We start from the raw sequence: 57,671 nt of genomic DNA, 5'->3' as shown, positions 1-57,671 counted from the left end.
ATCCGCAGTCGAGGCTATGCCATCGACGATGAAGAACACGAGCCGGGCATTATTTGCATCGCTTGTCCGATTCTGACGTCGGGTGGGCGGATGCTGGGGGCAATTTCGGTCACCGGATCGACCGAGCGGATGAATTTCGAACAATTGGAAACCTGGGTTCCCCGTGTTCGCCGAGTGGCCGAACAGATCGGAGCCGAAGCACAGGCCTGGCGGTTCCCCGAGACCCGCCAAAGCGCCGACAACAACAGGATGCAAGCGACATGACGGGAGTGACTCTGAACCAGGCGATCAAGCGATATGGCGAGACGCAGGTAATCCACGGTATTGATCTGGACATCGAAGATGGTGAGTTTTGTGTTTTCGTTGGCCCCTCTGGCTGCGGCAAATCCACTTTGCTGCGCATGATCGCGGGGCTTGAAGAGACGACCGAGGGTCAGATTAATATTGGTGCGCGAGACGTAACCCATATGGATCCGGCCAAGCGTGGCGTGGCGATGGTGTTTCAGACCTACGCTTTGTATCCGCATATGACTGTGGCCGAGAACATGGGCTTTGGTCTGCGTATGAACGGGGTCGCCAAATCCGAGATCGACCAAAAAGTTCAGCAGGCGTCGAATATCCTGAAGCTGGATCAGTACCTCAAGCGTAAGCCCAAAGCCCTGTCCGGTGGTCAGCGACAGCGGGTTGCCATTGGCCGTGCCATCGTGCGGGGACCCGAGGTGTTTTTGTTCGACGAACCTCTGTCTAACCTCGACGCTGAACTGCGTGTCGAGATGCGGGTCGAAATCGCGCGGCTGCACAATGAGATCGGTGCAACGATGATCTATGTGACCCATGATCAGGTCGAGGCGATGACCATGGCCGACAAGATCGTGGTATTGCGGGACGGCCGGATTGAACAGGTCGGCGCGCCGATGGATCTGTATCGCGACCCGGACAACCGCTTTGTTGCGGGGTTCATCGGCTCGCCCGCGATGAATTTTCTGGAGTGTGATTTTGCGGACGGTAAAGTCTCGCATCCCGCCCTTAGCGCACCGTTGGAGGTGACAGCCAATGTACCTGCGGGTCTGAACAAGGTGACACTGGGCATCCGCCCCGAACATATCGAAGTTGATCGTGCAGCCGAAACCTGCGCCGTTGATCTGACCGAAGCGCTTGGTGGGGTAAGTTATACCTATCTGTTGACCCCCAATGGCGACAAGCTGATCATTGAAGAGCGCGAAGACCAGCGCAGCAAGCAAGGGGAGCGTATCGGTATCACCGTGCGGTCAGATCGTGCAATGCTATTCGATCCTGAAACCGGGCAACGGTTCCGGTAATCGCAAAATCCTGAGTGAAGCAAAACGCACCGGTCTCTGTGATCTGGTGCGTTATTTGTCAGTTGTAAATTTTCTGGATTTTGTATCCAATATCCGTTATGGCGAGTCAAAAGGGTGAATTCCGCCCGCCTCTACGTTGCCTATTGGAAGGAAAACTTCGATGTCGACCAATGTTTTCACCGGCACCATGCCTGCTCTTATGACCCCCTGTAAGGCTGATCGAACGCCTGATTTCGACGCGCTGGTGCGTAAGGGAAAGCAGATGATCGACGCGGGAATGTCAGCGGTGGTCTATTGCGGCTCGATGGGGGATTGGCCGTTGTTGACAGACGAACAGCGGATGGAGGGTGTTGAACGGTTGATCGATGCAGGGCTGCCTGTGGTGGTAGGGACCGGAGCCATCAATACAAAATCTGCTGTGGCCCATGCGGCCCATGCGCAGAAGGTTGGGGCGGTCGGCCTGATGGTGATCCCGCGCGTGTTGTCGCGTGGCAGCTCTCCGGCAGCGCAAAAGAACCATTTCCAGGCGATCCTGACCGCCGCGCCGGATGTGCCCGCGATCATCTACAACAGCCCGTATTACGGATTCGCCACGCGGGCAGACCTGTTTTTTGCCCTGCGCTCCGAGCATCCAAACCTAATCGGATTCAAGGAATTCGGCGGCAAGGAAGATCTGCGTTATGCGGCCGAAAACATCACCAGTCAGGATGATCAGGTCACCCTGATGGTCGGCGTGGATACCGAGGTTTATCATGGCTTTGTCAATTGCGGCGCGACGGGCTCGATCACCGGGATAGGCACCGCCTTGCCGCGTGAGGCATTGTTGCTGGCCGGGTTGTCCAAAAAGGCGGCCCAAGGCCATGCCGAGGCCCGCCAGCGCGCTCGAGAGCTGACCGAGGCGATCCATGTGCTGTCCAGCTTTGACGAAGGCCCGGACCTGGTGCTGTATTACAAGCATCTTCTGGTGCTGAACGGGGAACAGGAATACCGTCTGCACTTCAATGAAACGGACGAGTTGACAGATGCGCAGCGCAACTATTGCGAACAGCAATATGACCTATTCCGCACATGGTTCGCCGACTGGTCCAAACAGGGCGGAGTAATCGCTGAATGCATGTGATCGACAGCCACACCGGAGGCGAACCCACACGGGTTATCCTAAGTGGCGCACCCGATTTGGGTTCCGGCCCGTTGGGCGAACGCGCCCACCGATTGGCGACAGACCATGAGGAGTTCTATCGCTCGATCATGTTAGAGCCGCGCGGCCAGCCTGCCATGGTTGGCGCGCTGCTGGTCGAGCCGGTTGATCCGACCTGTGTGACTGGCGTGATCTATTTTGACGTGGATGCCGTGCTGGGCATGTGCGGTCACGGAACCATCGGGCTAACCGTCACGTTGGCCCATCTGGGGCGGATCGGTGTTGGACAACATCGCATTGAAACGCCTGCTGGGATCGTAACGGTCGACCTGCACGACGCCAACACTGTCACCGTCACGAATATCGAAAGCCGCCGGGTGCATCGCGGGGTGACGCTGGATGTGCCGGGTTATGGCGCGGTGACCGGCGATGTGGCTTATGGCGGCAACTGGTTCTATATCGTTGATCCCAGCCCGATACCGGTGGAAACCGAAAATATCCCTCAGCTGACCGATATGACCGTTGCGATCCGAGAGGCCTCTATTGCGCAAGGGATTGGAGGAGAACAGGGCGAACCGATTGACCATGTGATCTTTCAGGACACCTCGGATGATACGACGGTCCATGGTCGAAACTTTGTGCTGTGCCCGGACGACAATTATGACCGGTCCCCCTGTGGCACCGGCAGTTCCGCGCGTCTGGCCTGTCTGGCCGCTGATGGGGTGCTGAAACCTGGCGAAGAGATTGTGCAACACAGCGTCATCGGCAGCGCCTATCACCTGTCCTATCAGCCCGGCACGAATGGTGGTGTCATCCCGTCGATAACCGGGCGGGCCCATATTATGGCCGAGGCGACGCTAATCTTTGGGGACAATGACCCCTTCAAGGCGGGCATCAACCTATGACCTCGCGGGTCGTCGTGATCGGCGCTGGCGTGATCGGCATCACAACCGCGCTTGAGTTGCAGCGCCGGGGTCATCGCGTTCTGGTTCTGGATCGTGAGGGTGTTGCAGCACAAGCCTCGGCCGGGAACGCAGGCGCATTTGCCTTTTCCGAGGTCGAACCTCTGGCAAAGCCAGGGATTATGCACAAGGCACCTAAATGGCTTCTGGACCCGCTGGGGCCGCTGTCCGTACCACCTGCTTATGCACTGAAAATCGCGCCGTGGATGTACCGGTTTTGGCGGGCCAGCCGTCCGGGGCGGTATCAAGACCACCTGCGCGCGCAGGCCCGTCTGATGGACTTGTCCCGCGCGGCTTTGGACCGTTTGGTTACTTCGGTGAACGGCGAAGCGATGATGCAACGTGACGGACAAATGCAGCTGTACGAAAGCGAGGCCGAATTCCGCGCCAGCCTGCCCGAGTGGGAGCTGCGGCGCCAACATGGGATCGATTTCGAACTGCTGGACAGTCGCGAGGCACTTGCCGAAAAACAACCCGGCCTGAGCCCCCGTTTTACCCATGCAGGGTTCACGCCGAACTGGATGAACACTGTCGACCCTAAGAAATGGGTTGCGCATCTGGCCCAGACCTTTCGCGATCGTGGAGGGCAGATTGAAATTCATGACACGCGCGGACTGACTGCTGATGAAGGCGGCGTGCGGATCGCTCTGTCAGACGGTGAGAAAAAGGCAGCCAAGGTGGTTCTGTGTGCCGGCGCATGGTCGCATAACCTTGCGCGGACACTGGGTGACGCGATTCCGCTTGAGACTGAACGTGGCTACAACACTACCCTCCCTGCTGGTGCGTTTGACCTGCGTATGCATCTGACATTTGCGGGCCACGGGTTTGTCGCCACACGAATCAATGGCGGCATTCGGATCGGCGGAGCGGTTGAATTGGGTGGGCTGACCCTTCCGCCGAATTACAAACGAGCGGACGCGTTGCTGAAAAAAGCGGTGCAATTCCTGCCCGGATTGAACACCGATGGGGGATCGCAGTGGATGGGGTTCCGCCCATCCCTGCCAGACAGTCTGCCGGTGATCGGAGCCTCGCCGAACGCGCCGGACGTCATTTATGCCTTTGGCCACGGTCATCTGGGTCTGACGCAATCGGCAGGAACGGCTGAATTAGTCGGAGCTTTGATTGACGGTCAACCTTCTCAGATTTCCCTAACCCCTTTTTCCGCCATCCGGTTCTAAGGACAAGACATGCGCAGCATCAAAACTATTCACGTGATTTCGGCCCATGCAGAAGGTGAGGTGGGGGATGTCATCGTCGGCGGGGTCCAGCCACCGCCCGGAGAAACCCTGTGGGAACAGCGCTCGTTCATCGCCCAGGATCAGACTCTGCGCAATTTCGTATTGAACGAACCCCGCGGAGGCGTGTTTCGTCATGTCAATCTGTTAGTGCCACCCAAACACCCTGAGGCGGACGCCGCCTTTATCATCATGGAGCCCGAAGACACGCCGCCCATGTCGGGATCGAACTCGATCTGCGTGTCGACGGTGCTGCTGGATGGCGGGATCATCCCGATGCAGGAACCCGAAACCTATATGACGCTTGAGGCGCCGGGCGGATTGGTCCGGGTCCACGCAGAATGCCGGGACGGCAAGGCCCAGCGTATTCACGTGCAGAACTTGCCAAGTTTCGCCGACAGGATCGCAGTGCCGTTGGAGGTTCCCGGCGTTGGCAGGTTGACCGTGGACACGGCCTATGGCGGCGACAGCTTTGTGGTGGTCGACGCCGCCGCACTTGGGATCGAGATTGTTGAAAATGAGGCCCGCGATATTGCGCGCATGGGTGTGGCGATAACGAATGCCGCCAACGAACAGCTTGGCTTTGCCCATCCCGAGAACCCGGATTGGAACCACATCTCATTCTGCGCCTTTTGTGGCCCGCTTGAGACCACCGAGACTGGCCTGACCGGCAAGTCCGCAGTTGCCATCCAACCGGGCAAAGTTGACCGGTCACCCACCGGTACCGCAGTCTCGGCGCGTATGGCATTGATGGCGGCCAAGGGACAGATGACGGTCGGCCAGACATTCGAGGCGGTGTCGATCATCGGCTCTCGCTTTACCGGTCGGATTGTCGCCGAAACCCGCGTCGGCGACCGCCCGGCCATCACCCCCGAGATCAGCGGCCGTGGTTGGATCACCGGCATCCAACAGCACATGCTGGACCCAAGTGACCCCTGGCCCGGGGGGTACCGGTTGAGTGACACGTGGGGCGTGTGATTGATCGCCAAGGTTGCGCGTGTGGTTTTTATGTTTCACTTACAGCAGGTTGACGGCTTAGGCATCTTGAGAATGGGTCGAAGATCACCACTTAAAGGTGAGTATATCTGACCCAATGGAGCCTTGATGCATATACGCCTTGCTGCCTTGATCGTTGTGATTACGGCATTGCTGCTGTCGAGTAATTCACCGTCCAAACTTGACGCGGTACACGCAGAGCTGACTGCAGCATGTCTGGGTAATAAAGGCAGCACGTCCCATGTAACCGGCGCGTGTACAACGTTGATGGAGGTTGAGGGGCTCACTCCGGCGTATCAAAGCACGCTACTGGGGGCACGTGGTTGGGCCTTCTACTGTGATCGCCAATATGAGAACGCCATTGCGGATTATAATCAGGCTCTGGCTTTACGATCTAAAAATGCGACTGCGTTTCTGAGACGCGCTATGGCTTTGGACGCTCTGGGAAACAGCGAAGCGGCTGTAGCCGACTACGCAAAAACACTGTTGATAGATCCAAACGACACGAATGCGTTGCTTGGAAAGTCGGAAATTGATGAAAAACAAGGAAGATTTGCTGAAGCTGTTTTGGGATATGAGCGGGTGCTTGATATTAAGCCTGATAGCCGAAAAAGCGGTTATGCAATTGCCTATTTGCTAAATCAAGAAGACGGAAAAGATGCGGTCAAGACGTTCTTGGATCAGGCGTCAATGCGTTGGCCAGAACAGATTTGGGCCTACGAACTGCTTGTGGAATACCACCTTAGCTACACCAGTGATTACCTTGGCGCGTTGGCAGCTGTGTCAGAAATTGATCGGTTGACGTCCGACATTGGGACAGTGCTGCTGCTACAGGCCCGCGTGCACCTTTAGATTGGTGATGAAAAGAAGGGGATAGAATACGTTCAGAAGCTTGCTGCATATCAGCATGAAGATGATGACACAATGAAAGGCATTTTTATAAAACGGTGGTTCTACAATGCCGTCGGATGGTTTTTGTGGAGAAATAAAGAAGAAATGATGCTCCGAGGCTATCTCTACGCGGTTATGGGACGACCGGACTTGGCGGTGTCAGAGCTAGAAAATGCTCTGCCATCGTTTGGATACAAAGGACGAAAAGCGATATTGGATTCCTTCGGCAAGCAAGGAATATCAGTTCCACGCCAAGCGTATGACGGGTCACCTGAGCATCTTAATAAAGCGATTTCTGACTACGTTTTACATGCGGGCAGATTGATCGAGCCCCTAAAGTTTCGCTCCGTAAGCACAGCGCCGCATGATTTGGTAAAAGTTAAGTAAGGCTAAGCTAAACGGCTGAATGTTTAAGCAACCTCGGGATTTCTCAACCCCGTGTCAATTTGCGCCCCCACTAGACGATTGATCCCAAGGCAAACCTGATTTAAGGGAGACCCTGTCAAATCAGAGTCACCATTGGGGCGCTTGGATTCCCGCGCCTCAGTACCAGCCACACAAATGTGGCGCTACTCTTGGATCGCACGCCCCGAAAGGCTGAAAAAAGGTAAAAGAATATGGCAGAAAAATCGAACTTCGATATATTGTATACCATTGTAGACGAAGCGCCCGAGCTGGCCAGCGCGTCCTTCCTGCCCATCATTCGCAAATTCGCCGGCGCCGCGGGTGTCAGTGTTGGAACCAAGGATATTTCGCTGGCAGGACGTATTCTTTCGACCTTCCCCGAAAACCTGACCGACGAACAGCGCATCACCGACGATCTGGCCGCGTTGGGTGAGCTGGTGAAAACGCCCGAGGCCAACGTGATCAAGCTGCCGAACATCTCGGCCTCGGTCCCGCAGCTGGTTGCTGCCATCGAAGAACTGCAATCGCAGGGCTATGATATCCCGAACTACCCCGAAGAGCCTTCGACCGAAGAGGAAAAGGCGATCCGCGCGCGGTATGACGCCATCAAGGGTTCGGCCGTGAACCCGGTTCTGCGCGAAGGCAACAGCGATCGTCGCGCCGCGAAGGCCGTCAAGAATTATGCCCAGAAAAACCCGCATTCGATGGGAGAATGGGCCGCTGACAGCAAGACCAAAGTGTCGTCGATGTCCGGCAATGACTTCTATGCCAACGAAAAATCGGCCACCATCACCGCGGCACAAGCGGGCGATGCAAAGATCGAATTCGTCGGTAAAGACGGCAGCGTGACTGTCCTGAAAGACGGCTGGCCGCTGGACGAAGGCACCGTGGCGGACGCCACCTTTATGTCGGTCAAAGCCCTGTCTGCCTTCCTGACCGAAGCCATTGAGGACACCAAGAAAGACGGCACCATGTTCTCGCTTCATATGAAGGCGACCATGATGAAAGTGTCGGACCCGATCATCTTTGGCTATGCCGTCAAAGCCTGGTTGGCGCCGGTGTTCGAAAAATACGGCGCTGAGCTGGATGCTTTGGGTGTGAACCCGAACTCGGGCCTGGGTGATCTGCTGGACCGCGTCAAAGGCGACGCCGAGATCGTCGCCGCCATTGACGCCCTGAAAGCTGACCGTCCGTCCATGTACATGGTCGACAGCGACAAGGGCATTACCAACCTGCACGTACCGTCGGATGTGATCATCGACGCCTCGATGCCCGCAGTGATCCGCGCGGGCGGCAAGGGTTGGGATGAGACTGGCGCCAAGGGCGACACCAACTGTGTGATCCCTGACCGCTGTTATGCCGGTGTTTATGATGAGGCGATCAACTTCTTCAAAGCCAATGGCGCGCTGAACCCGGCCACAGCCGGTGCTGTCGCCAACGTTGGCCTGATGGCGCAGAAAGCCGAAGAATACGGCTCGCATCCGACCACGTTCGAAGCGCCTGCTGATGGCGTGATCCGCATCGTGCTGGCTAACGGTGACGTCCTGCTGTCACATGAGGTTGAGGCTGGCGATATCTGGCGCGCGTGCACCGTCAAGAAAGCTCCGATCGAAAACTGGATTCAGCTGGCATTGGACCGCCAGCGTCTGACAGGATCCGAGGCGATCTTCTGGCTGGACGCAAACCGCGCCCACGATGCAGAGCTGATCAAATACGTCAAACCGGCGCTTGAGGCCGCTGGCGTGGCGGATAAGTTCCTGATCATGGCGCCGCGCGAAGCGACCCAGCAAAGCTTGCAAACGATTACTGCTGGCAAGGATTCAATCGCTATCACCGGCAACGTGCTGAGGGATTACCTGACGGACTTGTTCCCAATCCTGGAACTGGGCACCTCGGCCAAGATGCTGTCCATCGTCAAGCTGATGAATGGCGGTGGCCTGTTTGAAACCGGTGCTGGTGGCTCGGCTCCGAAACACGTGCAGCAGTTGGTCGAGGAAAACCACCTGCGTTGGGACTCGATGGGTGAGTTCTGCGCGTTGGGTGAATCGCTGAACTTCCTGGCCGACAGCAAAGGCAACGCCAAGGCAGGTGTTCTGGGTGCCGCAGCCGAGGCCGCGACACAGGGCATTTTGGACAACAACAAATCGCCCAGCCGTAAAGTTGGCCAGCCCGACAACCGCGACAGCCACTATTGGTTTGCGCGCTATTGGGCCGAGGCACTGGCGGCGCAATCCGACGATGCAGACCTTGCGGCCGAATTTGCGCCAATCGCCAAAAAGCTGGCCGAAAAGGAAGGTCAGATCCTGGGTGAACTGGCCGCCGCGCAAGGCGCGCCTGCCGATCTTGGTGGCTACTATCACACCGACCCGGCCAAGGCCGCTGCTGTGATGCGCCCCAGCGCAACCTTGAATGCGATCATCGGCTGATCGCCGGAAGTCACGCCTTTAGGCGTGGCTTTTTTGCTGAAAAATAGAGATCAAAATAGAAAAAGGGCCGACCCCCAAAAGTCGGCCCTTTTTTGAGTGAGTGGGGAGGCTGCGCCTCTCCGGTATAGTTGATTTCAGAATATCACTCTGAGCTATTCCGGGTATTAGGGGATTCCCGTAGGCTCCGCATTTGAACCCCAAGAATTTGACCGAATAACGGTACCAGAAACCAAAAAAAGGCCGGTCCTAAGACCGGCCCTAAGGGTTTCAGGTGAACTAAAAGATCAGTTCGACGCTGCGTTCAGCTTTTCGTTCTGCTCACGCAGGGTATCCGAGATGATCGCGTACCACTCGCCGGACTCACGCATCTCGATCAGGCCTTTGTTCATCATCGCAATGTATTCGCGTGCGAACGGGTTGGTGCGGTGCGCGAGGAAGCTCATCGAGGACAAGGTGGATACATATGGGTTTTCAACGATGTCAGCCGAGGTCAAGCCCATGTCATTCATTGTCGATGCGAACAGATCCACTTCGAATGCCGCCACATCTGCGGTGCCGGTCAATACGGCATCCAGACACTCACGGGCTGTATTGGGCTGGACCACGGTTGTGTTGTTGTGGTTCAAGCCTTGCTCCTCAAGCACCACCATGCTCCAGCCTGCCATGCGGCAGATGGTCGAGCCTTCAAGGTCCTTGAAAGAAGTCGCGCTTGCATAGTCGCTTTCTGGCAGTGTGAAGAAGCCACCCACGATGTCATAGACCGGGACCGATGCGACAAACTGCGTGCAGCGGGCTTCGGTAGCTTCAGACCACTCATACGAGCGGTTAGTGCAGTCCGGAACGGTCCATGCGATCGAGATGTCAAACGCCCCAAGCGGCAACAGGGTGTCCAGGTGCGAGCTCCAGTCATCAACAAAGCTGACCGAGTATTCGCGCTGGTTGCCCGCACGCTGAAGGCTGGTTGTTGCCAGACGGGTCATAATACCGCCACCGTTCAGGGTTTCAGTTGTAAATGGCTCCCATCCGTTGCCCGCGACCATCTTGATCGGCGGCGCATAGACATTCGAACGCTTGACGCTTGCCGCACGCTGTTCCTCGGCCGCAATAACTTCCTGAGCGGATTGACCGTTCGGCAGGCTGCCGTCTTCACAAGGCAGCGCAAGAACCAGACCTGGGGCCAGATCGTTCGGGTTGGTGATCAGGTTGCGGTTTGCGTTGAAGATCGGCTGATAGTTCGACGTGCCATAGGCTGCGATGGCGATGGTGGCCATCGTGTCGCCATCCGCGACGGTATAGTTGGTGCAGGCTTCTTGTGCGGCGGCGGCTCCGGCGCTCAGGGCGGTGACGGCTGTTGCCGACAGCGCGACTTTCTTCAGGTTGAATTCAAACATGTCCACTTCCTCCAGACTTTTTAGTTGTCAGGCCGGTTGAGGCCTTAGCCATTTTCCATTTGATGACGCAGAGCGGTCGAAACGATGTCACGCCATTCGCCAGATTGCTGCATGATTGCCAGACCCTGGTTGAGCGTCTCAAGGATCGCTTCCCCATCCGGATTATCTTTGTGGGTCATGACGTTAAGCGACTTGATCGCCGCCAGGTTGGGGTTTTCGAGAATGCGATGCTCATAGCCCAGGCGGCTGATTGCACCGACGGCCAAGTGAGCTTCGATCGCGACGATGTCGGCGGTGCCTTCCATAACCGCGTGAAAGCAATCATCCGGTGACACCGGGCGCATCAGCGTGATCGCCGGTTCATAAAGACCCACTGCATCCATATGCGACAGTGACCAACCCTCGGGGCGGCAGATCGTGGTGCCTGCAAAATCGGCATAGGTCAGCGTCTGTTCATAGCCCGAGCCTTCGCGGGCAAAGAAGGTGTCCACAACCTCATAGAACGGGTTCGAGAAATTGTAAGTCTCGCACCGCGCGCGGTCATTTTCCGAGAGGGCTTCGGCCGTTTCGCAATTGGGGCGCGACCAGGGGAAGGTGCCGTCAAAGGCCAGTGTTGGCATCAGCAGGTCCAGATGGGAGGACCAGTCGTTGACGAACTGGATCTTGTAGGCTTGCTCGGGCGCGGCCCGAAGCATCGCAGTTTCCACCAGATTTGTATAAAGGCCGCGATGGGGCAGGGCCTCATCTGTGAACGGCGCATAGTTGCCGCCGGTGATCAGCAGCAACTGGCGATCCCGAATATCGGGGCGGATCCCGCCATCCGCGTCGCGGATCAGTGCGGCACCCTCGGCGCGGGCGGCTTCGATTTCTTCGCGGGCCGCGGCTTTGGCTGCAACCACCGCGTCCTCGCTGGTCTTTTTAGCTTCGGCCTCGGCTTCTGCTACGCGGGCTTCGGCCTCGGCTATTGCTTTAGCTGCCCGCTTTTCGGCTGCTGCGACCAGTTCGGCCGCCATCTCGGCTGCCATGGCTTCTGCTTCCGTTTGCGGAACTTCCCGCGCACGCCCGATATCTTCCAGACAGGGCAGGGTCAGTACGTCGCCCACGCGGATGATGTTCGGGTTGTTGCCGATCACGTCGCGGTTGGCGTCAAAGATGATGCGGAAATCCTCGGTCGAATAAACATTGATCGTCAATTCGCGCAGGCTGTCGCCTGATTGGATTTCGTAGGTTGAGCACGCCTCTTGCGCCGAGGCGGCTCCGGCCGCGGCAGCAAGTGCCAGGCTGGATATGAACAGATGGGTTTTCATGGGTCCTGTATCTTTGCCTTGGTTAGTTTCTTGTTAATTTCACAACACCGATCGAGGCATTGTCCTGATCGGGGTCAAACTTGGCGTGAAGCGCCTGCAACAACGCTTCGGCGATGTCCTGCGCCCATGCATGCGCGTTGGCCTGCACAATGGTCTGAATTTCCGCGTCGCTGAGGAACTGCAGCCCGTCACTGCCCAGGATCAACACGTCTGCTGCAGTCAGGTGCAGCGGCTCTTCCGGGCAATCGACCTTGGGGATTTCGGCTCCCATGACCACTGATGTCAGTTGGTTGCGATCCGGGTGAACCTGCGCTTCAGCCTCTGTCAGAGTGCCTTGGGCCACCTGCGCGTCAATGACCGGAGCCATGGAGTGATCTTCGTTGATCTGGCGCAGCACCCCGTCGCGGAACAGGTACAACGGGCTGTCGCCGATCGAAATCCAGAACACGCGCTGTTCCAGCAACAGCACCCCCAAAAGGGTAGACCCCATGTTGAGGCCCTCGCCGTTTTCCTCGCAGCGCGCGGCAATTGCGGCATTGGCTTGCATGGCAGCCAAGGGCAACGCGTCGATTATCGCGCTTTCGGTCGGGGTATTGCTCTCAAGCTCAGCGTCCAGGGCCTCGCGCCAGGCGGCAATCACAAGTTCCGAGGCGACTTCGCCTGCCGCATGACCACCCATGCCGTCGGCGACGACAACATAGCTGGCATTGGCCGCATCGAACATGCGCGCCGCGATCGCGTCTTCCTGCGAGTCGCGCTGACCCTGTTCCAGGATCAGAGCAATGTCATATGCCGGTTGCGCCAGCATCTATTAAGCATCCCGCCAGTCAAAGCCGTCATCGCAAAAGGCGGCAAATCGAATTGAGGTTTCGCTGATCCGGATCAGGTCGCCACTGGACAGCGCAACAGTACTCAGCACCGGTTTGCCGTTCAGACGGACCAGGTTGGCTTTGCCGCCGTGACCCAGATAGCATTTGCGGTCTTCGGGATCATAGGCGATCACCGCATGATTGCTGCGTGAAATACCGGTGTCGCCAAAGTCCAGTTGAATAGCCTGATCGTCGTTGCGGCCAATCTGCATCAGCCCCTCAGTCAAGGTGATGCAGGATCCACGACCCGGTCCGGCGGTTACGACCAGCCAACCCACAGGGAAGGTTTCCTGCGCAGTCTCGGTCTTGGCTACCGGTTCTGCGCTTTCGATCATCTCCTGAACGTGCGTGTCGGCGCGTTCAAAACCAAGGAACGTGGTCTTGACGCGGCCACGGCGGTCCTCGGAGGCGGGCGCTTGAACCGGCAGAGACGGTTCCGGTGTAATTTCTGGTTCAGGCGCGATTTCAGCGACTGGTTCCGGTTTCGCAGGTTCAACCGGCTCGGGCTGAGCGGTCTCAAGTGTTTCAACGACAACCTCAAGAATGGCCTCTTCCTGCGGTTCCTCGGCCTGTGCGGGTTCCTCCGTCTCGACCTCTTCGTCGGTGGTGATGTGCAGGGTTACAACCGGCTCTTCTGGTTCGGGCTGGGTTTCGGGTGTTTCGAAGATGTTATCCTCGGCCTCTTCGACCACTTCGGTCACCACGACGTCATCCGAGGCATCTTCTTCCGGCTCGTCGGAAAACTCAGGCATGTCCTTTTCGGGGATCAGTTCGTCAGCTTCTTCGTAGGATTCCGACGACATGTTGCCACCGGCCAGCGCGTTACGCAGTGCGTTGAAATCCGCAATCGGCTGGGGTTTTTCCGCCTCGGGCTCTGCGGCTTCTTCCGCGACCACTTCTACTTCGGTTTCTGCTTCTTTAGGTTTGCCGGCACCTTCGAGAAGCCGGCTGAGAGGGCTTTTATATTTGAACATGGTGTCGACACCTTTGCTTTTTGACACAGGGTTTTCGTCCTGCGGGGCTGCTACTCGCCTCTGCGCGCATCGGCACAACGGCACTTACAATTTGGAAACCAAACCAACTTTTATCTGCCGCGACGGGCCGGTCCCCGTCAGGGTGGCGGATTTCCAGGCACCACCCTTCGTTTTCACTTTGCGGCAGATCACTTTCGAACCGGTCAGATTACTCCTGCGCTAGCTGCATTACGGCCTCAGCTTCGGCCCCGTTGCGCAGCACGGTCAGTCGGGCCTGCGTTAGATTGTCCGAAACCAGAGCTTCCAGCAGGGCATCCAGGCTTTCTTCTTCGTTCAGGATGGTCCCGGTTTGCGCTTCCGAGATTAGAACGTCACCAGCCCGAAGGCTTCCCGCCGTGTCGGTGGGGGCAGTCGTTACAGTCGCCTTCCAGCCCTGACCATCTTCATTGCGGACGGTAAAGCCAATGCCGTTTTCCAAACCGATCACACGGATGGCAGGCAGGGCCAGCAAGCCGTTCTGGGCTAAGGTCTTGCCTAGCGGACGATAACGCGCGGTCACACGGATATACCCGTCAGGATCAACGGACAGATCATCCAGAACATGCGCGGCGAAGCTTGCGTTCTCGCGGATGGGTTTGCCATTCAGCGTATAGATCGCAGCGCCGCGCGTGACCCAATCGCCGATCACCGACATGTCTTGTGCCGGGTCAACACCGGTAACGGCGATGATGCTGCCGGTGGATACACGACGTCGCGAGAACTGGAACGGAATCTCGACATCCCAATGCGAGAAGGCAACTTGCGTTTCCGCAGGGGTTCCCGACGAAACCTCTGCGGGTGAAGGTTCGGCTGTCTGGGCTTGGACCTCTTGTGTGTCAGCCGAGGGGGCCTGTGTCTGCTCGACAAGCTCTGGCGTCGGTTCTGCCGTAACGGGCGCCGGTTCAACTGGTTCCGGCGTAGGTTCGGTGTTGGCCACCTGCTCGACAGGGGCTTCGGTATCAGCAGTCTGCTCGACAGGTGCTGCCGTTTCAGTTTCGACCTGGGTTGTTGCTGGGGTGGTGGTTTCGGTCGTTGCGGGTTCGGTCACAACCGCAATGTCCTGTGCGGGTTCCGGTTTTTCGCTGGTCATCAGGAAGTATCCGCCCGCCGCCAGACCGGCCACAACAACGGCAATGCCCGCAACCAGTTTTCCGCTGCCGCCTGATCCACTTTTGACCACAGTGTCAACGGCGACGGCCGTGTCTTCCTTGGACGTGAACTTGGCCAGTTCATCGTCGTTTTTATCTTCGTTGCCCAGAGCTAGATCTGCGTTGCCAGCCAGAAGTGCGGTGACCACCGCCTCGGCGTTTTCGCTTTCGGCCTTGATCCGGGCTTTTTCAACCTCATCATCCTTGCGGTCCATCGCAACGATGACGGAAACCGGACGATAGTCGAACGTATCGAACATCACGCCCGGACCGCGGAACATGCGCAACCAATCCAACGCGCTTTGCAGGCGGTCAGTGACGTGAACCTCCATCGCCTTGTCGATCGCTTCAAGGAACCCATCCGGGTAGCCTTTGAACTGTCCAGCCAACGGAGAGTATGGGTCGTCCTGGTCATTGTTAAATGCGTTCAGGCGGGTCTGACCATCAATTGGGCGTTCTCCGCTGATGGCGTGATACAGCGTGGCGGCCAGCACATAGAGGTCACTGCTGGGGCCTTGATCGGCGCCACGCACATAGAATTCGTGGGGGGAATAACCGTCCTTGATAACCCGCAGGGTCAACAGAGCCGCGGATTGCTGTGCCGCTTGCTCGCGCGCGGCGCCGAAGTCGATCAGCACCGGATCGCCGTTCTCGTTGATCAGGATATTGTCGGGTGAGATATCCCGGTGCAGCATGCCGCTTTGGTGGATGAAGGACACCGCAGACAACATCCTTTCGGTCACCTGTACGATGAAATCCGGCCCGGCCTTGTTGTCGGAGTTCTCAACGTAATCCAACAGATCGCATCCCTTGATGAAATCCATCGCGATATAGGCGGTGTTGTTGTCTTCAAAGACCTGGTGGACGTCTACGATATTGGGATGCACCAGACGCGCGTGGTTGCGTGCCTCTTGAATGAACAAATCAATGATGGCGCGCAGATCGTCCTTGTGGTCAGGATCGGCGGGTTCGACCATGTCGCCATTGCGACGGCACAATGCACCCGGAAAGCACTCTTTGATCACCACGTCACGTTCTAGGCTGTCGCGGGCCAAATAGGTGATCCCAAAGCCGCCATTGCTTAGGAAACGCAGGATTTCATACTGACCGCGCAGTAGTTTTGCGCCGGGTTGAAGTCCTTCAATTTTCGGTTCGTCGTGCGATGCACCGACCGCCTGGTTGTGGCTCATTTCTTTCCGCCCGTTCTGATCGTTTTGCGGTTTATTTAACTGGGCTAAATCGCCCTCGAACTCACAACCAAACACAACCGCAGGACACTTAAGACGGTTAGACGTTTCAAATTTGACTTTATTGGGGCCGCCTCATGGCTTCACTATGGACCGTTTTCGGGTCAATACTACATATTGTATTTCGGTGAGGCATAGTCACTAAATGTTGAAAATCAGCTTGCACAAAATGCAAGCTGATCGACTGTTTGTCTCCGCTTGGTCAACGGAGTCAGAAAGTTTTAGGTGCGATTCTGGGGCATTCGAATCGCTGTATCGCGACTCAATTTTAACGAGAAGTTATCAGGTTCCGGTTTTTGGCTGCGCCGAATCCACTCGGCTGCCTGCCCAGGCAAGGTTGTCGCTGAGCTGTGCCAGAATGCTGATCGCGTCCTTCAAGGGGGCGTCACCGCTTTCAAATTGCAACAACAACAACAGGTCGGTGGCCTTTTCGAACTCGCCCGGGATCCAGTCGGCCGTGGGGTCGATTTCTCCCCCTTGCTCTAACCGTTCGGCGAAATCTTCGACGATTTCCTGGCACGAATGCAAAAAGGCCGACGGTTCGATATCCGACGACTCACGCAGGTCTTCGTAGATGCTGGCAATTGCGGCCAGCCAGTCCTCGAGGATCGGGTTTTCAAGCGGCGGCAGTGCGGATTCCAGCGTGGCATGCATCGAGGCAGTGTCGGCCGGCTGCGGCTCGGCCTCGGGCAGGTCCAGCGTTTCCAGAAAGGGCAGAAAGTCCTGTTTCAGGTCTGCCTGTGCGGCTTCAAGGTCAGCCAGACGGCGGGCGGATGCGATCTCTAAAACCTGTTCGGCCAGATTTTGGCCACCACAAGTTTCCCACAGGGTAAAATCGGGCTCGGGCTCCTGCGCCATGGCGCGGACGGCAACCGGCGTGCCAATAGGCACGACCGAGCGGAACAAATCGCCCTTTTCCTTGTTGAGCCGCGACAGAACCCGATCCAGTGCTTCGCTGACATGCGGCAGATCGGTGTGGGTGACGGCCAGCAGACTATTGGCGCGCAGCTCTTGTGGGACTTGTACCCACAGATGCCGTTCGGTTTCACGCCAGGCATTGGTCCCGTTGGTACACCAGATCGCACAATCGACGAATTTCAGCAGATCGAGCGTCTCTTTGTAATTGTCGTCCAGCGCGCCGGTTCCCGGCAGATCGAACAAAGAGATTTCCTGCAGGGCAGGGGTGTTCAGCCCAACCGAAATGAAATCGGGTTCATCCGCGGCTGCTTTTTCCAGAGCGATGCCGGAATAAATCTTGGGTTCACGATCCCACCAGCCCACGGTGGTTTCCGGAGTTTCGGAATAGGCGACGATAACCAGTGGCAATTTCAGGTGTTGTGGCCCGGTGGGCAGGATATCGGCCCCGGCCAACATGTTGGCAAGGCTGGACTTGCCAGCCCCGAATTCCCCGGCAAAACCGATGTTGACCGCGTTGGACAGCCGTTCGGCATGGGAAAGCGCTCTATCGCGCATATCGCCCAGTGCCTCATCGGCTGTCAGGTTTTCGGTCACGGTCAGAAAGCGTTCAAGTTGTCTTACTTCCTGTTCGGTTCCGGGAAATTCGATCATTCCGCCGCCTCTGCTAGTAATTTGTCTACGTCATCCGCGCCGAATACTGCGCTTAGTTCTGCCACGATGCGATGTGCCTGATCAAAGGCCATTTGAGCCTCGGTGCGCTCATTGGTTTCACCGCTTCCAATGCGATGTTCAAGATGCCCGGCCAGCAAGGCCAGATAGTGATCCAAAACGGTGTTCAGGCGCTCCAACAAATCGCTGCGGGCGGTGTCTACCAGATCATCGCCGATCATCTCGAATTCCTGAACGATCATGTGTTCGGCGCGGGCGACAACGCTTTTGCGTGAAATCAGACGTGATAGCCAGCTGACCCGCAGTTCAACCGTAATGCCGCGGGTCAGAGCTGTGGTATCTGGGCGAAACCAGCGCACGGCACTGGTATTCATGCGGTTGTCGCTTGGGTCTTGCCAGCCGGGCAGGGCGCGCAAGGCGGCATTGCTTTGCATGTCAATCGAGTACAATTCGCTCAGCATCCGCTGCCGCACCACTTGCGTGGCCCCTTGAACCAACTCGCGCATTCGGTCGCGCAGCGGAGTGAAGTTCAGTTCGGTATCCCCACCCTTAGCAAGCAGGGGTGAGTCGCCGTTCGGTCCCCGAACCACAGCCGAGACAGACTCGGCCACGGTATCGTCCATGACCCCGCGCAGATTGGCCAGAACATCGTCCATGTCATTGACGATTTCCGAGGTTTTTTGCGTTACCAGTGCGCGCAGATCGGCGAGCGTCTTACTATTCTCGTCACCGCTGTCGGGGGCAGGGCTGATTTCCTCTTCGATGACGCGCAGATGGGCCTTGCTGCGCTCAAGCTCGCCTTGGGCAAAACTGTTGAGGTGCTGCCAAGCCATCCGCAGCTGTTCATTGCGCGGTCCCTCGGTCAGCGCACTGGTCACGTGACGGCGCAGGTCTGGCAAGCCCGAAGCGATCATGGCGGCAAACCGCAAGACGCCTTCGCGGCTGATCGGGCCCGAGCCGCGTTTGATTTCTTCGACCCCGTCCAGATATTGCTTCATTTGTTCCGGATGCGCGCGCAGCCAGGCCAGGACCTCATCATGGTTGATACCTGTTTCGTCCCCGGTCAGCGCATAGTGCGCCCACTGGGCGCTGCCCATCAGCACATCGATATCCGAATTGCCAAGTGCTTTTTCCAGACCGTCCATCACATCGGCCCGGACCTTGCCCGCATCTTCGGCTCCACCGCCCAATTCGTCGACGCGGTTGATGAAGACTACGATCTGACCCAGTTCCAGCGCCTGCATCAGGCGGAACAGTTTCAGATCGGCGCGCGACAGGGCCTGATGCGCAGACAGAACCACAACAAAGAAGTCGGATTCCTTGAGGTATTGGCGCGAGATCTCCTCGCGGATCAGCAGTGGGTCGTTGACGCCCGGCGTGTCCGTCACCGTCAGCGGGAACGGGAAGTGGCCGATGTCGAAATAGACCTCGGCCTTGCGGGTGATGTCGCTGTAAAGACCACGATCTGATCCAGGGTCGTGCTCACCCTCTTCGGTTGGATCATCCCCGGCACAGACATAGCGCGCCAGATCGTCCGAATTCAGGTCATCCAGATCGTGATGCTGACCCAGCAGGTGTTTATAGCTTTCACCCAGACGCAGCTTGGCGCGGGTTTTCATCGCCTCGACCTGCTCTTCGATCATTTCGCGCTTATAGCTGTCCTCGTCATCGGGGAACATGTTGCGCAGCTCTTCGCCTTCGGCGATCAACGCTTGCCACTGGCGGTTGTCGAAAAAGTGGAATTCGGCCCCAGCGGTGCGTCCCGATGGGTGGCCGAAATGCATATCGGTAATCACCGTCGTCCACGGGTTCACATCCGACGGCAGGTATTCGGCCTGCCCGGTGAAGCCGTTGATCAAACGGGATTTGCCGGCCTTGATCTGCCCGACAAAGGCAATCGAAGGTTTCAGATTCGTCAGGTCGCTGACAATTCGCGAAATGAACTGGCGGGTCTCTTCATTAGAGGTGCCGTTCATGTCATCGGCAATACGGATTAACTCGCGACGGTTGTTCTCACTCATAAACTTTACCCTGGTAACTTGTAATCACGGATAGAATTAGTCGAAAAATTGAATGTTCTGGCCGAAATCATCCGTCCGGCCTCTTCAGGTTGGTCCACAGATTGACGACGGCACCCAGCTTGCGCGCCTCGTGTACGGCCATTGCCAGGTTTTTACCATCGTTCAGGATTGCCAGCCCGGCGTCTTTGCCACCCGAAGGGCGCATGACAATCAATTGCGGATGGTCCATCACGGCGGCGCTGTCGCCATTCCAACCAGCAAGATCGCGGGCAAAGCGGGCCAGCAGGTCAGAATCGGGGTGTAATGATCCATTTTCTTGGCAATCACCTGCCATTTGCAGTGCTGCCCCGTCGGCCCCGGCTGCCAGAACACGCCCCTGTGCAAACCGCTCGGACCCGTCATAGAAACGCTGCGCAAGAGTGTCGTTTTCTTCGCTTTCCAGAGCTTCATCGGCGGATGCTATTTCGTCCGGGTCGGCATCCGCAACAATGGAAATAACCGGCTCTGTCGGCACTTCTATGTTTTCACAGGCGGTTTCGATCTCGCTGTAGGTTATGCCAACGTCATCCGCCTCAAGCGCCGTGTCTGGTTGCAGGGAAACAAGCTCAAGCGGAGCAGGAGCGCAGGCGATGTCGGTGACCAGCTGCGCCAGTTTGACGGCCAGATCCTCACGCGATTCTGTTTCGAAATCCGGGGCAATACCGGATTGCACGCGAAACACATCCGTCACCCGAGAGCTGTTGACCTCAATCGCCAGGCAATCGCCGTTGGCGGCGGTGAATTCCAACCGACGGGGCAGGATGGTGCCGCGAATGGTACGCAAAACCTTTTCGCGCCGCGCCTGGGCTGTTTCGCCTGGTACGGTCACTGCCGGATTCAGGCGGGCGACAGATGCGCGACCGATATTGTCGAGCAGATCAAGTATGTCCGTGTCCATCATGCCGTGACCCCCCTCTGGTCCGGTCTAAACTGCAGCCGCTACCGGCCCCAGGCTGAGATGCGATTTGGTCAACGCCAACCCGACATTGGCGCTGTTGTGACAGATGTAGCAGACCACGTGATCGGGATATTCCCGGGTCCGCAGAAAGATGTGCAGCCGATCGTTCGAAAACATCGCGATTTCCCCAAATCCTGGACTATCCGACTCTTCTGCTGTGGCCGAGCGCAACAATTCCTCAAAGGCTTTGACGCCGCGACCCTGAAACAGGTTAGCCACGGCAATGGCCAAAGTGTCCAGAACGTCCGCGCTGTCTGTGTCCAATGTGTTGGTCGCCAGCAACATCCCCGTTTCCATATCGACATACCCGGCTGCAATGCAGTCGGGTATGGTGTCCATCGCGGTGTTCAATGCGGCTTCGATTGTCATCGCTTGCTACCTGCGCTTCGGGTCACAACACATGGAATTCTGCCCCGCCGTTTTTTGAAGCGTTCGGAACCGTATGCATCGAATCCTTGGCCTGACGTGCGTAATGTTCGGCTGCGATCTGGTCGAATTCCTTGAGGAACGCGTCGAACACATTTTTCATGCCTTCAGCGTCGTCCGGCAAATCCTCATCCGCAGTGATGTCGCGCCACATGGATGCCGCGCTCAGCGGTTTTCCTGCCGGTACGTTCAGCAAATCTTCCAGTTTTTCGCCGTTTTTTGCGGCCGGGGTTGCCTCGTCAGGGGCAGCACCGTTGGACAGCGGCACAACTTGCATGTCCACAAGACCACTGGATTCGGGCTCGGGCTCATACTCATCATCTGCGCCTTTCGCCTGTTCCGCCAGCAAAGCCGTAATTGATGACACCGAGACATCGGCGCGACGGTCTTCCGGTGCTTGTTCGGCGCTCTCACCCTGCTCGGACGTGTCTGCCAACTCGTTTTCGGGCGAGGAAAGGATCGGGTCCGAAGCGGCCAGTTCTTCGGCAGGGCTGTCCACTTCGGGGTCAGACAACAGGTTGATATCGTCATCTTCGTCCAATTCGTCATCATCCAGCAGATCGAACGAGTCTTCCTCGTCGAAACCCCGCACGTGTTCGGACAGGTTCAGGCCGGTATCCGGTGTGTCGCGGAAAAAGGCGCGCAGCTCGTCCTCTTGGGCGTCCTGGGCGGGTTCAGCATCCTGCTTTTCCGCCACCATTTCGGCGCGCAGGCGCTCGGCCTCGGCCGCATCGATGCGTTCTTCCCGGTCGGTATCCTCGGCGCGGCGCTCGACACGCGTTGGACGAATTGGGAAGTTGGTGACCACTTCGTCTGCGTCACCCGCCTCGGATTCGGATACGGGGTCGACCAATTTCAACGGCGCCGGTTCGTCGGCCTGTTCTTCCTTTCGCTTGGGGCGAATTGGCTGAACGCGAAGGCCGCCTGACAGGCTGTTGTCGATCTGGTAGCGCGCCAGCATATCGGCGCGGTTGTCCATGATCTGTTCGGTGATTTCGAGAAAGCTGTCGACCATCTTGCCGCCACCGCTGCGGGCCCACAGCTCGGCGTCACCGCTTTTGTCCCGCGCCGTGATCGCGTCACGAGCCGAGAACAGGATCGATCTGTTAAACAGATGACCGGCTTCGCGGTTCACGCGGCGCAGCACTTTTTGGCGATCTTTCTGGCCCAACACATCTGCGCGGGTCACCAACAGCAGCGAGTTATGCTGCAAACGTTCGGGCAAAGACACCCATGTCGCCCGCTCGGTCTCGCGCCAGGCTTGGGTGGCATGAGTACACCACAGCACGCCATTGGCTTGCCCGACCGCGCGACGCCAGACATCGCTGGAAATTTTCGGGTCGGAAATGCCGGGGGTGTCGATCAGGTCCACCGCTTCCAGAATGTCGGATTCAAGGAAAATGCGAACGAACTGAACGTCGTTGACCCCTACGGTATCAAGCTGGTCCAGCGTAATGTTCTCGCGGCTACCATCGTGGCGCTGCACATAGGCCGAACCTTTTCCCCAACTGAACCAGACGGGGGGCAGTTGCGTGGCCGTGACCTGCGTTGGCAGCGCGTGCGAGCGCAGCAAAAAGTTCATCAGCGTCGATTTTCCGGCACTGAACTCTCCCATCAGCGCAAAGATCGGTTTGCGCCGGGACCACTGCTCGATGCGTTCCCATGCCTTAGGAGAGACGAAGCGGGTTTGTGTGTCTTTTGCCATATCGCTACTTATGCTGCCTCGTTACTAAGATCTTTCAGGATGTCACCCAGGATATCGTCGCGCGATTTCTTGGGTGCTATACCGGCCATAAGCGCGGCCTGGCTTGGGTCTTGCTCGGCTGAGGCCGAGATGTTCAACAGGGTCTCGGCCTGCTCGCGCAGGAAGTCAGACAACCCGGCCCGGACATTTTCCAGAACCGCAGCGATCTGATTTTCCTCAAGGTCCTTGGTGATCGAGTTCGCCTCGGATGCGATCAGGCGCGTATAATCGGCAGCGTATGCTTCGAACCCTTTGCGTCGTTGCCACCAGCGACGCCACCATGTGCTTTGCAGGTCCAGCGCAATTGTGCGCCCGATGCCCAGTGGCGGAGGTACGCGTGGGACGATTGGGGCTTCGATGCTGAATTCACCCAGATGGTTGCCCAAAAGCTTCTGATACAGCGCTTCGACATCCGCCGCGGCGGTACTGTAAAGCGCGCCTGCCTCTTTGCGCATCGCGCGGGCAAAGCTGAAATAGGCCGCTTTCTGCAATGTGCGCAGACCCGCCGGGTCATATTGCCAAGTGCCTTCCTCGCCATTCTGTTCGAGATGCGAAATCAAAGAGTCCGTTGCGCGTTTGACAAAGTTCGCCTCGGCCGATTTCAGACGTTCCAGCACTTTGTCGCGCAAGGCGGTCGTCAGTTCCGCAGCCTTCTTATCGTATTCCTCAGCAACCTTGGCGATTGCCTCTTCGGGGGACACACCATCCAGATCCCGCACGACTCCTTGGCCGTCGGACAGGTTCTTGGCCACAGCCGTCGCCCGAATCTGGCTGGCGATATTGCGGGCGCGATGCCGGACGCGATCCAACAGGCGAGTACCCGCTCCGTCAGCGATCCGTTCATTCATCGCCAGTAGCAGATCGGGAAGACCCGACAATGCCCAGATTTTATCCAGCGACGGGGCCTGATCACCAAACCCTGCTGCCAAATAGAAGGTATTCAGAGCTTGCCGCGACTCTTCTGTCAGAATGTCGGGATTGCCGGTCAGGGCGGCTTCGGCCCAAAGGGCACTGCCGAACACAACGCTTGTGCTCGTGTCGATATTATTCTGTTTCAGCGTGTCCTGAATGCGGTCGCGGATTTCCGGCACTTGATTGACCGGATCTGACAGTTCGTCGATGCGGTTCACAAACAGGATGATCTGGCGGTTTTCAAACTGTGCGATGATCCGCATCAGCGCCATGTCCATGGTGGTCAGCGCCTGGCTGGCGGCCAGAACAACAACGCAAACCTCGGACCCGCGCAGGCTGCGCAGCGTAATCTGTTCGCGCACCATAAACGTATCGTTCACGCCGGGTGTATCGCAGAGTTTCAGCGAAATCGGATATTGCGGAATGTCCATAAACAGTTCCGCAGATTTGGTGACGTCGGCAAAACGCCCGGTCTTGGGGTTGATATCCGGGTCTTCGTCATCGCCCAGACAGACATAGCGCTGGATCAGTTCGTCGTCGAAATAGTCATACTGGTGGCTTTGTCCCAGGATCAGGTCAAAATGCTGGCCCAGGCGGGATTCGGATTTGGCCTTCATCTCGCCGATCTGGCGGCGAATATCTTCCATCTCATCATCGGCCCCGGCGCGATTGGCCAGTTCTCCCAATCGGCCACCGCCGACCATCAGGTTGTCCCACTCTTCTTGTTCGAAGAAGGTGAACTTGGCTTTTTTGTCGCCTTCTGTGCGAGTGTTGATGTTCAGCGTGGTTACCACCGAGGTCCACGGGTTCACATCCGACGGCAGCAGGGCGGGGCGCCCGGCCAGAATGTTCACGATCGAGGATTTGCCAGCCTTGACCTGCCCAACCAGTGTCACACTGGCTGTAAAATTCTCCATCTTCGTCTTGAGCGTTGCTAACCGCGCCGAGGATCGCGCATCTGCTACCTCTGTCAATTGGTCGATCTGCGTGGACAGGGCAGTCATGGCCGAAGTCATCGGCGTCAGCGCCTCATTTCCAACGGACAGAAGATGGTCGTTTCGGGCCATGGTCAGCCTCCGGTTCCAGTGGCAGCGATGGGATTGTGGTCCTGACCGTCATGAGAGCTGGTCATGATGTCGATACGCGCGATCAGATTCAGCGCAGTGCCCAGAATATCGGCCTCGTCACCGGGTGAGATCGTTTCATAAGCTTGAGAATCGGCAAGCACTTCGATCTCGCTGAACTGTTCACTGTTTTCCAGCAGAGCCAGGCGACGCCCGGTCGGAAAACTTTTTGATTTCGTTCGGGGCAACGGCATGCGCGAGTTGGCTAACAGGTAGTGACCCCCCGAATGCGTACGCAATGACACGCCGAAGCCTGTGTTCGGATGATTCCGGTTCAAGGACTTCAGTTCACCAAGAAAACTTTCACGGGCAAGACCAATGGCGTCTTGCTCGGCAGAAGCAGCGTTCATCATATTGGTCACGGTTAAGATCCTCGTGTTCGAGTTGAGCAAAAAAGAAACTCGTACTTGCCCGAAGGCAAAAAGACTCATTAATTCCCGCTCTCCATAATTGTTGGCAAGGCGGTGTTATTTTGACGCGAATAAGATTTTTTGGCGTTTGAATTGTGGCGCAAATATGGTCACAGTCTCTTGGGACGCTCAACTCATGGTCGAGTGGGAAGAATTTCGACACTGAAGAATCAAGGCGCCATAGCTGAGCAAGGCGTTGATTGTAGGATGAATTATATTGAAGGTTTGGCTGGTAATATATTGTTTTATAACAATATAAATTCGATAAGAGATTTTATCTACGAGCTGGTTTTCCGACCCTCCCGGTGCGATGATCGAAGCAACCGTGTTAGGTGCGCCCGGTTTTCAATCAGATAACTCAACGTAAGCGAGTGTAATTTTTCGGCCATCTTTAATGTGCATGAATCGTCAACTATTGGTAGGACGAGCAATTGATGGATCAAATGCTGTCGTACTGATTTTCGCCAGGGATCTAAGTTCCAAACATTCAATAAATTGGGACTATTGGCCCGATTCAGTCTGCTCACGCACCCTCAGAGGCTCGGATTCTGCGCGCCGGGTATGACGATCAGCCTCGCCAAGATTGTCGCCAATAAGGGGGCAATAATCTTTGCCAAAAGCCAATTTCCCTCTCGCACTCGGTCGCAGCCTTTGTTATTGAGCACGTCAATCCGGCGCTCAAGGCCGGTCGTGCGGGTGTGGCGAAATTGGTAGACGCACCAGATTTAGGTTCTGGCGCCGCGAGGCGTGGGGGTTCAAGTCCCTCCACCCGCACCACTTTTTCTGAATGCTGTCATATAACTATGTCTTGAAAAGACTGTCCAAACCATTTGTCTGGTTGGGCAGCAGCACCGCGCAGGCGTGCGTTGCTTTGTTCGTTGCGACACTTATGCCGCCGAGAAGGCCTGAAAGCTGCCGCGCGGTTCGAAGACGTGCAGGAACGCGTCGGGATGAGGGCGTATGCGATAGTTGTCCGTCTCATCGCCGAAGATCACTGTGCCATCTTCATCCAGTGCGATGACAGTCGCTTTGACAGTATCGCTAGGGTAACCGGGCATCTCAGACGGTGCTCCACCCAAATCTTCGATACCCAGGGTCTTGGCGGCGGCCAATCCGTTGTCCTGAAGGATCTCGAAATATGCCGGTAACATCAGATTCTTTGCCAGTTTCTCGGAATTCTTGATGCCTTGGTTAGAGATGAACTTTATCTTCACGCCCGCCTTTGCCTTCACCTCTTTGAGCTGGTTCATGCAGAAAAGGCACCAGTTGGCGCGAAAAAACACCAGCAGTGTTTGTTCGCCTGTAAAGGACGCGGAGGTCGTGTGCGTTTCGTCCAGCCGTTGCAGCGGCAATTCAGATAACGCTTGGCCTTTCACAATGGCAACGTTCGGCTTGCGGCCATAATTCGAGAAAATGTGGATGTACCATTGCATGGTGATCGCGCCAAACAAGGCCAGTCCTACGGCAACGTATTCACTTGGGGTCGTGAAACCGCCGCGCGCGGAAATTTGGTAGACTACCCAAGCTACGGCAGACAGGTTGATAAGTCGGATCACCGGCAGGTTCTTCGAGGATCGGGAAATGCCCAACGCTCCGGCCAGCACCATAAGGAAGAACGGTATGGCGAACGTCGCAAAGAATGAACCGATCCAGATCGGATCGTAGCCTGACATCCAGAACATAATAGCTAAACCAGCGTCCCTGGCCTTCTTGCGGCGCCAGGGTGAGAACGTCGCCGGGCTTCACTCTAAGCTCACTGTCCAGTACCGCGCGGAACTGGTGCCCTTCCACGTCACACGTCAACAGCATATGCGGGCCCAATGGCTCCACAATCTTGGCCCGTGCCAAGGCCCTGATCCGAAACGCGCAAATCTTCCGGGCGAACGGCCCATTTCAGGTTTTTGCCGCTGGCTGGACCCTCAAGGCTTTGCCCTGCAACTGTCCAGCGACCAGAGCCCGAAGACTCAGCCGGAAGGAAATTCATTGGCGGATTGCCGATGAAACTGGCCACAAACTCGGCCGTTGGATCCTGATATACCTCGATGGGTGAGGCTGCCTGAACAATTTTGCCTTGATACATGACACTGATCCGGTCAGCCATGGACATGGCCTCGACCTGATCGTGAGTCACGTAAGTGGCAGCGGTTTTGCTTTCGGCCAGAACCCCCTTCAACTCGGCACGCATTTCCATCCGCAACAGCGCGTCGAGGTTCGACAGGGGTTCGTCCATGAGAATCACATCCGGCTCCATCGCCAATGCGAGGGCAATCGCAATACGTTGGCGTTGATCGCCGGACAGCTCACCCGAATAGCGTTTTTGAAGTTGCTCAATATGCATCAGCCCGGCGGTGCGTTCGACCCAGCATTTGACTGATTTTGGGCACAAGCACATCGCTTATTTTGGTGGCATCGAACAAACCTTGGTGCGCGAGGAACGCATTGCCGGCTACCTTAGCGCCCTTGATAAATTGGACGGCGTGCGCCCGATTGTTTGGCCATGTGAGGAAACAATGCGCTCGGGCGTGGAAGCAATCGCCGCGCCTCGCCACCAACACCCCGAGGTGACGGGCATCGTTTGCAATGGGGATGTCGTTGCCCTTGGAGCCTGCTTTGGCTTGATCCGATCCAACTTGAAGCCCGGACATGATTTTTCGGTCGTGGGGTTCGACGATATCGAAGACGCGGCCGTTTCGACGCCGGGCCTTTCAACCATGGCAATCAACCCAAAGAAACTAGGCACGCGATTGGCTGAAATCCTTCTGGACCGAATGCGAACACCCGAACTGCCAGTCCGTCAATTTGAGCATTCCGCGACCTTGGTTGCACGGGGAACATCAGGGCCAGTTCCTGACCATTGAACCTATTCCCAGAATTTGTTGTAGGTATTCATCGCTGTTCTCGCTGACATTGTGCGAGCAGGGGAGCGGTCATATATGATCGGCGCAGCGAATGTTCGGTTCGAGCCCGTACTTTGCAACACAGCCTGGGAAAACGGCCCTTTACGTTCAGCGGTTCTCTGCGATTTTGACAAGCTACACAAATTAATCTGCGCTCATCTAGCGCCACACGACAGCTCTAGCGTGTCGAATGCTAAATGCTCCAAAATCGTTTTGATGAACTGATGGATTTCGTCTGCGTCCGCTATGGCTATTGTGGAGGTGTCGTTGATGGGAAACCGATGCATGTAACACATTTCATTCATGAATATGGGAACGTAGCTGCCACTGAATTTTCTGAATGGGTGATGTTGGCAGAAGATATTGGTCCGGATTCGAACTTGGGATTTCGTGACCAGCCTAAAAAGGACATAGAGGCTGCATTCATAAAGATCATGGGAAGCGCAGTAGTTCCTGCCAAAGAATTGAGATGGGATGCAGAAGGCTAAGTGACTTGTGTCGAAGCAGTTGAAGCGAATGATGCTCTATCCGCAATGCGTGAGTTCGACCAATTGAAATTCCGCGGCACCGTCCCGGGTGCCGCGGAGATTTTTTATTTAGAACGACCAGCGAAGTCCCGCCCGAAGGAAGGGGCCCTGGGCGTCGCTGCCGATTTCCTGTTCGGCATTCAGTTCAAGCTGAATGTCCTCAACAAGATCTTGCTCGTAGCCAACCGCGACACGAGCGCCAGTGAAGTCGGTAGATGCAAAGATCAGCGACTGAGTCGATGAGAATACGGTCACATCAGCATCTGTTGTTCCCAGATCGCGCCGCAGAACACCGCTGAGCTGCCCGCTTAGGATACCGCCATTACCGAACTGCTTTTCAGCCTCTACACCCAGTTGGGCTTCGATGACTTCGGTGGTGACATCTCCGACCGTGGCGTTGGCGCTTGAGCGTGTTTCGGTGTAGCCATCGTCCTTCTGGTTGGTATAGCGCGCGTTCGCAAATCCGAGCAGCCCGAAATCACCACTGACGTCGAACCCGCGTTCGACCGCGATATGCGCTGTCAACAGCCTGCTGTCATAATCGGCATGGGCATCATCGCTGCCATTGATTTGACGGGTGCGGTCTGTCGAAAGCCATCCATAGCCAAACCCAGCTTCAAGCGTATAGGCACCAATCTGTTGACCCACGGCGGCGTCAAGAAAAAAGCCGGTCGTGTCAAAGTCCGCGGACTCGTTATCTCCGTCCGCCGAGAACACGCCCATGCCAACAGCCAACGCAATGCCGTTGTCCATTTGACCGGTAATCCCGGCGCTGCCGCTGAAAAGCGATACGTCCAGATCGCTGCCGGTTTCAGGGTCGAATTCTCGATACTGTGCGTCGATCATCGCAAATGGCCTGAAGCCCGCAAAGGTGAACCCCTGCGCAACCTGCTCTGACGGTGCATAGTTCAGCGCGTTGCCACTGCTGCCTACGACGCTGCCGTAAAAGGCGACAACGTCGCCGGAAACCGCAAAATCATCAGCATCTACAGCGGCATATATCGGTGCTGCACCGCCCTCATCCTGCACGAACCAGGCAGAGCCCTCTTCGGACACGGTGGTCGTGAAAACACCCGCTCCGGGCGTGGCGTCTTCAAAGTTGAACACAGCGCTGCCGCCCTGCGCGTCGAGATTTACGTTGTGCGCGTCGACCCGTATGACGCCGTCGACATCATCATTGGTGTCAGCGTTAAGCGTGCCCGAACCCGTCCCGAGATAAACGGCATAAACCTCGTCATTGCCGGAAACCCGGATGGTTCCCAGGCCGTCGATCGTGCCGTCAAAGTTGTCGAATTGGATACCGGCAGCACGTGTCCCGGCAGAACCGGTCCCATGAACAGTGATCTGTCCGGTGTTCGAGAACGATCCCTGCATGTCGTTGGCGTAGATACCGATTGCCGTTGATTGGTCCGGCGATAGTCCACCGCCATCCATCCCACCCTGGGCGGTGACCGTGATATTGCCCGAGTTCGAGATGTCTCCGGTTGCGGTTTCGTCGACGTATACGCCGTAGGCTTCGGCCTCGGTATCCCGCGAGATGGCGGTGGCCGTGATATTGCCCGAGTTTGTGATGGTACCGCTCAGATTGTCTGTCAGATAAAATCCTGCGGCAGTTGCCGAGTCTTCGGCAGCCTCGGCACGCAAGGTCATGGTCCCCGAGTTGGTGACCGTTCCCGAAACGTCATCGCCAATATACATGCCCGAAGCTGTCGCCTCGTCACCGGTATTAAGAGAAAGCGCGGTCCCGGTGATCGTACCCGAGTTGATTACGGTGCCTTCAACCAGATCTTCGAGGTAAAAGCCGCCTGCATAGGCCTCATCATCGGTATCGGCACTTGCGAATGCAGTGATCGTGCCGCTGTTGATGATGGTTGCGCCTTCCAGCATATCATCATCGACGAAGATACCATATGCCGAAGCGTCGGATTCAACCGCCAAGGCAGTTACTTTGATCGTACCGCTGTTTTCAATCCGGCCGGACAGATCGCTATCGACAGCAATGCCATAGGCGATCGCCTCATAGGTCGTTGGAGCAGATGCGAAAATGTCCAGCGTGCCCGTGTTTAAGATCACACCGGACGCATCGCCATCAACGAATATCCCGAATGCAGATGCAGTACTGTCAACGGTGGTGATGGCGACCGATTTTATGGTGCCCGAGTTTACAATCTCACCGGTTTCTAGCAGGTCATCCTCGACATAGATGCCCCAGGCATAGGCGTAATCGTCGGCGAAGGATCTGGCGCGTACATCGATTGTGCCCGTGTTTCGGATGGAGCCGCCAACGTCGCCATCAACGGCGATACCGTAGATAGATGCGGTGCTTCCCGCGGAGGTGTTGATAAGCCCATCGACCCTTATCGTGCCGGTGTTTAAGATTTCGCCGGTCTCTGTAAGGTCTCCGTCGACATAGATACCCCAGGCTTCGATGTCCCCATCAGTCGATTGCACATCGACCTCTATGGTGCCGTTGTTCACGATCGAACCGGCGACATCACCATTGACCTGGACTGCATAAATATCCTGAGGGTCAGAGCCCGTAATATCCAGCGATATGGAGCCGTTATTCACCAGTTCGCCGCCCTCAAGCAGGCCGCCATCCAGGCGCAGGCCCGTCGCCGTATCCGTGTCGGTGGCAGTGACCGAAATCGACCCGTTATTGGTAAACGTGCTTGAGTAATCCGTAGTGATCGTCAGGGCGGCGGCCGTCGAAGATGTAATCTCAATCGCGCCGCTTGCCGTCACTTCGTGATCCGCATCGGTTGCGAAAACCTGAGGCGTGGTCACCACATTCGAGATCGTATCCGCATGCACGTCCCCGGCAGTCAGCGCAACCATCGATACCTGTGCCAGCAACGCAGCAGGAGCCGCACTGACAATTTGGCCTTTCCACTTGAAAAGACGCCCCCCACGGAGCTTGGGGGCGTTCACCCCCGACCCATTTTTAGACATTTACTATCCCGTTAGATTTTTTTGTCTTTTTGCTCGAAGCTCGCCGCGTATTCGTGATCGGCTCCGCTTAAGAACTGTTAAAAAGTCGTTAACATATATGCAATCCACCAATTTTGCATTGCATAAGATGATCTATTGCTGTTGGAAATTCGTAGGAAAACTGCAACACAATGTGGCAATTTGACGGCGCTTGGTATCAGGTTGCTATCATGCGCCAGCCCGGAGCTACTTGAATGCCAAAAAACCAGACTTTGTCCATCGGAGAAGCCTATAACCAAGGTGTTCAGGCATTTGAAACAGGGCAATTGAACAAAGCTGTCAAGGTTCTGAACCAAGTCCTCAAAGCGGCGCCCGAATATGCCCGTGCGCATCAACTGCTTGGCGTAATTGCGTTTCAAACCGGTCAGACCGGGCCTGCCGAAAATGCCATGCGCGAAGCGATCCGATTGCAGCCAGACAATGCCGGGTTCCTGTCAAATTTTACCGAGGTATTGCGCACGAACGGAAAACCTGAAGAAGCACTCAAGGTCGGTAAACGTGCGGTTCAGCTTGCTCCGGGAGTTGCAAATGCGCATTCAAACCTTGGGTTGGCCTATTATGATATGGGTGAACTGTCCGAAGCCGAAGCCTGTCAGAAAAGAGCGTTGGCCCTAAACCCCGATCTGATTGCGGCGTTGAATAATCTGGGATCGATCGCGCGCGACAACGAGGACAGAGAAGGGGCAATTTCATTCTATCGCCGGGTGCTGGACCTGCGCCCGGGCTATCTGGAGAGTGTCAACAACCTCATTTCCGTATTGATCGAAGCTGAACAGTCGGAAGAGGCCACAGAGCTGGCAGATGATTACCTTGGCAAGGGACATGTTTCCGCAGAGCTGCATCGCAATCGGGGACGGTTACACGTTTTGCAGTGCCAATGGGACGAAGCCGAACGCTGTTTTCGGAATGCAATTTCGCTGGATGAGAAGAAGCCCGAATCCTATGTCGGGCTTGCACAGGTTCTGACCGAGAAAAACCTGCATGAACTTGCCCTTGTCGAGGCTGAAAAAGCGCAGCGTTTAGACCCCAGCCACGCACCTGCGTATCACTATATCGCCGTCTGCAAATCGCACCTTGGCGACCTTGAGGCCGGTTTTGCCAATTACGAAAAGACCCTTGAACTAAAACCAGATTTTTCGGCCACGATGATCGCATTGGGGCATCTGGAGATGGAGCGCGGCAACTTTGACGCCGCCCGCAGTTGGTTCAACAAGGCGGCTGAAAGGGACAAGGCGCGTCTGAATGCGCAGATCGCGTTGGTCAGGTTGGACAAGGTTGCCGAAGACAACCCTGATTTTCAGGCTCTTGTGGCCGCGTTGCCCGGGGTCGACAAGTTGCCGCCCGAACAATCGGTTTCGTATCACTACGCTTTGGGGAAATGCTATGAGGACCTCAAGCGCTACGACAGCGCTTTTGAGCATTTTGCAAAAGGGGCCGCGCTAAAGCGCAGCATTATCGATTTTGACGCGGACCAGATCGAGGAAACCGCCGACGATCTGATTTCGATGTTTACGCCAGAGCTGGTCCAAAAGCTCCGCCAAAATTCTGTGGATAGCAGCCAGCCGATCTTTGTTGTTGGTATGCCCCGATCTGGAACCACGCTGACCGAGTCGATCCTCGCCAGCCACCCCTACGTTTTTGGGGCCGGAGAGTTGAGCTATATGCACAAGCTGTTTACCGATCAGTTGCGCGGTGGAAACAAGAAGACGGGCAGTCTGATCGCCGCTCTGCCGGATCACCAGATATCGAAACGCGCCCAACAATATATCCAGCAGCTTGACGCGCACGCGCCTGGTAAACCGTTTATCGTCGATAAGATGCCTGCAAATTTTCTGATGGTTGGTCTGATACATGCGATCATGCCCAACGCACGGATCGTGCATGTCGCGCGCAATCCAATGGATACGTGCCTGTCCTGTTTCACACGGGTTTTTCAGCGCAGCCAGTATCACAGCTATGACCAGGTCGAGCTTGGCCGGTACTTCAACGCCTATGTTCGCGTCATGCAACACTGGAATGATATCCTTCCGTCGGGCAGTTTTCACACTGTTCACTATGAAAACCTGGTCGAGAACATTGAGTTTGAAGCGCGTCGCCTGATCGCCTTTTGTGGTCTTGAATGGGATGATCGCTGCCTTGAATTTCACAAAGATGCGCGGCGAGTTCGTACCGCCAGCGTTCAGCAAGTGCGCCAGCCGCTGTACAAGTCCTCAAAGGAAAAATGGCTAAACTACAAATCTCATCTAACCCCGCTTATTGAAACTATCGGAGGAGCAAGGATTTCTTTCTGAAAGATTTTCGCTGAAACCTAAAATTGAAGGTTGCCGGTGTGAAGTAGGGCGCTGTTTTCGATCCAGAATCACCAATGTCAGCTGGTTTAGAACGCCCGGAATGTGCGTTTCGCGATTTGCTAAAGGCTCAGAACCTAACTCTGGCAATACGTAGATGAACCGATTTATTCCCGCCGCACCATCACGTGATGCATGACCAAGTTCAGCACTTCGACATCATCCTGATTAAATGTCCGATAGCGAAACCGTACCGTTCCCCGGTCGGGTTTGGAACTAGACGGCGTAAGCGCTTCGACCGTATTACGAGCGCAGAGCGTGTCGTCCGGGAAAACAGGAGCAAGCCACCGAACCTCGTCCATACCACGACCGCCCAAGTTGGTGCCGGTGAGTACACCGGTTTCACGAAATAGTCGGAAAGTGAGTGCTATTGTTTGAAAGCCACTGGGCAGTTTCCATGTTGCTTAGTGTCCTGTTGCACTGAAACTTCCCTCATTCCATGTAGAAGTTATCCATATTCGAACTTCGTGTTTCTCGCGCCTGCCATTATGCGGTGAAATTCAAAGATGCGTCTCATTCCGCTTGTCTGGGCTTGCCTTTAGCGATGCGTGAAAAAAGTCGACCGTCGGTCACGGCAAAGCCCAAAGCAATGATGGCGAACCCAATCCACGCGCTCGGCTCCATCCTCTCACCAAGGAATGTCACGCCAAGACCGATAGCAAACGGTGGGATCAGCAGCGTCACCAAAAGAAGATTGGCCGCACCCGCACGCGCAAGAATTGCAAAGTAAAGAACATAGGCCAATGCCGTTGACAACGCGGCCATCCCAAGAAGCGCAGACCAAACGCCTAAAGACAAAGCAAAATTGGGGGCGCCATCCATCACAAGAACAATTGGGATCATAAGCACGGTGCTGCCAATCAGCATACCGAGCGCATTCACAAGCGGCGGTTGGCCTGAAAGGGCAGTTCTGCCCCAGACGCCGGCAAAAGCATAGGAAAGTGTGGCCCCAAGGATAGCCAACTGTGCCAGGTTGCTGGGATTGAACTCAGTCAACGCACTTGGCCCCATGATAAAGGCCACACCCAATATACCTAGCGCAGCACCTGCTATCTTCTTTGGCGTCAACGGCTCATCCTTGAGAAGCAAACCAGCCACAACTGCTGCGAACATTGCCGTCGTTGCATTTAAAATTGACGCAAGTCCACTGTCGATCTGCGTTTGTCCCCAGAAGATCAGCGAGAATGGGATGGCATTGTTGAGCGCGCCCATAACAAGATAAGCGCCCCATATCCGAGGGGTGCGTGGCACGCTCAATCCTTTGATTATGACGATCAGGGCAAGAATAGGAACCGCCCAGATCACCCTGTGCAGCGTAATTGTCAGTGGCGGCACTTCGGTCAGGGCAACCTCGCCGAAGAAAAACGAACCGCCCCAAACGGCCGCAAGCAACAGCAGCATGGCAGTGGCCTTCAAATCCATCGATGGCATGGGCTGCGGAGTCATTTATTGCCGGTTCCTCGTTGATGCTTCTCCTAAAAAACTAGTCCGCGCGCCCCCAACACCGCGACCCGATTCTTGCGGAAAGCTCTCTAATAATGGTCACTCGACCAAAACCGCGACTTCCAAGAAGGCGATGAATTACCTTGTTGCGCATAGCCAGGCATTTGCGAGATTTCGCACGTTCGCGCTTCTACTTCTCTACACGCCTGAAATTGAAAGATATTTCTGGGGTTTTAATCCTGATCCGCAAGACGCAGAGGCTTAAATTCCCTGATCCGTGCCATTCTAAAACAGGAAATTATTCCGCCGCCTCAAGCAATCTTTCTAAGGGCACCTGGATTTTCCGTTGAACGCCCCGCGGTCATCAACGACGCCTCATAAGATCTCAAAACCGGGCGCGCAGCCTCAAGACCCCGCCCTGATTGCAAATCAAGTTCTGGAAACAACGTCTGGATTTCCGAAACATCCTCTTCATCCAGCGCGGCTGTCCCCGCTTTGCCAAGAAGAAGGCTTTCTGACGCGACGCCATTGGCCCAGACAATCTGGTGATCATCAAAAAGCAGATGGAAATATTCGACTTCGCCACCGATGCGCACAGATATTCCGTCACCGTCAACCAGATACTTTGCTGCTGCCAAAACCTGTGGGCTGGCAAACTGCAACTCGATGTCGGCGCCTTGTAACAGAAGGCGATGTTGCGGGCTGACCTCGAATGTGTCCTCGGCGCCCAAAACACCCGGGCGGATTCGGATGGGTGCGAATTTTCCAATAGCCGCCATCGTACGTCGACCGATCCAACGAATTGGTTGTGCGCCGCTATCCATGGTCAGCACCTGATCTCCCGCTTTCAGGGACTCGATGGGCCTGGGCCCGTCCGGGCAGGCAATCAACGCCCCCCGCACAAAACACAACGGATCGGAATCGGCCCTTTCCCCGAACAGCGAGTATCCGGTATTGAAGCCGTTCGCATAGATCGGCGAGACCAATTGAATCGACTCGATCGCGCTTGCGTCGATCGCGTCCTGATCCGCGTTATCCTGAAATTCCGGTGCCCAATAGGTGTTGCCGTTGGTATCTTGAAAAACAACAGCTGTAATACTTACGGTCGAGCCATCGGTATATGTAATGACAGCATCGAATTGCATTGCTGCATCAAACGACTGCGGCGACCCACCGTCGATGCTGAACTGATCGTTCGAGACGTTGTTGTCCAGATCATAGGCCGTAGAATCCCCGCCGCTGAAACCAGACCCTGCCTCGGCGAAAATCTGTCTACTGTCAAACAGAGGATTTCCCGCAGACCCATAGGTGCCAAGGGACGAATTCACTGCGCCGGTTGAAAGGGTTTGGTTGCCTTCAGCCGTGTCCCAGATTTGCTGGTTGCCAAGGGAAAAGACGGTAAATGTTGTCGGCATGGAAAACTCGTAAAAAACAAAAAACGAACGTACAGCAGTCAAATAACCTTCGGCTTCTTAACAATTCAAGAATTTTTATTTGTGGATCGGGTTTGGTGGTCAAAACAAATACCGAAGCGTGTCTTATTGGTATCTGGGTCGGGCTGGTCAATCATCAGCAGAGTACAGATCTTTATCGTGTAGTGATGCGCAAAAGAACCGAACCCGTGTTGCGCATCAATTACTTAGGGTGCAAATCCTTGATGGTCTGTTTTCTCATGTTAGGATCGCGTTCATGCTCAACTTGGTGCAAGTGAAGATCGCATTCGAAAGAGCTAATAAAAACACTGTTGATAGAAAGCAGTCTGTTGGGCCAAATACCTGCAACTGTACTGTTTTTCGATACAGCAAACAAAAAAGGCCAAAATGGCCAGTCCACCAATGGAGGTCACACAATGACTATTTCAAACTCTCTGAAGCCTGCTTTGCTGGCTTCAGCCGCACTGCTGTTAAGCCAGGGCGCTGCTCTGGCCGATCCCATCAAGATTGCTGTCAACGAATGGACCGGTCAGCATATCTCGGCCCATTTTGCCGGGGCGCTGTTCGAACAGCTGGGCCACGAGGTCGAGTACGTGACCGCCGGTGCCGTGCCGCAGCTGGCCGCCATTGCCGAGGGCAGCCTGCATTATCAGCCGGAACTTTGGACCAACAATGTCGGCGACATCTACCCCAAGGCCGTTGAGGCCGGGGATATCATTGTTGTTGGCGGCCTTGGGCTTGAGCCGCAGGAAGGCTGGATTTATCCGCCATACATGGCCGAAAAATGCCCTGGCCTACCGGCCTATGAGGCGCTGTATGACTGCGCGCAGGCTTTCGCCGCCGCGGATACCTTCCCGGATGGTCGTCTGATCACCTACCCGGCAGACTGGGGAACCCGGTCAGCCGATCTGGTTGAGCTGATCGATCTGCCGTTCAAGCCGGTTCCGGGCGGTTCCGAAGGAGCGATGCTGGCCGAACTGAAAAGCGCCGTGGCCGCCGAGCAGCCTATCCTGATGATGATGTGGCAGCCGCACTGGGTCTTTGCCGAGACCGATGTGAACTGGGTCGAATGGGACACACCGCATGGCACCTGCGACGAGGCCAGCCAGAAACGCGGCGAGGCGTGCGGCTTCCAGCAGGCGACTGTCGACAAGATCGTCTCGAAAGATTTCGCGTCGACCTATCCGGATGCGATGAAGATGGTTGAGCAAATGAACCTGACCAACGACGTACAGAACGTACTGATCCTGGAAGTGGATCAGAACGGGCGCGAAGTCAAAGAAGTCGTGGCCGAGTGGATGGGCGCAAACGAAGACGTGTGGCAGCCTTGGGTTGCAGCGGCAAAACAGTAACCCGTCTCTGACCATGGTGGAGCGTGACATATGCGCTCCACCCTTTGTAAGGCTGCTAAAATGACTGCATCTTCCCCAACCAGCACCCCGAAACTGTCCTGCAAACATGTTTGGAAACTTTACGGTAAAGGGGCGGATCAACATCTGCGCAATATCGGTGTGGCAGGTCAGGACCCAAGCGAGGCCAAGGCCTTGGCTCAACACATTCGCGATGACGGCGGCATTGTCGCCTCGACCGATGTCAGCTTTGATGTCATGCCGGGCGAGATTTTTGTGATCATGGGGCTTTCAGGTTCGGGTAAGTCCACCATCGTGCGCTGCCTGTCCCGTCTGGTCGAACCCACCGCCGGGGAAATATTGCTGGATGGTGAGGATCTGCTGAAGGTCTCGGCGAAGGAACTGATAGACATTCGCCGTCACAAGATGGGGATGGTGTTCCAAAGCTTTGGCCTGATGCCGCATCTGAACGTTCTGGAAAACGTGGCCTTTCCCCTGAAGTTGCAAGGGTTGGACGACAAAGAGCGTCTGGAGCGCGCCAAGCGCGTGATCTCATTGGTCGGCCTAGAAGGGCGCGAAAGCAGCTTTCCCAGCCAATTGTCGGGCGGGCAGCAACAGCGTGTCGGCATTGCACGGTCGCTGGCTGTAGAACCAGAGGTCTGGTTTCTGGACGAACCCTTCAGCGCGCTGGACCCATTGATCCGACGCCAGATGCAGGACGAGTTCCTGCGGCTACAGCAAGAGCTGCACAAATCTATCGTCTTCATAACCCATGATTTTCTTGAAGCACTGCGCATTGCCGATCGAATGGCAATCATGAAGGATGGCGCAGTGGTTCAGATCGGGCGCCCAGTCGATCTGATCCTGAACCCCGTCGACGATTATGTGCGTGAATTCACCAATGACGTCCCGTGGGAGCTGATCCTGACGGCGGGCGATGTGGCTTCGGACAACGTCCCGCCGAGCGGGATCAAAGAGGTTCCGGCCTCAACCAATGTGGCCGATCTGCTGCCCTATCTGGCCTCTCACGACAACGGGGTGGCCGTGCGCAAGGACGACAATGCGCTGGTACACATGACCAGTCAGAACGTGATTGCCGCTTTGGCCAGCGGTGTATCAGACGCCTCAGCGGTCAAGGACTGACCTAATGGATGCAGTTTCGAACAGATCACTGGTGGTCTGGCTTGCGGTCACAGTGCTTGTGGCCATTTGCGTCGTCTTTGCCAAAAGCCATGGGCCACTGGTCACCTATCCTGATGCACTGGTTCTGCCGGTAACCGACCCGATGAATATCGCGATGCGGTGGTTTGTGGTGACCTTCGGCTGGTTTTTCAAAGCCATTTCTTGGCTGTTGGATTGGCCCATCCTTTTGGCCAAGACGGTTCTGCATGCGGTGCCATGGGTGGCGTGGTTTATACTGTGGGTCTATCTGGCCCTTCGTGCAGGGGGTCGGGGGCTTGCGATCTTTACTGCCGTCAGCCTTCTATACATGGTCACGTTTGGGTTCTGGACACAGTCCATGAACTCTTTCGCGCTTGTGGTTGTTTCGATTCCAATGGCGGTGGCACTGGGCTTTGCGCTGGGAACCTGGGGGTTTCTGTCTGACCGAGCCTATCGGATCATCATGCCAGTCCTGGATCTGATGCAAACCGTTCCGGCCTTTGCCTATCTGCTGCCGATCCTGCTGTTGTTCGGATTTGGCACTACGGTCGGTTTGGTCGCTTCCATCCTGTTCGCCTTTCCTCCAATGGTGCGCAATACCATCGTTGGCCTGCGCGGTGTTCCGGACGAAGTGATCGAGTCCGGCCTGATGAGCGGTGCCACCCCATCCCAGCTTTTCTGGCGCGTGCGGGTTCCAACGGCGCAGCGGCAAGTCCTGCTGGGGGTGAACCAAACAACGATGGCATCCTTGTCCATGGTGATCATTGCATCGATCATCGGCGGCACCAACGATATCGGCTGGGAGGTGCTATCGACCATGCGCAAAGCGCAGTTCGGTGAAAGCCTATTGGCAGGGATCGTGATCGCGTTGATGGCCATGGTGCTGGATCGGATCACCTGGGGGTTCGCGGTGCAGTCCAGTTCAGCTAAACGCGGGGCCAAGGGCTGGATCATCTGCGCTGCGCTGTTTGTCGTTGCTTGGGCGCTGGCCATGGTTTTCCCACCCCTCAAAGACTGGCCCGAAGCGTGGGTGCTGAACCCCGCCCCGGCTATGAACGCGGGGCTTGAGTGGATCTTTGTCGAATTCCGCACCACGCTTGAAGCAATCAAACGTGTCGCGCTGTTCTACCTGATGCTGCCAATCAAGATCGGGCTGTCTCAGGCCGTCAGCCCGTTTACCTGGGGTTTTGCCATGACACCCGCCGTGACCACGGGGTATGCACTGATCGTCGCGGCAATAGCTGGGTATTTCGCGTTCAAAGGCAAGCAGTTGCAAGCTCTTTGGGTGATCCTGTTCGGGCTGGTTCTGTATTCCGGCCTGACCGGGCTGGCCTGGATTGCGCTTTGCGCCGTGATCCTGGCCCTGGCCTGGCAGGCCGGAGGGAAGAACCTTGCACTCTGGGCGCTGGCCGGGGTCGCTTTTTTGCTTCTGACCGGAATTTGGGAACCGTCGGTCATTTCCTTGTACCTCTGCGGCGTAGGCGTTCTGCTGTCATTTCTGTTCGGCAGCGCCATCGGCATCTGGGCGTCCGAGAATGACACTGTGTCCCGCATAGTAAGGCCCGTTATCGACACGTTGCAGACCATGCCGCTATTCGTGATCCTCATCCCCTTTGTGATGGTGTTCAAGATTGGTGAATTCACGGCTCTTCTGGCCATTATCGTCTATGCGATTGTTCCGGCGATCCGATACACCGAACATGGGCTACGCAACCTGCCGCATGACGTGATCGAGGCGGCAACAGCCATCGGAACGACGCCCCGGCAGTTGCTGTGGCAGGTGAAATTGCCACTTGCGGTGCCATCAATCATGCTGGGCCTAAACCAGACAATCATGTTCGGGATTTCAATGTTGGTGATTACCGCCCTGGTGGGCACTGACGATCTGGGCCAGCAGATTTATATCGGCCTCGGAGATGGCGATTTTGGGGTCGGGATGACTGCCGGGATAGGCATGGCCATCATCGCAATGATCGCCGATCGCATCACGCAGGGGTTCAGCCAACAGATTCAAGCACGTCTGGGCGTGAAACTGGACAACGCACTTTAGATATAAAGACTTGTACCGAACATTGCGCGGAAAACTGCAAAAGTTTCACCAGCAGCGGTTAGTAGTATTCCGGTTGCAACACAATTTCGCGTAATCGGCGTTATGGTAAATTATTGACCGCCAGCCCCTTTATTAAACACTCGATTCGATCGAAAGAACTGGCAAGGAACAAGCATTTCAAACTACAAGTTGGATTCCATGCCTTCTCAACGCCGAAGCAATTCGGCAGCGGCAAAGCTAATTCCCCGGATGTTGGAAGCTATTGGCTATCCACAATAGATTTGGATCGATGAACCTGTATCCAAATCCGCCGGAATCAAAGCTGTTAACAAGATGCTCAATGGCTTCGGCGAACATACCAACGGCCAGACTTCAACTCTTTCCATTACGCAACCGCCTTCCTTAAAGGAATAGAAGCGGCCGAGATGATCCGCTAAGGACACCGCACGCCCGGAATCTGCCCTTTAATACAAATCGCGGAACTGGCTACCGAAGTTCGATCCGATTGCAGAGATGACCTGGCCCATGCAAAACTTAGCCCCAGATCACAGCACGTCCGAGGGCCGCAGCGGTTGACCGACAGGGTATGATCTATCATCCTGCCCCGTAACAGGCTGGCCCGGCGCAGTTAATTTCACGTTGAGGCAATTTTCAAGCAAGGCTCGTAGCATGCCCGATGGATCGCAGAAGCAATATGTGCTGGACACGCATCGGCTGCGCGACCCCGAGCACACCTTGCAAATCGTCAAACCATTTCTAAAAGGCATGGGCATCACCCGGATCGCAAACCTGACCGGTCTGGACAGGATCGGATTGCCCACTGTGATGGTCGCCCGACCCAATTCCCGGTCGGTTGCTGTGTCACTGGGCAAAGGGTTGTCACTGCGCGCAGCCGAAGCATCAGGCGTCATGGAGGCGATTGAATCCTGGCATGCTGAACGGGTGCATTTGCCTCAGCGTCTGGCCAGGTATGCCGAATTGGTCCAGAACGCGACCGTTGTTGAAGTGGCGGAACTGCCGCGCGTGACCGGCAGGCATTTCGACCCGCATGCCAACATGCTGTGGGTTTTGGGTCGTGATCTGGGCACGGACAACGCATGCTGGGTCCCGCTTGAGATGGTCGATACCGACTATACCACCGCGCCGGTTGGCGGTCAGGCTGCCTTTCCTCGCACGACCAATGGTCTGGCGTCGGGAAACAATGTGGCCGAGGCCAGCTGTCACGCCATCTGCGAGTTGATCGAACGGGACGCCACAACATTGTGGCATCACCGTGCGAGCGCCCCCCGCCTTGATCCAGACACTGTGGATGACCCGCGCTGTCGTCAGGCCATCGAAATGATTGCCACCGCCGGGCTTGAGATCGGGTTGTGGAACACGACTTCAGATATAGGTATTGCCAGTTTCCGCTGTGTGATTTGCGAAGGCGGCGGACAGCCCGGCCATATCGGTATTGGTGATGGTTGCCACCCAGACCGTGCGATTGCCTTGCTGCGGGCCCTGACCGAGGCGGCACAGACGCGACTTACCTATATCTCTGGCGCGCGGGATGATCTGGATCCAGAGGAATTCACCGATCAGGCCAAGATGGATCGGGGGCGCTATGTGCATGACCTAATTGATAGTGTCGCAGCGGATCAAAGATTTGACGATTGTCCGTCTCATGTGACCGGGTCCTTTGACGAAGACCTGGAATTGCTGCTGCAACGGCTTGCCGCCGAGGGCATTTCACAGGTGGTGACGGTTGATCTGTCGCGGCCTGAAATTGATATCGCCGTGATCCGGGCTGTGATCCCCGGGCTGGAGGCTCCGCATGACGATCCAGATTATGTGCCCGGCCCCCGGGCACAGCGCATAGTGGATGGTTTGGCATGACGGCAGTTGTTTTTGTGGGACCTACCCTGACGTCTGACGCAGTGGCCGAACATCTGGATGCGACCATTCTGCCACCCGTTCGACAAGGCGACGTATATCGTGTCGCGCGCGAAAAACCGACCGCAATCGGGATCATAGACGGATTTTTCGAAGGGGTTCCATCGGTATGGCACAAGGAAATCCTATGGGCGATCGAACTGGGTATTCCGGTCTTTGGCAGCGCCAGCATGGGCGCGTTGCGCGCGGCCGAGCTGGCTGATTTCGGAATGATCGGGGTTGGTCAGATCTTTCAGGACTATTACACCGATGTCCTGCAGGATGACGATGAGGTTGCCGTGCTACACAGCCCGGCCGAACTGGGGTTCCAACCTCTCAGCGAGCCGATGGTGTCGATCCGCGCAACTGTGGAGCAAGCGCAGGCTGAGGGTGTCCTGCCTACGGACACGGCGTCTGAGATGCTACATCTCGCCAAGGTCATGCACTATCGCCAGCGAATTTGGGCGGATATTATCTCTGCCGTGCAGGACTTGCCAGGAGTGGACGGTTTCGCGGATTGGCTGCCGACGGGTCGGGTCGACGCCAAGGCGGTTGACGCATACGCCATGCTGACCCGCATGTCGGACCACTTGAATGGTACACCTTTGCCCGCGACCGAGGTGACACGTACCGAACCAACCCTGATGTGGAAAGCCTTATGCGCAAGGGTAGATGGCGGTGAGCCGAAAGCTGATCGCGCCATTGTCGACGAATTGCGTCTGAACCCTGACTTATACGCGCAATTGAAAGATCGCGCCGCGTTGGCGCTGCTTTCGCGCGAAGATGCCTCTAGACGGGATCGTACCCCTACACGCGCTGATCTGGTCCGGAAGATGGACGATCATAGGGCGGCAACAGGCTTGTCACGGCGGTCTGACCTGATGGCGTGGATTGAGGCGAACGATCTGAACCCTGAAAGCTATGAGGCTATGCTGGCAGACGCTGCGCGGATCGACGCCACCGTTGCATCCCGCGCGAGCTATTTGGACACACAACTGCTGTCAGAATTGCGTCGCACGGGTCAATACACCCTGTTGCGTGATCGGGCCGCCAGCAAGGGACAGAACGCCATTCCGGCGGGCTCATCCGGAGTGGATCGTTTGCGGGTGCTAATGTGGTATTTTGAATCTCGTCTTGACCAAGAGGTGCCTGATGATCTTGACTCCTACGCAGTGGCGCTTGGTCTGGCCGGGCGCGACGCGTTTTATGACCTGATAGAAGCCGAGTTTTTATACTGCCATAAAAGTGCCGACACCGGAGCCGCCGAATAGCAGGTCACCGGAATTGACCGGGCACAACACGGGAGGGCATTTTTGTGAACTACCCCGAACAGATCGAAGACGAAGAACCCGGCACCCGATTCCTGCTGTACCCACAGTCGCCCTTTCTTGAGCCTGGCGCCCCGCTGGAACTGGTCGAAATCTCTGCCCCTCAGGGTAGTGTTGGCCCGGGACCGTCTGGGCCGCGCATGTACACGGTGAACCCGGTGGGAAAAACCACGCCTTACGGTGCCATTATACCGGGGCCGAACGGTCCGGGCATGTACCTGCCACCATGGGACGGATATATCCATCCGCCGGCAATGCCGGATGAGTTCGGAAATTTCATCCATATCGACCCAACCGACCCGGCCTTTGAGGCTGCGCATCTGTATGGTTCGGCCCATTTCACTATGGATGTTTGGCAGGGGTATTTCGACCGTCCGATCCCATGGCACTTTGCCCGCGACTTCGACCGTCTGGAACTGTCACTTCTGCCCAGCCTCGACAATGCGCATATAGGTTGGGGTTTTCTGGAAACTGGCGGCACCCATGAACACGGAGATGAATACCGTCCCTACAGCCTGAATTTCGACGTGGTCGCGCATGAAATCGGCCATGCCATTATCTATAGCGTGATCGGGATGCCGTCGGATGGAGATGCTTCGGGCGAGTATTACGGGTTTCATGAATCTGCCGCCGATCTGGTGGCCTTGTTGGCGTCACTGCATTTCGGTTCGGTGGTGGACACGTTACTCGAAAACACCCGGGGTAATCTCTATACCTTCAACCGTCTCAGCCGATTTGCAGAACTGTCGGACAACGCACAAATCCGGATCGCCGCCAATGACCGCTCTTTGTCGGAATTCGCTGCCGGTTGGTCCAGCGAGCATGCCCTGTCGGAACCCCTGACCGGCGCGATGTTTGATGTCTTTGTCGATATTTACCATGAGAGGTTGCTGGTACACGGCCTGATCTCAGCCGAAGAGGAAAACCTGTCAGATCAACTGGAAGGCACACCCGAGTACAGCCGGGTGATGCAGGGAATTTTTGACAAACGATACGCCCAAAACCCCGAAGGGTTCCGCATCGCCCTGATTGAGGCGCGCGATTATCTGGGCACCTATCTGGCTGACGCGTGGGAGCGACTGGACGCGGATATGCTAAGCTATTTCGGTGTCGAAAAGGCTTTGCTGGCCGTGGATCAAGAGATTACTGGCGGCGCCTTTCGCCGCATCATCGAGGGTAATTTCCGCATGCGTGATATCGGCCTGACAACGGCCGGTCCTCGCGTGCCGGACCCTGAGGGAGACAGCCATTCGCATTCGGTTCGCACGCAGATGCCGGGATAACGTCTAAAATCCTTTATTTTTAAATGGTTTTATGGCATTCAATCTTGGGGTGATTATTGGAATGTATTTGCTCGAATTATTTGTTCGAGTTCAATTTAAGGGGGGAGATGAGGGTTCAGACTCCGTCGATCCCATAGTTGGGAGAAAATGAGATGTCCGAATCTTTGCTCAGTTTTTCAGAAGTGTTGTTGTTTGGCCGTTTGTTGAATGATCTGAAGGTCGCAGCTTCGAAGAATGTGACGCCGGCTAAAACCGTAAAGCTTGTTGCGAAGAAAAAGGTCAAAGTGAACAAGACTTTGTCCGTCGCGGATGACACTATCGACGGTGAAGAAGTTGCAAATAACGACAAGGTTCTGATTACCGGAAATCGCCCCAAAAAGAACGGTATCTACACGGTTAAAGTAACGAGCCCTAACTATACTCTAGAGAGTCAGACACGGGTGAAAGAGGGCGCTCTTGTTAAGGTCACCGATGGGGATAAATACGCAGACAGCTATTGGGAACAGACTTTGCCCACGCCGACTGGCTTCAATAAGCAAGAGTTTGTATTCCGTAAGGAACTTTCAGAAAAACTTGGAGCCAATCAGCAGCTCAAAGATCAATATGGCGATGACGCCAGATTGGCGCGTATCTATGGGTTCTCTTACGAGGGCACCTATTATGAGTTGCCGGAGCCCACTATTTTCCTGGTGCACGGAAAGGGTGAAAGCCCAACTGAAGGTAACAAACCCGGTAACCTTGCGTCCAGAGCCCCGAGTGACCCAACCCTCTCTGGCGTTGCTTCAGCTGATTATCAGATCGCCAACGACATCAAGGTGTGGGACTATGACAAGGCCGATTACACCGTCCGGATGGATGTAATGACTGGTCAGTTTGAACAGGTTCTGCTGGACATCTATTTCGGCTTCGACAGCCCGGCCGTCGGCGGAGCCCGCGTAAGTGGCGCGCGTGTCAGCGGAGCTCGTGTCAGTGGGGCGCGCGTCAGCGGTGCCCGTGTGAGCGGAGCCAGGGTCAGCGGTGCGCGCGCACGAGGCTCAGAAGACTGACGCAGTTTTACAGTATCGGGAAAGAACACGGCAGGCCCTTGCAAAACAGGGCCTGTCTTTATTTAGAACCCTGCCTTTTTCAAGCCTTCAACAAAATGGTGCGTGTCTTCTTCCAGCTTGTCCGGCTGCACGGTTTCCCAACGTGCCAGTGAAAAATTAGGATGCGCGACACGGTGCTTATCCGCGATCTGACACGCGATGTCGGTTTCACCAAGTTGTGCATAGCTTGCTGCCAGCAAACGTTGCCCTTCTGTAGGGTTGTTCATCTTGTTTACGGCGTCGATGGCGTCTTGATACTGCCTGAGATTGAAATATGCCCCACCCAGATGCCATAAGTATTGGTCCGGGAAGTATGGATTCAACCGCATCGCCTGCTGCAGATGAGTGATTGCCGTTTCGTTGTCACCGTAGTGAGCCAGCGCGTCGGCATAGTCTGAATGCATATCGGCGTCGTTGGGATTCAATGCCAACGCCCGCCTATACGACTGTAGGGCCGCGTCATGTTCCTTGCGGTATAGGTGGACATACCCCAATTCACCAAATCCACGCGCATCAGTGGGGTCCAATTCAATAGCACGCTGTGCGAAGATTAACGCCTGATCCAGGGCTTGCGTAGGATCGTCGGACCAGGAATAGCGCCAGTCGATATTCAGCGTTCGTGACAGGGCAGCCGCAGCGCGTGCATAACCCCCATCCCGGTCAAGCGCACTCTGATAGAAGTTTTGCGCCTTCCGGTTGTCATTCCTGGTGTATTTGAAGATGTGATACTGGCCCTGCAAAACAGAGCCATAAGCCTCGAGGTCGGATGGGACCGACTGAATCATCCGCTGCTTTTCATGCGACTCGATCATCACCGCGGTTGCGGCCACGATGCACTCGGTCACCTCATCCAGAATGTCGAAAATATCGTCGATATTACGATCAAACCGCTCACCCCAGATGGTGCGTTCGGTTGAGGCATCGATCAGTTCCGCCGTGATCCGAATGCGGCTGGCCGAGCGACGCACGCTGCCCCGCGCGATATACCGCACGTTGAGCTTTTGCGCGGCCTCTTTCGGTGGCATCCCCTGCGTCTTGAAGAAAAAGGACGAGTTCCGCGCGATTACGAACAGATTGCGAAACTTGGACAGGTTCATGATGATGTCGTCGGTCAGCCCTTCGGCAATCCAGCTGTCGGATTCGTCACCGCCATTGCTGCTGAAGGGCAGAACCGCCACCGAGGGCGTATCGGGACGTTCCAGAATATTCCCGGGCATATCCGGTCGCATCGTTCCGGCCATTGTGGCGCCAGCGACTTCGCTGCGGACACAATAGGTCGAGACAGGCGCAAGGATGTTCTTCAGGTGTTGCGGACCGAGAAATTCATACCCATAGCGCAGCCGGTTACAGACCTGATCATAAACGGCGGAACTGACGTAAACCCTTTCTGGTTCAGCAATTTCCTGAAGACGCGCCGCGATATTCACATTGTCGCCATGAATGCCGCGATCGTCGATCAGGATTTCGCCCAGATGGACGCCCGCGCGAAAGTTGATTCGTTGATTTTCGGCGCGATCCTGATTGTGCTGGCTGGCAATGCGGTGCAGTTCGACGCCGAACTCCACGGCACTGGTGGCAGTTTCGAACAAAGCCAGAATACCATCGCCGCGCACCTCGACCACCCGGCCCTGAAAACGGGCGCAGGTCTCTTCAAGGTGATAAATCAATGATTTCAATGCGTTATATGTGTCCAGCTCGTTCTCACTCATCAGGCGGGAATACCCGACGACATCGGCAAACAAGACTGCACCCAGCTTCTGCGTTATGGAAGAGTTTGGACTCTTGGTGTTCACATTCATAACTCGTATTAGGGGCTGCGTTCGAACCCTATGGTCACCTTATAGCAAAATGTGCCTCTGCGCTTGCAGAGCAATTGCACACCCCGTTAGTCACACTTATCAACCTGTGGTGGCCAAGACCAGCTTGGGCACCCGTTCTCTCCGAAAGTCACAACCGTTTCTGAGCTAATGCTTTTTGCCAGGGTCGGACGAGTATTCATCCAATCCTGACGGAGAAGTCCAACAACAATCATGTCATGAAACGTTCCGTCTGCATACCAGGCTTGCCGCATGGTACCTTCGACCTGACATCCCAGCCTTTCCACAAGGTCGCGGCTGATATGATTATCCTGCCTGTAATATGAGGTCAGCCTGTTCAAACCCAGTTGACGGAATGCAAAATCCGCCACCAGTGCCGTCGCTCTGATGGCAAGGCCCAAACGCCGAACCGATTTTTCGACAAACATGGCGATGACCGCGTCCCGGTTTACCGGGGAAATCGCCTCGAGCCCAACAATCCCCACCACTTGTCCGCTATTGGAGACGACAACGAACCAGCACTTTCCGTTGCTGCCTGACGCGCTGAATGCATCGCGCCAGACGTCTTCGGTTTGCGCAAGGTTGAACGGAATCCGCGATGTACGATCAAATCGGCCGAGGTCCTCGATATCCTGAAACCAGGGTGTGATTACCTCCAGATCTGCTTTTTCAAGTGGGCGCAGTTTGAATACGCTGTCGGACTTGTCTGACAATGGACCAACTACCTTTAACTAATATCAGAAAATATACACCCCAGAGCCTAACATACATAGGCAGCAAATACGAAATGAGAAAAAAGCGGCCCGGCGATTATATACCTATGGTTGCGAAGATCAGAACCCGGCGTGTCGAAGATCAACATGCCTTTGGTCGCACGACCCTAAAGTATGCCCCGCACCGGTTTGTCTATTGCACGCCCAAGGCGGTGGTGATTTGGTCACATCGAACAGCCTATTGCCGTCGTCGTCGGCTGGACCAACTGAGTTGAAAGGGAACAGGATATGAAGCTGTTACGCTATGGGCCGGTTGGCGCGGAAAAGCCCGGTATTTTGGATGAAGCCGGTAAAATCCGCGATCTGTCGGGAATTGTTGACGATGTAACTGGCGCGATGCTTGGCGATGAAAGCATGGCGCGGCTGCGTGGGCTCGACCTTGGAACATTGCCTGTCGTCGACGGTGATCCGCGGATTGGGGCGTGTGTCGGGAATGTTGGCAAATTCGTCTGCATCGGCCTGAACTATGCCGATCACGCAGCCGAAAGCGGTCTGGACCTGCCCGACGAGCCGGTGGTTTTCTTCAAGGCGACCTCTGCCATCGTAGGTCCGAATGACACTGTCGAAATCCCGCGCGGTTCGGTCAAGACCGATTGGGAGGTTGAACTGGGCGTCGTCGTCGGTAAGCACACCAAATATATTTCCGAGGCCGAGGCGCTTGACCACGTAGCCGGATATTGTGTGATCAACGATCTGTCCGAGCGGGATTTTCAACTCCACCGCTCGGGCCAGTGGGTCAAAGGTAAATCGGCCGACACGTTCGGCCCGATCGGACCCTGGCTGGTCACCCGGGACGAGATCGCCGATCCACAGAACCTGCAGATGTATCTTGAGGTGAACGGGCATCGCTATCAGGATGGTTCCACCAATACGATGCATTTCAGTGTGGCCACAGTCATTTCGCACCTGTCGCAGTTCATGTCACTGCAGCCGGGGGATGTGATTTCAACCGGAACACCACCGGGTGTGGGTATGGGACGGACCCCTCAGATCTATCTGAAACCCGGTGACAAGATGGAATTGGGCATCCAAGGGCTGGGCGTGCAGCGACAGGACGTAGTGCAGGGCTGAACACCCTTACTCTGGCCAGGGCAAGGAATAGGTCTTGACGTTGGTGAAGAATTTCATCGCCTCGATGACCCCTTCTTTGACCCCGTTGCCGCTGTCCTTGATGCCCCCAAAAGGCGACATTTCGATCCGGTACCCGGGCTGTTCCCAGATATTGCAGGTTCCGACATGCAGACCATTGATATAGGCAATCGCGCGGTTCAGATCGTTGGTGCAGACGCCCGAGGACAGGCCAAACGCAGTTCCGTTTGAGATTTCCATGACCTTGGTGTCATCATCCGGCACGCGGACGATGGGTATGATGGGACCGAAGGTTTCCTCCATCACCAGCTCGCTGGTGTGGGGAACCTTGTCGACGACAATCGGCGGCAAAAGCGCGCCCTGACGACCGGGATGGTAGAGAATCAACGCGCCCTCGCCTTCAGCCATGTAAACCCGTTTTTCGAACAGTTCCGCAGCCTCGGAATGGATCACGCAGCCCAGTTGCGTTTCAGGGTCCTGCGGATCGCCAAAGCGAATGGCCTTGGCTTTTTCCAGAACCAACGGCACAAATCTATCCGCCACGCTGTCCTGTACGAGAATACGTTTAATCGCCGTGCAACGCTGCCCGGAATTGCCAGTGGCCCCGGCCACGGCGATGGCTGCGGCCCGGTCCAGATCGGCCTCGCTCAGATCGTTCAAGACGATCAGGGGATCGTTGCCGCCCAACTCTAGCGCTTGCCGTTTAAACCCCGCTTTTTTGGCAATCATTTTGCCCACCGGCACCCCACCCGTGAAGGTGATGATGTCGATGTTTTCATTGGTGACCATCTCATCACCAATGTCCTGTGACCAGCCAGTGACCACCTGGAACATTTCGGGCGGCAACCCTGCCTCGTACAGGATGTCAGCCAGTGTCAGCGCTGTCAGCGGGGTCAATTCGGTCGGTTTGCAGACCATGCAATTGTTGGTGGCAATCGACGGGGCAACCTTGTGGCTGACCATGTTCAGGGGGTGGTTGAAGGGCGTGATCGCGCTGATGGCTTTGACCGGTTCGCGTTTAGTGAAAATCTTCCGCTGCTTGCCATTATAGGTCAGATCGCACGAGAACACCTCACCATCATCCTTCAGCGCTTCGGCTGCGGCGAACTGAAATACATCCTGCGCCCGCTTGGTTTCGTAAATCGCATGCTGGTGGCAGATGCCAAGTTCCAGCGTCAGCCACTTCGCAAGATCGTCGCGTTTTTCAACGATCAATTCACCTGCGCGCTGCAGAATCTGGCTGCGTTCGTACCGGGTAAGCTTGGGGGTATAACTTGCAGCGACCTCAAAAGCCTTGCGTGCGTGTTCGGCGGTGCCTGCTGGCACCGTGCCAATAACCTCATTGGTATAGGGGTAGTGAACGGGAACCGTAGCCTCGGTAAAAACGATCTGCCCCCCGATGCGCATGCCCTCGTTGCGAATGTCGGATGTATTCATGATCCCGTCCATTTTTCTTATGCGCCGTTGTTGTTTCATAGATAAATACGTCAATTATCCTGTATATCGTTTCGTACCCTCAGAACGCCATTTTCGTACCAAAGAAATCCCTGCTCATGGTCCGTCAGAATCTGTGCGACAGCTAATTGTTATCCTTATTGCAAAAGGCTTGGAAATTGTTCAGGCATTTTGTATTTTGGATACAAGTTTCCAGTACCCGAGACGAAGTGAATGCCCAGAACGCGTGCGATCCCCCGACAAAGCCTGCCCGACGTCATCACCAACGACCTGCGCGAGCGGATTCTGAGCGGTGAAATCGCCGAAGGTGAAACCATTCGTCAAGAGGCACTGGCTGAGGATTACGACGTCTCGCGCATGCCGATCCGCGAGGCGCTGAAACGGCTGGATGCCGAGGGCCTCGTGCAGCTAACCAACAACCGAGGTGCTGCGGTCACATCGCATTCCCTGTCCGAAATCGGAGAGATTTTCGACCTGCGGGTCTTGCTTGAGGTGGATCTTTTCAAACGCGCCATTCAGCAGATGACTGACGCCGATTTCAACGAATGCGATCGGATTCTGGACGCGATGGAAAAGTCCTATGATGCATATGATGTGGGCCGCTGGGGCAGCTTGAACAATGAATATCACATGGCGCTTTACGCCGCTGCCGGTCGCGGGCTGAGCAACGAAATCCTTCAGCGGGTAAACGTGCAGTCCGACCGCTATGTTCGCATGCATCTAAGTGTCATGGAGCAACGCGAACCCGCCAAGAAAGACCACCGCGAGCTATTGTCGCTGGCCCGTGCGGGTCGGGTCGATGATGCCTGTGACCTGCTGACCCGGCATATCCAGCGCACCAAGGAACAATTGCTAGCCATGATTACAGCGACGCGTAAAACCGAATAAGTGGGTTTAGTCCAAAGGGTGCAGGCAAGCGACCTGATGCCTGTCTCCGCTCAGCTCGGGCGGCGCGGCGCGGCATTCTTCGGTAGCCAGCCAGCACCGCTGCGCAAAGGCACAGCCCTTGGGGATATTCATTGGGGACGGCAATTCACCTTCCAGCTTGATCCGCTCTTTCCGGGCTTCAGGGTCAGCGCGGGGTGTAGTAGACAACAGAGCCTTCGAATAGGGATGACGGGGCGCGGCGAACAGCAACTCTTTCGGGGCTTTTTCAACCGCGCGGCCCAAATACATGACGATCACATCATCTGCGAAGTGTTTTACCACCGACAGGTCGTGCGAGATGAACAGATAGGCAAGGTTCAAACGCTCCTGCAACTCGACCAGCAGGTTCAGAATCTGCGATTGGATCGACACATCCAGCGCCGAGACCGGTTCGTCCAACACAAGTACTTTGGGGTTCAGCATCAGCGCGCGGGCAATGGCGATGCGCTGGCGCTGACCGCCTGAGAACATGTGCGGATAGCGGTCGTAGTGCTCGGGGCGCAGGCCGACAAGGTCAATCATCTCACGCGCTCGGGCCTCGCGGTCGGCGGCAGACATGTCGGGGCGGTTGATGATCAGCGGTTCCTGCAGGATCTGCCCGATCCGCTGACGCGGGTTGAGCGAACCATAGGGGTCTTGAAACACGATCTGCACCGTCTCGCGCATTTGCGCCCATTTCGACGGGGTAATGTCGACCCCATCAATGGTCAGGCTGCCCGAGGTCGGTTCTTCGATCATCGTTACCACGCGCGCCAGCGTGGATTTTCCGCAGCCGGATTCTCCGACAATCGCCAGTGTTTTGCCGGGTTGCAGGTCAAAATCCACACCTGACAGCGCCTTGACCGTTGCCGGTTTCGACAGCAATCCGCCTTTGACAGAATAGAATCTGGCCAATGCGCTGGCCTGAACGATGGGGGCGGTCATGCCAGTTCTCCGGCGGTTATCTTTTCAACATAATGGCAACGGGCCTTACCGAAATCCGCGCTGTGCGGGGTTGGCGGCAGAGATCGGCAGAGGTCGTCCGCATATTGGCATCTGGGACTGAACAGGCAGCCTTTGGGCCGGTCGAACTGACCGGGCACGACACCAGGAATAGTCGGCAACAGTTTCGAGGTCGCCCGTTCTGGCAACGCGCTCAGCAAGGCAGCCGTATAGGGGTGGCGCGGGGTGCGGAACAAGTCCTTGACTGGCTGCTCCTCGACCTTTTGACCGGCATATTGCACCTGAACCCGTTCAGCGGTTTCAGCGACCACACCCATATCGTGCGTGATCAGTACCAGCCCCATCCCTTGTTCGTCCCGCAGCCGAACCAACAGGTCCAAAATTTGCGCCTGAATGGTCACGTCCAGCGCTGTTGTCGGCTCATCTGCGATCAGCAGCTTGGGATTGCAGGCAATGGCCATGGCAATCATGACGCGCTGGTTCATCCCGCCCGACATCTGGTGCGGAAAGGTGTTCAGGCGGCTTTCGGGGGCCGGGATACCGACCTGATCAAACAGCTCGATGGCGCGCTGGTGGCGATCCCTGCGATTCAGGCCGAGGTGAATCCGCAAGGCTTCCTTGATCTGGAAGCCGACTGTGAAACAGGGGTTCAGTGACGACATCGGCTCTTGAAAGATCATGGCGATGTCTTTGCCGATGATCTTACGGCGGTCACGAGCCGAAATTTTGGTGAGGTCGATGCCTTCAAAACTCAGTTGATCGGCGGTGATCGTAGCCGTCCATGGCAGCAGGCCCATCAACGCCAGCATCGACACGGATTTACCCGAGCCGCTTTCGCCGACGATGGCCATAAGCTCACCCTTGTCGACGGACAGATCGACGCCATCCACGGCGCGGAATTTCCCCGAAGCGGTGGCGAATTCGACGGTGAGGTTTCGGATGTCCAACAGGCTCATGTCGTCAGCTCCGCTTTAGTTTCGGGTCCAGCGCGTCGCGCAGACCGTCGCCCATCAGGTTGATGGCCAGCACGGTGACCAGGATGGCCAGGCCGGGGAATGTCACAACCCACCATGCACGCAGAATGAACTCTCGCGCTTCGGCCAGCATGGTGCCCCATTCCGGCGTGGGCGGCTGTGCGCCCATGCCCAGGAAGCCAAGGGCTGCGGCGTCCAGAATGGCGGTCGAGAAGGACAGCGCCGCCTGCACGATGATCGGGGCCAGGCAATTGGGCAGCACGGTCTTAAACATCAGCCGCGCTTTGCTGGCACCGGCCACGCGGGCCGAGGTGACATAATCCTTCTGACGTTCAGACAAGACCGAGGCACGGGTCAGACGCACGTAGTGCGGCTGAAAAACGATGGCGATGGCGATCATGGCGTTGGTCAGCGAGGGCCCGAGTATGGCGACCAGAACCAATGCCAGCAGTAGCGACGGGAAGGACAGAATGATATCCATCACCCGCATGATCATCGTATCAACCCATTTGGGTGCAAAGCCGGACAACAGACCAATGATCACACCGCCTGTCACGGCCACACAGACCACAACGATGCCGACAAAGAAGGAATAGCGGGATCCCATGATCAGGCGCGACAGCATATCCCGGCCCAGTGGGTCAGTGCCCAGCGGAAAGGCCCAGCTGCCACCCTCTTGCCACGCCGGGGGCTGCAGGATGTGATTGCGGAACTGTTCCGTCGGATCGTATGGCGCCAGCAGCGGAGCGAATGCGGCGCACAAGACAAACGCGGCAAAAACCCAAAGCCCCATGACCGCGCCGCGGTTTTCGCTGAAGTAATACCAGAACTCGCGCAATGCGCTGGGGCGGTCTTCGGTTTTGGGTGGGTTTGCGGATAGTTCAGCCATCACCGCCTCCGGATTTTGGGGTTGATGATGCCGTAGAGGACATCGACCAGCAGGTTCACCAGCATCACAATCACCGCGATCATCAACAGGCCACCCTGCACCACCGGATAGTCACGGCGGAAAATGCTGTCGACCATCCACTTGCCGATACCCGGCCAGCTAAAGATCGTCTCGGTCAGGATCGCCCCGGCAAGCAAGGTACCGACCGACAGGCCGATCACGGTAATCACCGGGATCAACGCATTGCGCAGAGCATGCAGCCCGTTGATCCGTGTCGGCGCCAGACCCTTGGCGCGGGCAGTGCGGATGTAATCCTCGCCCAAAACCTCAAGCATGGCCGAGCGTGTCTGACGTGCAATGACCGCCAGCGGGATGGTGCCCAGCACGATCGTCGGCAGGATCAGGTGCCGGACGGCCGAACCAAACGCCCCCGCCTGGCCTGACAACAGACTGTCGATCAGCATGAAACCGGTGACACTGGGGAAATAATACAGCAGGTCAATCCGACCCGAGACTGGCGTCCAGCCCAGATTGCCCGAGAACACGATGATCAGCAGCAGCGCCCACCAGAAGATCGGCATCGAATACCCGACCAGGGCTGACGACATCAGCGCCCGATCGAAGAACTTGCCCCGGTTCACCGCCGCGATCACGCCGGCAGGCAATCCCAGTGCCACCGCAAAGATCATTGCACAAAGCGACAGCTCCAGCGTGGCAGGGAACAAGGCGAAGAACTCATCCCAGACCGGCTTTTTGGTGACAAAGCTCTCGCCCAGATCGCCATGCAGGACGCCGACAAGGTAATCCCAGTATTGTTGCAGGACCGGTTTGTCGAAGCCCAGCTTCTCGACCATCTCCTGATAGCGTTCCTCGGTCATGCCGCGTTCGCCAGCCATGACGATGATGGGATCACCGGGCAGGACCCGGATGAACATGAAGGAAATCAGCGTCACGCCCAGAAATGTCGGAACGAACATGCCAAGGCGTGTGAGTAAGTAGCCAAACATCAGCGACCTATGATTGTGAGATCTTTGGGAAAGCGGGTCAGCGACCGGCAGCCATCCCGTGTAACAAGCACGTCATCTTCTATGCGAACGCCGAAATTGTCCAGATCATAAAGGCCCGGTTCGTTGGTCCAAACCATTCCGGGCAAGATTTTCTGGTCATTCCCGCGCATGATATACGGTGCCTCGTGGACGTCCCGGCCCAGACCATGTCCGGTCTTGGTGCGGATGCGGTCGGCAAAAGGCGAGGCCTCAAGCACGCTGATGACCGCGTCGTCGATATCGTGCGCGGTCACGCCGGGGCGGCAGGCCTCGAAACCGGCGAGATTGGCGCGCAGGACTGTATCGTAGACCGCCCTGCCCTCGTCCGAGACCTCTTTGACGAAAAAGGTCCGGGTAATATCGGCGGCAAAACCGTGTTTGCGGG

47 protein-coding genes and 1 tRNA gene (2 of these 48 cut by a window edge) are annotated in these 57,671 nt (G+C 56.2%); 22 read left to right on the top strand and 26 right to left on the bottom strand.

Annotation, left to right across the window (positions count from 1 at the left end; all coding sequences use genetic code 11):
• From ACR0M2_RS15995 to ACR0M2_RS15955, 9 genes are all read left to right on the top strand, one after another.
• Window positions 1-264 carry the 3' end of an IclR family transcriptional regulator gene (locus ACR0M2_RS15995; RefSeq protein WP_480705983.1) on the top strand. It extends 543 nt beyond the left edge of the window, so only the last 264 of its 807 coding nucleotides appear in the window; its start codon lies off the left edge, out of view; its stop codon occupies window positions 262-264.
• Window positions 261-1,319 (top strand): ABC transporter ATP-binding protein, encoded by a 1,059-nt coding sequence (locus tag ACR0M2_RS15990; protein WP_170394982.1) that lies wholly within the window; start codon window positions 261-263, stop codon window positions 1,317-1,319. Before ACR0M2_RS15995 ends, ACR0M2_RS15990 begins: the two co-directional genes overlap by 4 nt.
• A gap of 160 nt (window positions 1,320-1,479) precedes the next feature.
• Entirely contained in the window at window positions 1,480-2,439 is a 960-nt protein-coding gene (locus ACR0M2_RS15985) for a dihydrodipicolinate synthase family protein (protein ID WP_480705981.1), read from the top strand.
• Window positions 2,430-3,362 carry a 4-hydroxyproline epimerase gene (locus ACR0M2_RS15980; RefSeq protein WP_480705979.1) on the top strand — a complete coding sequence of 311 codons (933 nt, stop codon included), beginning with the start codon at window positions 2,430-2,432 and terminating at the stop codon, window positions 3,360-3,362. Before ACR0M2_RS15985 ends, ACR0M2_RS15980 begins: the two co-directional genes overlap by 10 nt.
• Complete coding sequence (locus ACR0M2_RS15975; RefSeq protein ID WP_480705977.1) at window positions 3,359-4,597, top strand: NAD(P)/FAD-dependent oxidoreductase; 1,239 nt, start codon at window positions 3,359-3,361, stop codon at window positions 4,595-4,597. The genes ACR0M2_RS15980 and ACR0M2_RS15975 overlap by 4 nt, the downstream gene beginning before the upstream one ends.
• Window positions 4,598-4,606: 9 nt before the next feature.
• Window positions 4,607-5,632, top strand: a complete 1,026-nt coding sequence (locus ACR0M2_RS15970) for a trans-3-hydroxy-L-proline dehydratase (protein WP_480705976.1) — start codon at window positions 4,607-4,609, stop codon at window positions 5,630-5,632.
• Between the two features lie 126 nt (window positions 5,633-5,758).
• Window positions 5,759-6,502, top strand: a complete 744-nt coding sequence (locus ACR0M2_RS15965) for a tetratricopeptide repeat protein (RefSeq protein WP_480705974.1) — start codon at window positions 5,759-5,761, stop codon at window positions 6,500-6,502.
• A gap of 72 nt (window positions 6,503-6,574) precedes the next feature.
• Window positions 6,575-6,928, top strand: coding sequence for a hypothetical protein (locus tag ACR0M2_RS15960; RefSeq protein WP_480705972.1), 354 nt, complete (start codon window positions 6,575-6,577; stop codon window positions 6,926-6,928).
• A gap of 230 nt (window positions 6,929-7,158) precedes the next feature.
• The gene (locus tag ACR0M2_RS15955) at window positions 7,159-9,372 is read left to right on the top strand and encodes an NADP-dependent isocitrate dehydrogenase (RefSeq protein ID WP_480705970.1); all 2,214 of its coding nucleotides are present in this window, start codon (window positions 7,159-7,161) and stop codon (window positions 9,370-9,372) included.
• A 284-nt stretch (window positions 9,373-9,656) separates the two neighbouring features.
• Here the strand turns inward: ACR0M2_RS15955 and ACR0M2_RS15950 are convergent, their stop codons facing one another.
• The 12 genes from ACR0M2_RS15950 to ACR0M2_RS15895 form a co-directional block, all read right to left on the bottom strand.
• Window positions 9,657-10,763, bottom strand: coding sequence for a transporter substrate-binding domain-containing protein (locus ACR0M2_RS15950; protein WP_170349894.1), 1,107 nt, complete (start codon window positions 10,761-10,763; stop codon window positions 9,657-9,659).
• A gap of 44 nt (window positions 10,764-10,807) precedes the next feature.
• Complete coding sequence (locus tag ACR0M2_RS15945) at window positions 10,808-12,070, bottom strand: substrate-binding periplasmic protein (RefSeq protein WP_170349893.1); 1,263 nt, start codon at window positions 12,068-12,070, stop codon at window positions 10,808-10,810.
• 22 nt (window positions 12,071-12,092) lie between these two features.
• Window positions 12,093-12,878: a PP2C family protein-serine/threonine phosphatase gene (locus ACR0M2_RS15940; RefSeq protein WP_170361723.1), complete on the bottom strand. Its 786-nt coding sequence runs from the start codon at window positions 12,876-12,878 to the stop codon at window positions 12,093-12,095.
• A 3-nt stretch (window positions 12,879-12,881) separates the two neighbouring features.
• On the bottom strand, window positions 12,882-13,913 hold the full coding sequence (locus ACR0M2_RS15935; RefSeq protein ID WP_480705968.1) for an FHA domain-containing protein: 1,032 nt from the start codon (window positions 13,911-13,913) through the stop codon (window positions 12,882-12,884).
• 208 nt (window positions 13,914-14,121) lie between these two features.
• Window positions 14,122-16,290: a serine/threonine protein kinase gene (locus ACR0M2_RS15930; RefSeq protein WP_480705966.1), complete on the bottom strand. Its 2,169-nt coding sequence runs from the start codon at window positions 16,288-16,290 to the stop codon at window positions 14,122-14,124.
• A 339-nt stretch (window positions 16,291-16,629) separates the two neighbouring features.
• On the bottom strand, window positions 16,630-17,916 hold the full coding sequence (locus ACR0M2_RS15925) for a dynamin family protein (protein ID WP_480705964.1): 1,287 nt from the start codon (window positions 17,914-17,916) through the stop codon (window positions 16,630-16,632).
• Entirely contained in the window at window positions 17,913-19,955 is a 2,043-nt protein-coding gene (locus tag ACR0M2_RS15920; RefSeq protein ID WP_480705962.1) for a dynamin family protein, read from the bottom strand. The genes ACR0M2_RS15925 and ACR0M2_RS15920 overlap by 4 nt, the downstream gene beginning before the upstream one ends.
• A 67-nt stretch (window positions 19,956-20,022) precedes the next feature.
• Window positions 20,023-20,895, bottom strand: a complete 873-nt coding sequence (locus tag ACR0M2_RS15915; RefSeq protein ID WP_170395051.1) for a hypothetical protein — start codon at window positions 20,893-20,895, stop codon at window positions 20,023-20,025.
• 24 nt (window positions 20,896-20,919) lie between these two features.
• The gene (locus ACR0M2_RS15910) at window positions 20,920-21,321 is read right to left on the bottom strand and encodes a hypothetical protein (protein ID WP_480705960.1); all 402 of its coding nucleotides are present in this window, start codon (window positions 21,319-21,321) and stop codon (window positions 20,920-20,922) included.
• A gap of 22 nt (window positions 21,322-21,343) precedes the next feature.
• Entirely contained in the window at window positions 21,344-23,083 is a 1,740-nt protein-coding gene (locus tag ACR0M2_RS15905; RefSeq protein ID WP_480705958.1) for a dynamin family protein, read from the bottom strand.
• 8 nt (window positions 23,084-23,091) lie between these two features.
• Window positions 23,092-25,101, bottom strand: coding sequence for a dynamin family protein (locus ACR0M2_RS15900; RefSeq protein WP_170349884.1), 2,010 nt, complete (start codon window positions 25,099-25,101; stop codon window positions 23,092-23,094).
• Window positions 25,102-25,103: 2 nt separating this feature from the next.
• Window positions 25,104-25,589 (bottom strand): hypothetical protein, encoded by a 486-nt coding sequence (locus ACR0M2_RS15895; RefSeq protein WP_226689470.1) that lies wholly within the window; start codon window positions 25,587-25,589, stop codon window positions 25,104-25,106.
• 671 nt (window positions 25,590-26,260) lie between these two features.
• Between ACR0M2_RS15895 and ACR0M2_RS15890 the strand changes: the two genes are divergently transcribed.
• Window positions 26,261-26,345 (top strand) — tRNA-Leu (locus tag ACR0M2_RS15890).
• Window positions 26,346-26,455: 110 nt separating this feature from the next.
• Here ACR0M2_RS15890 and ACR0M2_RS15885 read toward each other — a convergent pair.
• A complete protein-coding gene (locus tag ACR0M2_RS15885) occupies window positions 26,456-27,250 on the bottom strand; it encodes a peroxiredoxin family protein (protein ID WP_480705957.1) in 795 nt (264 codons plus the stop codon).
• A 110-nt stretch (window positions 27,251-27,360) separates the two neighbouring features.
• Window positions 27,361-27,906 (bottom strand): ABC transporter ATP-binding protein, encoded by a 546-nt coding sequence (locus ACR0M2_RS15880; RefSeq protein WP_480705956.1) that lies wholly within the window; start codon window positions 27,904-27,906, stop codon window positions 27,361-27,363.
• Between the two features lie 28 nt (window positions 27,907-27,934).
• On the opposite strand from ACR0M2_RS15880, the gene ACR0M2_RS15875 reads away from it, so the two are divergent.
• Window positions 27,935-28,426 carry a substrate-binding domain-containing protein gene (locus ACR0M2_RS15875; RefSeq protein ID WP_480705954.1) on the top strand — a complete coding sequence of 164 codons (492 nt, stop codon included), beginning with the start codon at window positions 27,935-27,937 and terminating at the stop codon, window positions 28,424-28,426.
• 236 nt (window positions 28,427-28,662) lie between these two features.
• Complete coding sequence (locus tag ACR0M2_RS15870) at window positions 28,663-28,953, top strand: hypothetical protein (protein ID WP_480705952.1); 291 nt, start codon at window positions 28,663-28,665, stop codon at window positions 28,951-28,953.
• Between the two features lie 108 nt (window positions 28,954-29,061).
• On the opposite strand, the gene ACR0M2_RS15865 is transcribed toward ACR0M2_RS15870, so the two are convergent.
• The gene (locus ACR0M2_RS15865) at window positions 29,062-31,944 is read right to left on the bottom strand and encodes an autotransporter outer membrane beta-barrel domain-containing protein (protein ID WP_480705950.1); all 2,883 of its coding nucleotides are present in this window, start codon (window positions 31,942-31,944) and stop codon (window positions 29,062-29,064) included.
• A 233-nt stretch (window positions 31,945-32,177) separates the two neighbouring features.
• On the opposite strand from ACR0M2_RS15865, the gene ACR0M2_RS15860 reads away from it, so the two are divergent.
• On the top strand, window positions 32,178-34,274 hold the full coding sequence (locus tag ACR0M2_RS15860; RefSeq protein WP_480705949.1) for a tetratricopeptide repeat-containing sulfotransferase family protein: 2,097 nt from the start codon (window positions 32,178-32,180) through the stop codon (window positions 34,272-34,274).
• Window positions 34,275-34,438: 164 nt separating this feature from the next.
• Here the strand turns inward: ACR0M2_RS15860 and ACR0M2_RS15855 are convergent, their stop codons facing one another.
• From ACR0M2_RS15855 to ACR0M2_RS15845, 3 genes are all read right to left on the bottom strand, one after another.
• Window positions 34,439-34,633: a hotdog family protein gene (locus tag ACR0M2_RS15855; protein WP_480705947.1), complete on the bottom strand. Its 195-nt coding sequence runs from the start codon at window positions 34,631-34,633 to the stop codon at window positions 34,439-34,441.
• 211 nt (window positions 34,634-34,844) lie between these two features.
• Entirely contained in the window at window positions 34,845-35,777 is a 933-nt protein-coding gene (locus ACR0M2_RS15850) for a DMT family transporter (protein WP_254437245.1), read from the bottom strand.
• A gap of 308 nt (window positions 35,778-36,085) precedes the next feature.
• Window positions 36,086-37,189, bottom strand: a complete 1,104-nt coding sequence (locus tag ACR0M2_RS15845; protein WP_480705945.1) for a Hint domain-containing protein — start codon at window positions 37,187-37,189, stop codon at window positions 36,086-36,088.
• A gap of 434 nt (window positions 37,190-37,623) precedes the next feature.
• Between ACR0M2_RS15845 and ACR0M2_RS15840 the strand changes: the two genes are divergently transcribed.
• From ACR0M2_RS15840 to ACR0M2_RS15810, 7 genes are all read left to right on the top strand, one after another.
• Window positions 37,624-38,559, top strand: coding sequence for an ABC transporter substrate-binding protein (locus ACR0M2_RS15840; RefSeq protein WP_170361707.1), 936 nt, complete (start codon window positions 37,624-37,626; stop codon window positions 38,557-38,559).
• A gap of 60 nt (window positions 38,560-38,619) precedes the next feature.
• On the top strand, window positions 38,620-39,699 hold the full coding sequence (locus tag ACR0M2_RS15835) for a quaternary amine ABC transporter ATP-binding protein (RefSeq protein WP_480705943.1): 1,080 nt from the start codon (window positions 38,620-38,622) through the stop codon (window positions 39,697-39,699).
• A gap of 4 nt (window positions 39,700-39,703) precedes the next feature.
• Window positions 39,704-41,767 (top strand): ABC transporter permease, encoded by a 2,064-nt coding sequence (locus ACR0M2_RS15830; protein ID WP_480705941.1) that lies wholly within the window; start codon window positions 39,704-39,706, stop codon window positions 41,765-41,767.
• A 669-nt stretch (window positions 41,768-42,436) separates the two neighbouring features.
• Window positions 42,437-43,642, top strand: a complete 1,206-nt coding sequence (locus ACR0M2_RS15825) for a YcaO-like family protein (protein ID WP_480705939.1) — start codon at window positions 42,437-42,439, stop codon at window positions 43,640-43,642.
• Window positions 43,639-44,949 carry a TfuA-like protein gene (locus ACR0M2_RS15820; RefSeq protein WP_480705937.1) on the top strand — a complete coding sequence of 437 codons (1,311 nt, stop codon included), beginning with the start codon at window positions 43,639-43,641 and terminating at the stop codon, window positions 44,947-44,949. Before ACR0M2_RS15825 ends, ACR0M2_RS15820 begins: the two co-directional genes overlap by 4 nt.
• Before the next feature lie 44 nt (window positions 44,950-44,993).
• Window positions 44,994-46,289 carry a gluzincin family metallopeptidase gene (locus tag ACR0M2_RS15815; RefSeq protein WP_480705935.1) on the top strand — a complete coding sequence of 432 codons (1,296 nt, stop codon included), beginning with the start codon at window positions 44,994-44,996 and terminating at the stop codon, window positions 46,287-46,289.
• A gap of 152 nt (window positions 46,290-46,441) precedes the next feature.
• Window positions 46,442-47,335: a hypothetical protein gene (locus ACR0M2_RS15810; RefSeq protein ID WP_480705933.1), complete on the top strand. Its 894-nt coding sequence runs from the start codon at window positions 46,442-46,444 to the stop codon at window positions 47,333-47,335.
• 62 nt (window positions 47,336-47,397) lie between these two features.
• On the opposite strand, the gene ACR0M2_RS15805 is transcribed toward ACR0M2_RS15810, so the two are convergent.
• Both ACR0M2_RS15805 and ACR0M2_RS15800 read right to left on the bottom strand, forming a co-directional pair.
• A complete protein-coding gene (locus tag ACR0M2_RS15805) occupies window positions 47,398-49,116 on the bottom strand; it encodes a tetratricopeptide repeat protein (RefSeq protein ID WP_480705931.1) in 1,719 nt (572 codons plus the stop codon).
• Between the two features lie 143 nt (window positions 49,117-49,259).
• Window positions 49,260-49,904: a GNAT family N-acetyltransferase gene (locus ACR0M2_RS15800; RefSeq protein WP_254441088.1), complete on the bottom strand. Its 645-nt coding sequence runs from the start codon at window positions 49,902-49,904 to the stop codon at window positions 49,260-49,262.
• Between the two features lie 288 nt (window positions 49,905-50,192).
• Between ACR0M2_RS15800 and ACR0M2_RS15795 the strand changes: the two genes are divergently transcribed.
• Window positions 50,193-51,035, top strand: coding sequence for a fumarylacetoacetate hydrolase family protein (locus tag ACR0M2_RS15795; protein ID WP_480705928.1), 843 nt, complete (start codon window positions 50,193-50,195; stop codon window positions 51,033-51,035).
• Window positions 51,036-51,041: 6 nt separating this feature from the next.
• On the opposite strand, the gene phnY is transcribed toward ACR0M2_RS15795, so the two are convergent.
• Entirely contained in the window at window positions 51,042-52,490 is a 1,449-nt protein-coding gene (gene phnY, locus ACR0M2_RS15790; RefSeq protein WP_480705926.1) for a phosphonoacetaldehyde dehydrogenase, read from the bottom strand.
• 231 nt (window positions 52,491-52,721) lie between these two features.
• Between phnY and ACR0M2_RS15785 the strand changes: the two genes are divergently transcribed.
• The gene (locus ACR0M2_RS15785) at window positions 52,722-53,396 is read left to right on the top strand and encodes a GntR family transcriptional regulator (RefSeq protein WP_170552212.1); all 675 of its coding nucleotides are present in this window, start codon (window positions 52,722-52,724) and stop codon (window positions 53,394-53,396) included.
• 6 nt (window positions 53,397-53,402) lie between these two features.
• On the opposite strand, the gene ACR0M2_RS15780 is transcribed toward ACR0M2_RS15785, so the two are convergent.
• The 5 genes in view from ACR0M2_RS15780 to ACR0M2_RS15760 are tightly spaced (at most 4 nt apart) and all read right to left on the bottom strand, a layout consistent with a single transcriptional unit that may run on beyond the window.
• A complete protein-coding gene (locus ACR0M2_RS15780) occupies window positions 53,403-54,359 on the bottom strand; it encodes an ABC transporter ATP-binding protein (protein WP_170376836.1) in 957 nt (318 codons plus the stop codon).
• Window positions 54,356-55,333, bottom strand: a complete 978-nt coding sequence (locus ACR0M2_RS15775) for an ABC transporter ATP-binding protein (protein WP_170350062.1) — start codon at window positions 55,331-55,333, stop codon at window positions 54,356-54,358. Before ACR0M2_RS15775 ends, ACR0M2_RS15780 begins: the two co-directional genes overlap by 4 nt.
• Before the next feature lie 4 nt (window positions 55,334-55,337).
• Complete coding sequence (locus ACR0M2_RS15770; RefSeq protein WP_480705924.1) at window positions 55,338-56,240, bottom strand: ABC transporter permease subunit; 903 nt, start codon at window positions 56,238-56,240, stop codon at window positions 55,338-55,340.
• Complete coding sequence (locus tag ACR0M2_RS15765; RefSeq protein WP_170376837.1) at window positions 56,240-57,247, bottom strand: ABC transporter permease subunit; 1,008 nt, start codon at window positions 57,245-57,247, stop codon at window positions 56,240-56,242. The genes ACR0M2_RS15770 and ACR0M2_RS15765 overlap by 1 nt, the downstream gene beginning before the upstream one ends.
• On the bottom strand, window positions 57,247-57,671 hold the 3' portion of the coding sequence (locus ACR0M2_RS15760; protein WP_480705922.1) for a M24 family metallopeptidase. The gene runs 670 nt beyond the window's last position; 425 of the gene's 1,095 nt are visible here — the last part of the coding sequence; the start codon falls outside the window, past its right edge; its stop codon occupies window positions 57,247-57,249. Before ACR0M2_RS15760 ends, ACR0M2_RS15765 begins: the two co-directional genes overlap by 1 nt.

The organism is Ruegeria sp. BE10 (assembly GCF_056538905.1).
Note: the sequence above shows the minus strand (reverse complement) of the source record. Positions and strands in the feature narration are given on the sequence as shown.

Coding starts and splice junctions, on each gene's coding strand:
- ACR0M2_RS15990 (WP_170394982.1), top strand. CDS start 261: ATGACGGGAGTGACTCTGAACCAGGCGATCAAGCGATATGGCGAGACG.
- ACR0M2_RS15985 (WP_480705981.1), top strand. CDS start 1,480: ATGTCGACCAATGTTTTCACCGGCACCATGCCTGCTCTTATGACCCCC.
- ACR0M2_RS15980 (WP_480705979.1), top strand. CDS start 2,430: ATGCATGTGATCGACAGCCACACCGGAGGCGAACCCACACGGGTTATC.
- ACR0M2_RS15975 (WP_480705977.1), top strand. CDS start 3,359: ATGACCTCGCGGGTCGTCGTGATCGGCGCTGGCGTGATCGGCATCACA.
- ACR0M2_RS15970 (WP_480705976.1), top strand. CDS start 4,607: ATGCGCAGCATCAAAACTATTCACGTGATTTCGGCCCATGCAGAAGGT.
- ACR0M2_RS15965 (WP_480705974.1), top strand. CDS start 5,759: ATGCATATACGCCTTGCTGCCTTGATCGTTGTGATTACGGCATTGCTG.
- ACR0M2_RS15960 (WP_480705972.1), top strand. CDS start 6,575: ATGAAAGGCATTTTTATAAAACGGTGGTTCTACAATGCCGTCGGATGG.
- ACR0M2_RS15955 (WP_480705970.1), top strand. CDS start 7,159: ATGGCAGAAAAATCGAACTTCGATATATTGTATACCATTGTAGACGAA.
- ACR0M2_RS15950 (WP_170349894.1), bottom strand. CDS start 10,763: ATGTTTGAATTCAACCTGAAGAAAGTCGCGCTGTCGGCAACAGCCGTC.
- ACR0M2_RS15945 (WP_170349893.1), bottom strand. CDS start 12,070: ATGAAAACCCATCTGTTCATATCCAGCCTGGCACTTGCTGCCGCGGCC.
- ACR0M2_RS15940 (WP_170361723.1), bottom strand. CDS start 12,878: ATGCTGGCGCAACCGGCATATGACATTGCTCTGATCCTGGAACAGGGT.
- ACR0M2_RS15935 (WP_480705968.1), bottom strand. CDS start 13,913: ATGTTCAAATATAAAAGCCCTCTCAGCCGGCTTCTCGAAGGTGCCGGC.
- ACR0M2_RS15930 (WP_480705966.1), bottom strand. CDS start 16,290: ATGAGCCACAACCAGGCGGTCGGTGCATCGCACGACGAACCGAAAATT.
- ACR0M2_RS15925 (WP_480705964.1), bottom strand. CDS start 17,916: ATGATCGAATTTCCCGGAACCGAACAGGAAGTAAGACAACTTGAACGC.
- ACR0M2_RS15920 (WP_480705962.1), bottom strand. CDS start 19,955: ATGAGTGAGAACAACCGTCGCGAGTTAATCCGTATTGCCGATGACATG.
- ACR0M2_RS15915 (WP_170395051.1), bottom strand. CDS start 20,895: ATGATGGACACGGACATACTTGATCTGCTCGACAATATCGGTCGCGCA.
- ACR0M2_RS15910 (WP_480705960.1), bottom strand. CDS start 21,321: ATGACAATCGAAGCCGCATTGAACACCGCGATGGACACCATACCCGAC.
- ACR0M2_RS15905 (WP_480705958.1), bottom strand. CDS start 23,083: ATGGCAAAAGACACACAAACCCGCTTCGTCTCTCCTAAGGCATGGGAA.
- ACR0M2_RS15900 (WP_170349884.1), bottom strand. CDS start 25,101: ATGGCCCGAAACGACCATCTTCTGTCCGTTGGAAATGAGGCGCTGACG.
- ACR0M2_RS15895 (WP_226689470.1), bottom strand. CDS start 25,589: ATGAGTCTTTTTGCCTTCGGGCAAGTACGAGTTTCTTTTTTGCTCAAC.
- ACR0M2_RS15885 (WP_480705957.1), bottom strand. CDS start 27,250: ATGTTCTGGATGTCAGGCTACGATCCGATCTGGATCGGTTCATTCTTT.
- ACR0M2_RS15880 (WP_480705956.1), bottom strand. CDS start 27,906: ATGCATATTGAGCAACTTCAAAAACGCTATTCGGGTGAGCTGTCCGGC.
- ACR0M2_RS15870 (WP_480705952.1), top strand. CDS start 28,663: ATGCTCCAAAATCGTTTTGATGAACTGATGGATTTCGTCTGCGTCCGC.
- ACR0M2_RS15865 (WP_480705950.1), bottom strand. CDS start 31,944: ATGTCTAAAAATGGGTCGGGGGTGAACGCCCCCAAGCTCCGTGGGGGG.
- ACR0M2_RS15860 (WP_480705949.1), top strand. CDS start 32,178: ATGCCAAAAAACCAGACTTTGTCCATCGGAGAAGCCTATAACCAAGGT.
- ACR0M2_RS15855 (WP_480705947.1), bottom strand. CDS start 34,633: ATGGACGAGGTTCGGTGGCTTGCTCCTGTTTTCCCGGACGACACGCTC.
- ACR0M2_RS15850 (WP_254437245.1), bottom strand. CDS start 35,777: ATGACTCCGCAGCCCATGCCATCGATGGATTTGAAGGCCACTGCCATG.
- ACR0M2_RS15845 (WP_480705945.1), bottom strand. CDS start 37,189: ATGCCGACAACATTTACCGTCTTTTCCCTTGGCAACCAGCAAATCTGG.
- ACR0M2_RS15840 (WP_170361707.1), top strand. CDS start 37,624: ATGACTATTTCAAACTCTCTGAAGCCTGCTTTGCTGGCTTCAGCCGCA.
- ACR0M2_RS15835 (WP_480705943.1), top strand. CDS start 38,620: ATGACTGCATCTTCCCCAACCAGCACCCCGAAACTGTCCTGCAAACAT.
- ACR0M2_RS15830 (WP_480705941.1), top strand. CDS start 39,704: ATGGATGCAGTTTCGAACAGATCACTGGTGGTCTGGCTTGCGGTCACA.
- ACR0M2_RS15825 (WP_480705939.1), top strand. CDS start 42,437: ATGCCCGATGGATCGCAGAAGCAATATGTGCTGGACACGCATCGGCTG.
- ACR0M2_RS15820 (WP_480705937.1), top strand. CDS start 43,639: ATGACGGCAGTTGTTTTTGTGGGACCTACCCTGACGTCTGACGCAGTG.
- ACR0M2_RS15810 (WP_480705933.1), top strand. CDS start 46,442: ATGTCCGAATCTTTGCTCAGTTTTTCAGAAGTGTTGTTGTTTGGCCGT.
- ACR0M2_RS15795 (WP_480705928.1), top strand. CDS start 50,193: ATGAAGCTGTTACGCTATGGGCCGGTTGGCGCGGAAAAGCCCGGTATT.
- phnY (WP_480705926.1), bottom strand. CDS start 52,490: ATGAATACATCCGACATTCGCAACGAGGGCATGCGCATCGGGGGGCAG.
- ACR0M2_RS15785 (WP_170552212.1), top strand. CDS start 52,722: ATGCCCAGAACGCGTGCGATCCCCCGACAAAGCCTGCCCGACGTCATC.
- ACR0M2_RS15780 (WP_170376836.1), bottom strand. CDS start 54,359: ATGACCGCCCCCATCGTTCAGGCCAGCGCATTGGCCAGATTCTATTCT.
- ACR0M2_RS15775 (WP_170350062.1), bottom strand. CDS start 55,333: ATGAGCCTGTTGGACATCCGAAACCTCACCGTCGAATTCGCCACCGCT.
- ACR0M2_RS15770 (WP_480705924.1), bottom strand. CDS start 56,240: ATGGCTGAACTATCCGCAAACCCACCCAAAACCGAAGACCGCCCCAGC.
- ACR0M2_RS15765 (WP_170376837.1), bottom strand. CDS start 57,247: ATGTTTGGCTACTTACTCACACGCCTTGGCATGTTCGTTCCGACATTT.